Origin of the sequence: Halorubrum sp. CGM5_25_10-8B (assembly GCF_005435095.1) — an archaeon.
Lineage (GTDB): Archaea > Halobacteriota > Halobacteria > Halobacteriales > Haloferacaceae > Halorubrum > Halorubrum ezzemoulense.
Genome location: NZ_SGTY01000010.1, coordinates 53,831 through 107,841 on the forward strand (window position 1 = coordinate 53,831; position 54,011 = coordinate 107,841).

Sequence of the window (54,011 nt, forward strand, 5' to 3'; positions counted from 1 at the left end):
TCTCCACGTCGTCCTCGTAGTCGATCCCGAAGACGAACTTCAGCCGCAGTGTCTTCTTCGCGACCGGGTTCTTCACCACGTCGCTCGTCAGCGCGTGGTTCGGCACCGTAAGCAGTTCGTTGTCGAAGGTGCGCACGCGGGTGACCCGGAAAGAGATGTCCTCGACGACCCCCGAGTTGCCGTTCCACTCGATCCAGTCGCCGATGCGGAACGGCTTGTCCGTGTAGATGAACACGCCCGCGACGAAGTTCTTGATCACGTCCTGAAGCGCGAAGCCGATCGCGAGCGTCGCCGCCGCCGCGATCGTCGCGAGCGAGCGCAGGAACCCCTGGTAGCCCGCCGCGCCGAACGCGACCGTGACGCCGGCGAACAGGACGAGGAACGCCACGATCTTCTGGAGCGGGCGCCGGGCGTGCTCGTCGAGCCCCTGTCGGTCGAACACCCGGCGGACGAGCGGCTTGACGGCCGCCTTGTACAGGACGTACGTCGCGGTGACGACGGCGAGGAAGATCGCGGCGTCGACGACGATGTCGGCCAGCGGACCGAGGTACGGCTCCAGCGTCCCCGCGACCGCGACGACTCCGGACGCGCCCGCGGGGGCGCCCATCAGTGGAGCACCGCCGTGTTGCCGCGCGTCTCGATCAGGTCGGCGCCGACCGCCTCGGCGAGCTCGTCGGCGAGTTCGTCGGTCGACGTGCCGCCGCGGGCCGCCCGAAGGAACTTCACCTTCACCAGCTTCCGGTCGTCGAGCTGGTCGGCAAGCTCGTCGACGACCGCGTCGACGCCGCTCTTCCCGACCCAGACGGTCACGTCGAGGTCGTGCGCCTCCTTCCGCAGTTCGTGGTCGTTCATACGCGGTCGAGTCGGCCGCGCGCATTGAAGCTTGAGGTTCGGTCGCGCCGGTCGCGTCGGAGCGGCGCGGCGCCCCGCGTCACCGCTCCCGCTCGGCTTCGCGTTCCGGAGCCGCGGCGCGGTTCCGCTCCGCCCACTCGGCGGCGTCCTCCGGCGTCTCGGTCTCCAGTAGGCGATCGAGCTTCCGCTCGAACTGCTCGTCGGTGAGGTCACCGTTCGCGTACCGGGTCCGCAGGCGTTCGAGAGCGTCCGTGGTGTCGCCGGCCGCCTCGCCGCGCTCCGCCGTCTCTCCGCGTTCGACGGGGGCCGACTCGGCCTCGGGCTCGACGGCGAGCGAGTCCTCCGCTTCCTCGTCGAACAACATCGAGACGACCGGAATGATCACGATGTACCCGAACAGCATGAACCCGAGCCACCAGTCGAACCCGGCCAGGAGGGCGCCGAGCCACGTGCCGGTGACCACCGTCGCGGCGATGCTGCTCGCGTTGCGGCGAAACCGCTCGCGGGGAGTGGCGGCGTCGCTCATTGGGAGGACGGTTTCCGTGCCGGTACAAAATCGTATCGGCACTCGGTCGGCCGACGGGCGCCTACTCCTCGACCTCGACCGTGATCTCGTCGCGCGCGACCGCCAGCCGGAACGTCGGCACGGTGCGGTAAACCACCTCGACGACGTTCTTGCGCTCCAGACTGCGGAGCGCCCGCCGCACCGCGTCCACCTCGGGATCGGCGTCGAACGCCTCGCGGAGCGCGTTGAGCACGCTCACGACGGACTGCGAGCGCTCGTCCGGTCCGGCGAGCACCTCGGTGACTCGCGACTCCAGCTCGGAGACGCGGATCGTCTCCGGGACCGCGCCGCGCGCGACCGCGTCGGGCTCGACCCCGGGCTCGACGTCGACGAGGTCGTTCGCCTCCGCCGTCGCGCGGATCAGGCTGTCGTCGTCGCGGTAGTAGTACTCCTTCAGGTGGTTCTCGAGGTAGCCGTGGACCTCGCTGCCGCTCTCCATCTCCCAGGCGTCCTGGAGCTCGCCGTTCTTCGTCGGCTGGAGGCGGACCACGTCCGCCAGTCGGTCCCGCTCCTCGTCCGTGAGGCTCATCTGTCTTCGACCGCGCTCGCGGCGCGGACGATGGTCTCCTCGCCGAACTTCGGCCCGACGAGCTGGAGCCCGACCGGGAGCCCGTCGGCCTCGCCGGCGGGGACCGAGATCGCTGGGAGGTTCGCGAGGTTGGCCGGCGTCGTGTTCGCGTCGGCGAGGTACATCCGCAGCGGGTCGTCGAGGCTCTCGCCTAGTTCGAAGGGGAGGACCGGCATGGTCGGCGAGGCGATGACATCTACCTCGTCGAACGCCGCCTCGAAGTCCTGCCGGACCCACGCGCGGGCGTCCTGCGCCTTCTCGTAGTACTTGTCGTGATACCCGGCCGAGAGCGCGTACGTGCCGAGGAGGATCCGGCGCTTGACCTCCGCCCCGAACCCCTCCTCGCGCGTCTCCGCGAACGACTCGTTCCAGTTGCCGTCGGCGCCGCTCCGGTGGCCGTACCGGACCCCGTCGAAGCGCGCGAGGTTCGAGGACGCCTCCGCCATCGCGATCACGTAGTACGCCTGGACCGCGTGCTCGACGGACGGCAGGGAGATGTCGGTCGTCTCCGCGCCCTGCGCTTCGAGGTCCGCGATCGCGGCCTCGACCGTCTCGACGACGCGCTCGTCGGCGCCCTCGAACAGCTCCGTGGGGACGCCGATCGTCAGCCCCGCCACGTCGCCGTCCGCGGCCGCGGCGTAGCTCGCGTCCGGGTCCGCGCCCTCGACCTCGCGCAGGTCGCGGGTCGTCCCGTCGTGGGGGTCGTCGCCGGCGATGACGTCGAGCGCTGCGGCGGCCTCTTCGACGGTGCCCGCGATCGGCCCGATCTGTTCGAGCGAGTTCGCGTACGCGATGAGCCCGTACCGGGAGACGAGCCCGTACGTCGGCTTGATCCCGACGACGCCGCAGAACGCGGCCGGACAGCGCACCGAGCCGCCGGTGTCGGAGCCGAGCGCGACGTCCGCCTCGCCCGCCGCGACCGCGGCCGCGGAGCCGCCCGAGGAGCCGCCCGGGACGCGGTCGGTGTCGACCGGGTTCCGGGTGGGGCCGAACGCCGAGGTCTCGGTCGTCGTCCCCATCCCGAACTCGTCCATGTTCGTCTTCCCGACGACCGTCGCGCCCGCGTCGGTCAGCCGGTCGACCACGGTCGCGGAGTAGGGCGGGACGTAGTCGGCGAGCATCTCCGAGCCGCAGGTCGTCCGGACCCCCTCGGTGGAGATGTTGTCCTTCACCGCCACGGTCGCGTCCGCGAGGGGACCGTCCGCGTCCGCGTCGCCCTCGATCCGCTCCTCCGTCACGAAGGCGTTGATGTCGGCCGCCATCTACGACACCTTCGGGCCGACGAAGAAGCCGTCTTCCGTCTCCTCGGCGTTCGCGAGCGCCTCCTCCTGCGAGAGGCCGTCGCGGACCTCGTCGAGGCGCATCACGTTGACGAGGTCCTCCTCGCGTTCGGTCTCGGGGACCTCGTCGAGCGCCTCGAAGTACTCTAAGATGTCGCCGAACTGCGCCGCGAACTCGTCGACCTCGTCGTCGGCGAGCCTGACGCGCGCCAGGTCGGCGACGTGACGGACCTCCTCGGCGTCGACGGCGGCCGCGGCGTCGTCGCCCCCGTCGGGGGACTCCCCCGCGTCATCCGTCGACTCGGACGTATCGCTCATACGAGCAGGTGTCCCGGACCGGGAGTAAGGGTTTCGGAACGTCGCATCGGACGCCCGCCGAGGCCCGCGATCACCGGACCTCGTCGACGAAGGCGAGCCAGCGCTCGTGGCCGTCCAGCGTCGCGGAGCGGTGCGCGTCGGCGAAGTCGGGGTGGCGGATCGTCTCCAATGCGTTCAGCGCCCGGTCGATCCCGACGACCTCGTCCGCGAGCCGTTCGGCGGTCTCACGGTCGAGCGGGGGGTCATCGGGGGTGTCGCCCGCGTTGGTTTCGGCACCTTCGCCTCGCAGTCGGGCCATCCGACGCTCGCGCTCGGCGCGGAGCGTCGACTTCACCGACGACACCTTGCGCTCGACCTCCGGCGGGACCGTGTCGACGGCGCGCGTCTCCACGATGAACTCGGAGAGGTCGACCGCGGTGCCGTCGATGGTGACCTCGTCCGGGACCGACGCGCCGACCGTCGCGCTCTGGCTGGTGACCCGGTCGAGTATCGCCTCTCGCTCGGCCTCGTCCATGCGGTCCCGTTGCGGGGCGCCGGGAAAATGTGCTGCGGTGACGGAGCGACCGTCACTCGCCGTCCGATTCGTCCGCCCGGACCGTCACGACGGGCGCGTCCGCCAGCCGCACGACTTTCTCTGTGACGCTCCCCAGCAGGTAGCGCTCGACGCCGGTGCGGCCGTGGGTCCCCATCACGATGAGGTCGGCGTCGTGGTCGTCGGCGTACTGGAGGATCGCCGAGTGAGGGGTCCCCATCTCGACGGCCGTCGTCATGTCGATGTCGTCCGGTGACTCCGCCGCGGCCCCGACGAGCTCTCTCGCGTGAGCGGTGAGCTCGGCCTCCACCTCGTCGGCGTCGACGTCCTCGTGTCTGCCGATGTAGCCCGTCTCCGGCGAGACCCCGCTCATCGCCTGGCTGTCTTCGTGGACGAACGCCCCGCTCACGCCGAGGCCGCCCTCGCGGGTGTCGACGACGTGGACCACGTGGACCGTCGCGTCGAACGCCGACGCGAGTTCGCTCACGTGTGCCGCCGCCGCTTCCGAGCCGGCGCTTCCGTCCGTCGGGAACAGTATGTTGTCGTACATCGTACCACCGAGTTGAAACTTCACGGAGCAGCGGTAAAAACGCACCGCAGATTCGCGCTACTGGGGGATGCGGCCGCTCAGCTGGAGAATTCAGCGACGACGCACCGACGAAAAGCGAGGCGATGCGTCGACCGGGAGGGCTCCCGAGAGCGTGGCGGTGCGCCGGCCGCGACGCGCCGGTCCGGAGACCGTCCCCCGCTACAGCAGGTCGTTCGAGACGAGGCGGTCGACCGCCTCGCGCAGGCGCTCTTCGCTCGCGGCGTAGGAGATGCGCGCGTAGCCCGGGGCGTTGAACGCGCTCCCGGGGACGCAGGCGACCGCGGCCTCCTCGATCGCCGCCTCGCACCACGCCTGATCGTCGTCGTCGACGGGGATCATCATGTAGAACGCGCCGTCGCCGACGTCGACGTCGACGCCGTGCTCGTCGAACAGGTCGACGAGGAGGTCGCGGCGGTCGGCGAAGGCGTCGCGCATCTCCTCAACCGCCGCCTCGGTGTTCTCTAAGGCCTCGATCCCGGCGCGCTGGACGAAGTTCGTCGCGCAGGAGACGGAGTGGGAGTGGAGCTTGCCCGCCTCGCCGACGAACTCGTCGGTGGCGTGGAGGTAGCCGAGCCGCCAGCCGGTCATCGAGTACGCCTTCGAGAAGCCGTTGATCGTCACCGTGCGGTCGGCCATCCCGTCGAGGCTCGCGAGCGAGACGTGCTCGGCGTCGTAGACGATGCGCTCGTATATCTCGTCGGAGATGACCGCAACGTCGTGCTCGACGGCGAGGTCGCGAACGCCCTCCATCGCGGCCTCGGAGAACACCGCGCCGGTGGGATTGGACGGGGAGTTGACGACGAGGAGTTCGGTGTCGTCGGAGACCGTCTCGGCGAGCTCGTCGAGCGCGGGCTCCAGCTGGAACCCGTGCGGCGCGAGGTCGACCCGAGAGAGGTCGCCGCCGGCGAGCTTCGCCATCGCCTCGTAGGAGACCCACGCGGGGTCGAGGAGCACGACCTCGTCGCCCTCGTCGATCAGCGTCTGGAACGTCTCGTACAGCGCCTGCTTGCCGCCGGGGGTGACGATCACCTCGTCCGCGTCGGCGTCGATCCCGGTGCCGCGGAGCTTCGCCGCGATCGCCTCCTTGAGTTCGGGCACGCCGTTCGAGGAGGTGTATCCCGTGTGGCCTGCGTCGAGCGCGTCCTTGCCCGCTTCGACGACGTTCTCCGGGGTGTCGAAGTCGGGCTCGCCGACCGAGAGGTCGACGATGTCGGCTCCTTCGGCCTCCTTCTCCGCCGCGAGGTTCGATATCGCCAGCGTCGCGCTGGGCTCTACGCGTCCGATCCGCTCCGAGAAGTCGTATGCGTCGCTCATGTGTCGTGTGTAGTCGGCTCGTGGGTGTCAGTCGAGTTCCTCGGCGAGGTCAATCGCCGCCGCGGCCGCGTCCGCGCCCTTGTCGATCCGCTCGCGCGCCTCCGCGCCGGACATCCCGGGGCCGCTCACGCCGAAGGTGACCGGCGTGTCCCGGTCGAGGCTCACGTCGGTGAGCTTCTCGGCGGTCGCGGTCGCGATGACCCGGTCGTGGTCGGTGTCGCCGGTGACGATGGCGCCGACGACCGCGACCGCGTCGACGTCCTCGCGGCGCGCGAGGCGGTCGGCGGCCAGCGGGCTGTCGTACGCGCCCGGCACGCTCAGTTCGTCGACGACGACGGCGTCGCGGTCGGCCGCCGCCTCGCGGGCGGCCTCGGCCATCGGCTCCGTGACGGAGTCGTTGAACCGCGCCACCACCAGTCCCAGCGAGACCATACCGGGACTGGAGCGGGCGACGGCAAAGGTCTACCGTTCGACCGCAGGGTTGCCGGGCGAACGCGTTCGGCGACGGGGGCGGTCGGAGCCCGACCGCCGGACACGAGGTCACGCGCGTGAGGCGATCGGGTCCCGTCCCGCCCACAGGACGTAGAACCCGTACAGCAGCAGCGACAGGAACCCGACCAGAAGCGAGACGGCGAGGAGGAGCCCGATCGGAGGGGGAAGCGAAACGATCGGTCCCTGTTCGAGTCCGATCACGGCTCGGAGGCCGAACCAGAGGACGAACGCCGGGAGGACGTACCGTTTGGCGCGGTTGGTCCCGGTCACTCGTTCGGCAACCACGATGACGCAGATCCCGACCAGCGGGATGAGCATGGATAGAGCGTTTTCGCCACCACCGAACCACTCGATCATCTGGGGGACATCTCCGCTCGGAGAACTTGGTGCCTCGGTTCGCTGATTCCTCGGACGGGGTCCGGCACGTCGTGACCGCGATTCGGGTTAGCTGTGGATCGCCAGCCGGCACACCCGCCGCACGCCGCGGGTCATTAATACGTCTGCGACGCCAACGGGATCCCATGACAGAGAACGAGACCGCGACGGTCGGCGGCGGCTGCTTCTGGTGCGTCGAGGCGGCGTTCAAGCAGCTCGACGGGATCGAAAGCGTCACCTCCGGCTACGCCGGCGGCCACGCGGACGACCCGACCTACCGCGAGGTGTGTACCGGCAACACCGGCCACGCGGAGGTCGTCCAGGTCGAGTACGACGCCGACGCCCTCTCCTACGAGGACATCCTCGAAGTGTTCTTCACGGTCCACGACCCGACGCAACTGAACCGACAGGGCCCGGACGTTGGGAGCCAGTACCGCTCGATCGTGCTCTCTCACGACGACGAGCAGCGGCGGCTCGCGGAGGAGTACGTGGCGGCCCTCGACGAGGAGGGCGGCTACGACGACGAGGTCGTGACCGAGGTCGAACCGCTGGAGACGTTCTACCGCGCCGAGGAGAAACACCAGGACTACTTCGAGAAGAACCCGGCCGACGCCTACTGTACGATGCACGCGCAGCCGAAGGTTGAGAAGGTCCGCGAGCGGTTCCGCGAGAAGGTCAAAGCGTAGGGACCGGTAGGGAACGCCTCCGAGGCCTCATTCATCCGTTGATAAATAGCCGGCTCCGTTGAAATCCTTAATCATTGATAGGATCGGCGTGCGAGATACAGGAGATACATTCAGCAGCAAGTCCGGTAACTGTATTCGCCAGTAGCGCATAGAAATGGCAATGAGCCAGCAGGATCGCGCTGTCACACCCGTTATCTCGACTATTCTTGTGGTGGCAATTGTCGTTATTTTAGCGGCGACAGTCTCTGTGGCCTTCTTGGGGATTACAGAGAATCTTACTGAACCCGCTCCGATTGTCGGAGATACAACTGGTGAACTCATTCCTGGAGGTGGGGAGAATGAGCAAGTTGTCCAGATTACACACGTTGCTGGTGACAGTATTGCTGTTGAGGAGATTGAGATTATTGTTCGAGTATCTGGCTCTGGTAGTGAGTTTCCCAAGGAGGCACGATTAGTCAACCTCCCTAGTGATGGACCCTTTCCACGCTCGATCGACAACGATGATATACAGGGAGATAATTTGGTTGATTCAACAGGTGGACAGTTTACTTCCGAATACAATGGAGATCAAATAATAGTCGTTGACGATTCAAATATATGGTCTCCAAGTGACACGATCCAATTCCGATTAAATAGTGGAGATGAGGGGGTTGATTTTAGCGATGGTGACGCTGACGAACTTGAGGTTGTTATCGTACACAAGCCCTCAAATGCGATTATTTCGGAGCATACGTTCAGGCCATAGATGCTGAATACGCGCTCTGTATTCAGTACGACTCCAAGAACGTATCCCCTGCTGAGGATTTCAACAGACCCAAACGGTCGTTTGCGAATCGGTGGAGAACACCACCGAAGCCCCAGTCGCGAGGCCGCAGTACGCTCGTTGCGCTCCTCGCTCGCTCCGCTCGCTGCGGTGCTTACGTCGCCTACTGCGGCCTCGCGACTGCCCCTTCGAGTCCCATCCGACCGCGACCGCACCGCACCTCACGGCTCCCCAGCCTCGTCGCCGGACGATGTCCGGTTGTAAGCGAGAGCGGTGCTCTCGCCCTGTCGGTGGTCCTCCGCTTCGCTTCGGACCACCGACTCCTCGCGCGTGCTCCTCGCAGCCGCCTTCGGCGGCCGCTCGCAGGCACGCGCCACCGCGGATACCTATTAAAATGCCTCCCGAAACCTCACACCCCGGTCACTCGTCTTATGGCCCCTCTTGCCACAACCTATTCCCTCCCGCCATTCGAATCACGTCTCGATGAAGATCGGTCTCATCTCGGACGTTCACGCGAACCTCCCCGCGCTGGAGACGGTCCTCGACGACATGCCGACGGTCGACCGCATCTACTGCGCGGGCGACGTGGTCGGCTACAACCCGTGGCCCGCCGACTGCGTCGAGCGCGTGCGCGATGTCGCGGCCGCGACAGTGCGCGGGAACCACGACCGCACCGTCGAGACCCCCGAGCGCTACCGCGCCAACCGGATGGCGGAGGCGGGGCTCGAACGCGCGAAGGCGTCGCTGTCGGCCGACCAGCGCGACTGGATCGGTGCTCTCCCGCGCACGGAGACGTTCGGGGGCGACCGGTACCTGCTCGCCCACTCCCACCCCGCCGCCGAGCGCGAGGACGCCTACGTCTACCCGGACGACTTCCCGACCCTCGACCGGCACATGGGGGAGTACGACGGGATCGTCCTCGGCCACACCCACGTTCAGGGGGTCCGCGAGGTGGCCGGCGGCTTCGTCTGTAACCCGGGCAGCGTCGGCCAGCCCCGCGACGGCGACCCGCGGGCGGGCTACGCGGTCCTCGACACGACGGCCGACGGGGCCGACGCGGTCGAGACGCATCGCGTGGAGTACGACATCGACCGCGTCGCCGAGGCGGTCCGCGAGGCCGACCTGCCGGACCTGACCGCCGAGCGCCTCTACGAAGGGGAGTGAGTCAGGCGCCGTCGGCGGGATCGCCGGCGGCCTCCCCGCCCACGCCGCGATCGTCGCTCCCGACCTTCACGTCCAACCGCTCGTAGAGGAACGCCCACGAGTCGGTCTGCTCGTCGACGACCATCGAGGCGGGCTTGCCGACGCCGTGGCCCGTCTCTGACTTGGTCCGCAGGAGGAAGGGGCCGCCCTCGGCCTCGTGCTGGAGCCGCGCGGTCATCTTCCGGGCGTGCGAGGGGTGGACGCGCGTGTCGCTCGCGGCCGTGGTGAAGTAGACGGGCGGGTGGGTCGCGTCGGGATCGACGTTGTGGTACGGCGAATACTCCTTGAGATACTCGAACGCCTCCGGGTCCTCGGGGTGACCGTACTCCGTCGTCCACGACTCGCCGAGCAGGAACCGGTGGAACCGGAGCATGTCCAGCAGCGGGACCGCGCACTGCGCGGCCGCCCACAGATCCGGGCGCTGGGTGACCACCGCGCCGACCGAGAGCCCTCCGTTCGACCCGCCGGCGACCGCGAGGTGGTCCGCGTCGGTGAGCCCCGACTCGCAGAGCGCCTCGCCCGCCGCGACGAAGTCGTCGAAGGTGTGCTGTTTGTCTTCCAGCATGCCGGCCTCGTGCCAGGGCTCGCCGTACTCGTAGCCGCCGCGGGCGCACACCGCCGCGAACGCGCCGCCGTCGGCGAGGAACGGGAGCCGGAACCGGCCGAACGAGGGCGTGATGCTGTTGCGGAATCCGCCGTAGCCGTACAGCACGGTCGGACGGGGACCCTCAACGTTCACTTCCTCGCGGTAGCAGACGAACACCGGCACCTCGGCGCCGTCCGTCGAGTCGACGAACCGCTGTTCGACGACGAGGTCGTCGGGAACGGGGAGGTCCACCGAGTCGACCTCCGCCGACGCGAGTTCGGGCGCGTCGCCGCCCTCGCCGACCCCGTCGCCTTCGCCCGGCGATTCGTCGGCGAGGTCGAGTTTCCGAACCGCCGGCGGGCGGTCGAAGCCGGTCAGGCCGAAGAACGCCTCGGGCGCGTCGCGGTTCCCGGAGACCCACGTGACAGAGCAGTACGACGGCAGCGAGACGTCTCGGAGGTGCGTCCCGTCGCGGTCGTGGACAGAGAGCCGCGAGTGGGCGTCCCGCTGGCGGTGGACGAGGAGGCGATCCGGGGTCGGCACGACCGACTGGAGGATCCCCTCGCCGCCGGGGAGGACCTCGCGGCACTCCTCGAACGAGAGGTCCCCCTCGCGGAAGCGGTCGACGGAGCAGGCGAGCAGCCGTCGCCGGGGTGCGCCGTGGTCCGTCGAGACGAACGCCGTTCCGTCGTGGAACCGGACGGAGGTCTCGGCGTCGGTGTCGGTCAGGACCGGCCGGAGGTCGCCGTCGACTCGGACGTACCACTCGGTGCCGCCCACCATCTCGGAGAAAGCGACCGCGAGCAGTCCCGAGTCCGGGTCAACGGTCACGCGCGGCCAGACGTGCTGGTCGTCGTGTTCGAGGAGGACCGACTCCGCGTCGGGGCCGTCCGCGAACCGGAACCGGCGGATCTCCTTGTCCATCTGCGCGCCGTCGGCCGCGCCGCCGGTGGCGACGTAGACGAGCCCCTCGTCGTCGGCCGTCCACGCGAGGCTCCCGGCGTTGACGCGGCCGCGCTCGGGGAGGGACGCGATCTCTTCGACGCCCGGGCCGTATCCCTCGGCCTCCGGAGACTCAACTCCGGAGTCGCTCGGATCAGGGACCGACAGGACGCGCACGTCGTAGTTCTCGTCGCCCCCGTCGGTGACGCCGACCGCGACGCGCTCGCCGTCGTGGGAGGGGACGTACCACGCCATCGACCGGGGCGGGCGGTCGCCATCGCGGTTCGCCGCCCACGCGTTCGGGTCGACGAGGACGCGGTCGGTGCCGTCCGGCGCGTCGCGGACGACGAGCCGAGCGTGGTCCGCGCCGGGCTCGCGGACCGTTGCGAAGTACCGGCCCTCGCGAACGCTGATCGGACCGTAGTCGGCCACCTCGACGAGGTCCGCGAAGCGCGGGCGGAGGCGGTCGCGGAGGGCGTCGTCGAGCGCGGCGTCGACGTGGTCGTTCTGGGCGTCGGCCCACTCGCTGACCGCCGCGTCGTCGCCTTCGAGCCACCGGTACGGGTCGTCGACGTCGATCCCGTGGAGCGTCTCCGTGACGGCCTCGCGTCTGGTCTCCGGCGGGGACGGCGCCGGAGCGGACTGTCGTGACATACGTTCGCCTGTGGCCGGTGACGCAAAACGGCTGGGGTCGCGGCGGCCGCGCCCGCCGGTCGGCTCACTTCGGGGTCAGCGAGGCGACCGGGCTCAGCGAGGCGACTCCGCCCAACGAAGCGACCCCGCCCACGATCGCGGAGTCACGGCCACAGTCCGGCGACGAACAGGAGGTTTCGGGCGGCGACCGCCAGCGAGAGCGCGCCGACGCCGCCGCACATCAGCGTCGCGACGAACCGCCGCGTCCCGCCGGCGACCGCGACCGGAACGCCGATGACCGCCATCCCGACGGCCTTCGTGAGGAGCATCCCGCCGAGGAGGCCGAACCGGGAGATGAACAGGCGGCCGACCGGCGACCCCTCGACATACTCGCTCCCAGTGAGCGCGACGTACGTCGTTCCCACGTCGGCGGCCGCCCCGACGATCAGGAGGCCGACGGCGATGGCGAGGCGAGAGGGCACTGACTGGCCAGACGCGGTACGACCTCATAAACGTCCGGACCGCCTTCCCCTCGTCCCGCCTCGGAGTCCTGCGGTCTGACGGTGTCGCTCCGGGCGGCAGCGGGACGCGCACTTCGAGTAGCGCGGGACGGTCGCGCCAGCGGTGGCTGGTCGCGGGGCGCGCACACCACGGCGCCATTTAAACCGGCGGAGCGCGTATCACGGGTAATGAGTTCGTCCGACGACGAGTACGAGATCGCGGTGGTCGGCGGCGGGCCGGCGGGGCTGACGACCGCGCTGTACGGTGCCCGCCTGGGGCACGAGACGGTGCTGATCGACCGCGGCGGCGGCCGCGCCGCGATGATGGCCGACACCCACAACGTGATCGGCGTCACGGAGGAAGTGTCCGGGAACGAGCTGCTCGCCACCGGGCGCGAGCAGGTACAGTCGTACGGCGGCACCTTCGAGCGCGGCTTCGTCACCGACGTCGAGCGCACCGACGACGACCGGTTCCGCCTGTCCACGAACGACAGCGAGATCCTCGCGGACCGCGTCGTCCTCGCGACGGGCTTCTCCGACGAGCGCCCGGAGCCGCCGCTCCCGCGGAACGCGAAGGGGCTCCACTGGTGTCTCCACTGTGACGCCTACATGTTCGTCGACGAGCCGGTGTACGTGATGGGTCACGGCGAGGCCGCCGCGCACGTCGCGATGATCATGCTGAACATGACCGACGACGTGGACCTCCTGACGCGCGGCGCGGAGCCGACGTGGAGCGATGAGACCGCGACGCAGCTGGAGGCGCACCCGGTCGAGGTCGTTCACGACGACATCTCGGGCGTCGAGAACGATCCCGACTCCGGCTGGCTCGAAGCGATGGAGTTCGAGGACGGCACCCGCCGCGAGTACCGGGGCGGGTTCCCGATGTACGGCTCCGACTACAACACCGCGCTCGCCGAGGCGCTCGGCTGCGACCTGACCGACGGCGGCGAGATCGACGTCGACGACCACGGCCGCACCAGCGAGGACGGCGTCTTCGCGGTGGGCGACATCACGCCCGGCCACAATCAGGTGCCCGTCGCGATGGGGCAGGGGGCGAAGGCCGGTATCGCGGTCCACAAGGAGCTCCGCGAGTTCCCGCGGTCGACGGAGGATATCGCGCAGGACGGTCCGGTCGACGAGGACGAGGTGCCCGCCATCCCGCCGCACCTCATGGCGACCGCCGTCGCCCACGAGGGGCACGCGGGCGGGCCGCGAGACGAGGCGACCGCCGAGGCCGGCGCGGAGCAGCCCGCGGCAGACGACGACTGAGGCGCCGCGAGGTCGCGACTCCGTCCGCTCGACGCGACCCGTCTCGGACGACGGCGAGAACGGGCCCGCGTCGACACGGCGACCTCTCTGATTCCCCGCCCCGGCCCCGAGGCAGGGGCCGTCGACGGTGACGCGGCGCTAACCCGTCTCTCGCCGACGGCACCTCGACCGCGGACCGCGTCAGTCCCGTCGATCGAGGACGGCTCGCACGAACGCGCCCTTCTCGGCGGTGTACCGCTGTCGGTTCTCGGGATACCGTGCCGCGAGCCGTCGTTTCAACGAGGCGTACCGCTCGGCGAGTTCCGGATCGCTCCGAAGCGCGTCCCTGAACGCGATCTTCTCGTGGTGGAACGCGCTTCCGACTTCGGCGATCGACAGATAGCACGTACGATTCTCTGGCGGTCCCTTCGCGAGGAACACCCGCCCGTCCACCTCATCGGGGCGCCGTTCGTAGCCGTGCGTTTCGAGCGCTGGGACGAGGTCGCTCGCGGTCGTCGATTCGTCGACTACGGCGAGCACGTCGAGTATCGGCTTGGCCGCCATCCCCTCGACCGCGGTACTGCCGATGTGTTCGAACTGACGGACGCGATCACCAACTGCGCTCCGTAACCGAGCCACCTCCGCGTCGTACGCGTCGCTCCACGACTCCTGATACGGCACGACTTCGACGGTCCCCCGTGCGAGTCCGACCACACTCGGGCCTCGTCCTCGCAGTATAAATCCTTTACAGCGTTCTCTTACCTCGTTCGGGGGCTCGCTGAGCGGAACGAATCGACCGTTAAGCGACGAAGTGATTCAGAAAATGCGCCGGCCGGGACTCCCGCGAGCGAGCGGGGGTACGGCCGGCGCACGACCGAAGGGAGTGCGCCGGCCGGGATTTGAACCGAAATCGGACGTGCTCGCTCACTCCGTTCGCTGCGCGCGACTGATAGGGTTCAAACCCGGCGGCGATTTCTCTCACTTCGTTCGAGAAATGCGCCGGCCGGGATTTGAACCCGGGCCATGAGCTTGGAAGGCTCAGGTCCTACCACTAGACCACCGGCGCTCGCGTCGGTCGATGACGCATCTACACGTAGGCGGAACGACTTTCATAAGCGTTCCGTGTTCTGACGGGGCTCGAACGCGATTCCCGGCGCCGATCCGGGTATGTATACTTAAAGAGCCACGATACTGCGGACGTGTCCCAGCGCTCTAGAACGCTTTTCAGCCGCTTAGAACCCTGTACGGTACATATGTGTGTACCAACCCAACGTACATCCGTGAGGTGACACCGATGTCATACCAATCGAGCAATCCGCTGGTCGGCGAGGTCGAGTTCGCCCTAGAGGGACCGTGGGCGACCTACTGGATCGCGTTCCTGCGCGTCGTGACCGGGTGGTGGTTCTTCCACGCCGGGGTCACCAAGATCATCGAGAACGGGTTCGCGTTCACCTACGGGCCGTCGTACATGAAGGGCATGACCGGCACCGCGCTGGGCGGCATCCCCGTCTGGATGGGGAACAACCTCGCGTGGCTCATCGAGCCCGGCGTGCCGCTGTTCGAGACGCTCATCGGCCTCGCGCTGATCGCGGGGGCGTTCACCCGGTTGGCCGCGTTCGGCGGGGTCATCTTCATGGTCCTGTTCTGGGTCGGGAACGCCGGCTTCGGTCACGGCGTCGTCAACAGCGACCTGATGGGCCTGTTCCTGTTCATGACCGTGATCGTGCTCGCGGCCGGTCGGTACTACGGGCTCGACGCGCTCCTCGAACAGACGGCGCTCGTCAAGCAGAACCCCAAGCTGCGGTACCTGCTCGGTTAAGAGGTGATTCACTATGACAGACACCATTGACAAGGCGGCACGGGCGTTGAGCGCGGGACTGATGCTGTTCGGCATCGTGGTCCTCGGACTAGTCGAGACGTTCACCGGCAAACCGTTCGCCCCGGCCCCGATAACCAACGAGGCGGGCGAGGTGACCGCGATGCCGCTGATCAGCCCGGAGATCCGGACCGGCTTCGTGCTGGCCGGCCTCGTGGTGCTCGGGCTGTACGCGGCCTACCGGTTCGTGGCGCCGCTCCCCGAGGACCGGGGCGTCAGCCACGAGACGATGGCTGACTGAGAAGCGAGGCACCCGGCCGCGACGTCACCGGCAGTGCTCGTCGCCGCGGGCGACGACGACCACTTTCCTTCGTTCTAACGTTCGCTGAGAGCCGTCTCCGGCTACGCCGAGTCGTCGGCGTGCGGCTCGCCTGGCTCTCCAGTTCCGTGAGCGGTGCCGCCGTCGGTGCTGGCGGGGGCGGCGTCGGACGGCTCCTCGTCCGCGCCGAACGTGAACGCCGTCTCGCCCGTCTCGCCCGATCTGCCGGCGGCGGGTTCGCCGACCGAATCGCCGTCCGCGCCCCCGACAACGTCGTCCCCGGATTCAGCGTCGACCTCGAAGCCCTCTGTCATCTCCCGCAGGTCGCTGGCGCGCTCGTGGAGGTCGTGCGCCTGTTCGGACACCTCGCCGAGCGTGGCGGCCTGCTCCTCGGCGGCGGAGGCGACGGTGGTCGCCTCGGCGGTGGTCTGTTCGCTCACGCCCGCGAGGTCGTCGACCGCGCCGGTCACCTCGTTGACCGACTGCGCCTGCGCGTCCATCGCGCCGGAGATCTCCTGAACGCCGTCGTCGGCCTCGCTCACGCGGTCGGCGACCTCGGCGAGCGCGTCCTCCGCGTCCTCCACGACGTCGACCCCGTCGTCGACGCCCTCGCGGATCGCGGCCATCTCGTCGACGCTCTCGTCGGTACGCTCGCGGAGGCTCTCGATCAGCGACTCCACCTCCGCGGCGGACGCCTGGGTCTCCTCGGCGAGCGACTTGACCTCCTCGGCCACGACCGCGAAGCCGGAGCCGGCCTCGCCCGCGCGGGCGGCCTCGATCGAGGCGTTGAGCGCGAGCAGGTTCGTCTGGTCGGCGATCTCCGAGATCGTCTCGACGATGGCGTCGACCTCCGCCATCTCGGCCTCGAGCCGCTCGACCGTCTCCGCGGCGGACTCCGAGCGGGACTCGATCGCGTGGAGCTCGTCGACGGCGTCGGCGGCCGCCTCGCGCCCCTCCTCGGTGAGCGCGTCGGCCTGCCGGGAGGTGGTCGCGACCTCGTCCGCGGAGGCGGCGACCTCCTCGACGGTCGCCGACATGTCCTCCATCTCGCCGGCGACCTCGGCCAGCTGACGGCTCTGCCGCTCCGCCCCGGCCGATATCTCGTCGACCGCGTCGCTCGTCTCCCGGCCGGCGGCGGCGGCCTCGTCGGTGCCGTCGGTGACCGCGTCGCTCCGGTCGGCCACTTCGACCGCGAACGCGTCGACCTCCGCGATCGCGGCCTCCAGCTCGTCCATCGCGTCGTTGAACTCCGCGGCGATCGCGCGGAGCGCCTCGGGGTCGTCCGGCTCTGCGTCGAGCCGAGCTGTGAGGTCGCCGTCGGCGCAGGAGGCCAATGTCTCGCCGAAGTCGCCCGCCCGCGACTCCAGGCGGTCGGCGAACGCCTCGCTCTCCGCCTTCGCCGCCTCGGCGCGCTCGCGCTGCGTCTCCGCCGACTCAATCTGCTCGCGCAGGGAGTCCCGCATGGTCGCGAACGCCCCGGCGAGGTCGCCGAACTCGTCGCGCCGCGCCGTGTCGAAGTCGACGTCGAGGTCGCCGTCGGCCAGCGCCGACGCCCGGGCCCGGAGCTGGTTCAGCTCGACGACGGTCCCCCGGCCGAGCGTCACGCCGATGAGCCCGAGCCCGACGACCGCGACGCCGACGATGAGGAGCAGGTTCCGCCCGATCATCCCCGAGAGCGCGTACGCCTCTGAGAGGGGGACGTGGACCGCGACGTACCAGGCCTCGGTTGGAACCGGGGCGTAGGCGACGAAGTACCGCTCGCCGTCGGCGAGTTCGAGCGTCGCCGACGGGACGGACCCGATCGGGTTCTGTCGGTCGAAGAGCTGCGACCGGACCGGTTCGTCGTACCGCTCGCCCGCGACGCCGTCGCGATCGCTCGCGCCGATCTCGCCGTCGGTCTCGACGATCGACGTGAACGTGCCGTCCGTCGGTTGCCGGAAGTCGCCGACGAGCGAGCCGAGCGAGACCTCCATGACCACGTATTTTCGTTTCGGCGTCCCGGCCACGTAGGCGACCCGGCGCTCGCCGTCGACCTCGTACGTCGCCGTCGTGGTGACGGTGTCGCCGAGCAGGAGCCCGTCGTCGAACCACTGCTGGCTCGTGAGCGTCTCCGCTCGGTCACCGTTCCCGCCCGCCTCGTCGGTCGACGCGAGTACCGCGCCGTCCTCGGGGTCGATGTAGTGGAACGCAAGCACGCCGTCGCTCGCCCGAGACAGATGCGAGGAGAGATACGCCGCGACGGCGGCCGAGTCCTCGCTGTAGATGTCGTTGTCAGCGGCCTCCGCGACGGTCCCGCGCCGGTCGGCGGTCCAGCTGCCGGCTTCGGTGGCGCTCAGCTCCGCGACGGCCGTGTAGTCGCTCTGGGCGCTCGATTCGAGCTGCTCGGTCGTCTCCGCGTACGTGACGGCCCCGACGGCGCCGATCGCGAGGACGACGACGACGAGGGCGACGAGGAACTTCGCGAGGTAACTCCGGGCCACCGCGTCGGGCGCGACCCGACGCAGGACCCGTTCGAGGAAGGTGTCGGCCATTACCAGCAGGCGGTCGGCAGGGACCCTTTAATCCACCCCCGTCGATATTGTCTGTGATAATCAGGGGCGTTCCGGCTCGACTTCCGCGTAACAGTTCCCGCTGGATAGCTCCGTTCGACGCGTTTCGAGAGCGCTCTCGCCGAGATCCGTCTCGAACTCCGCGGGCGAGTAGATGTGATAGTACCGAGGCACCGTCTCGCCGCCCGGCAGCGTCCAGTCGACGGTCGTGTCGAACCCCTCGTCGCGGTCGAACCGCTCGTGGGCCGTGCTCCACGCGCTGACGAGCGCGACGCCGCCGGGCGCGAGGACGCGCGCCAGCTCGTTCAGGCTCTCGACGCGGGCGCTCCGCGGCGAGAGGTGGTGGAGCGTGGCGACGTAGACGGCGAGGTCGACCGCGCCGTCGCGGACCGGGAGCGCCGTCGCGTCGCCGTGGACGAACGCGGTCGCGTCGGCGAACCCCCGGTCGCGGGCGCGGGCCGTCGCCTCGGCGAGCAGCCCGCGGCTGAGGTCGAGGCCGACCGCGGTCTCGGTGCGCGCCGCGAGCGCCTCCGTGTGGCGGCCGTTGCCGCAGCCGACGTCGAGCGCGAGCCCCCCCGACCGACCCTCTAAGAACGACTCCACCTCGGGCCACGCGTACTGCCGCGTCTTCGAGAAGTGGGTCGCGATGCGGTCGTACGTCGACTGCGGATCGCCGGTCGGCTGCGGGTCCATACCGGCTTCTCGGCCGCGACGGGGATATGTCGACCGGACGCCTCACACCGCCCCGATCGCGGCGAACGCGACGAGCGTGAGCGCGAGCAACACCACGACGTGTTTCACGCCGTCGCGGACCGACCCCTCTCCGAGCTGTCCGGCGACGAGCCCGGAGCAGACCGCCTGGATCGACGCGGCGTGGAAGAACAGCTGCTCGTAGACCGCCACGTCGATGTCGCCGATCCCGTCCGTGATCCCGCCGGGTCCGCCGGAGACCCCGCTCCCGGTGTCGGGGAGTCCGCCGCCCGTCCCCGGGACGCCCGCCGCCTCGATGGCCGGGATGAACGACACCGACAGCGCCGCGATGATCCCGAGGAAGACGAGGAAGGAGATGTAGATGACGATGAGATACGTTAACATCACTTGTCGGCGTTCGCGCCGGAGCGCCCACGTCGCGCGCGATTCGTCGGCCGCGATCCGGAGGACGGGACCCACGTCCCCGCTCGCCTGAATCGCGTTGGTGACGAGCGCGACCGCCCGGGAGGTCATCGGCGACCGGACCCGTCGCTCCAGCCGGCGCAGCGCCGTGGAGACGTCCGCCCCCCAGTCGATGTCTCGGCGCGTCCGGCGGAGGTCCTCCGTCAGGGCTTCCAGGTTCGAGTCGGCGACGCGGCGGACGCTGCCGACCACGTCGGTGCCCGCCTCGTTGACGCTGGCGAGCCGGTCGAGGAAGTCCGGCACCGCGGACTCGACGCGGCGGACGCGGCGCTTGCCGAACTCGTAGGCGACCGCGTACGCCGCGAGGACGAGGGCGGTCGCGACGACGAGCGGGCCGTCGACCTGGTCGATCATCTCCATGGGCGTCCCGAGCGTGACCGGGAACGCGAAGACGAGCAGCCCGACGACCGCGGCCGGGACGACGGCGAGGAGCACCGTTCGCGGCGAGGCGAGCACCGTCTCGACCGGCGACGCGACCAGCCGCCGCACGCTCCGGAGGCGGTCGTACACGCGGAGCCGCTCCCGGCTCGCCGCCCAGCGGTCCGCTCCGGTACCGCCCGCGCCGGCGCCGTCCGCCCCGGAACCGCCCGCGCCGCTCTCGGCGGCCGCTCCCCCGTCGAACCGCGGCGAGTCGCCCCGGTCGCCGGGCTCGTCCGTGGCGTGGCGCACGCCCGTGACCGAGGGGGTGTCCGGGTCCGCGAGCGACGACTCCGCGACGGTCTCGGTGCCGCCGACGCCCTGCGTCACGCTGTCGACGTAGACGACGAAGCCGAAGGTGGCGAGCGGCACGCCGAGGTAGACGACGACGCGGAGGAGCGGGAGGGTGTCCTGTAAGACGAGCCCGATGACGACGAGGATGGTGATGAAAAACAGCGGGCCCGCGACCAGCGCCGTCACGTACGCCTCGGCGAACGTCGAGAGCAGTTCGAGGTACTGCTCCTGTTTCGCCTCCGCCTCCGCCTGATAGCGCTCGTACTGGTCGTTGAGGAACTCCGACACCGACTGCCCGGTGCCGAGGACGGACGCGAGGTTCTCCGAGAAGTCGGCCAGGTCGTCGCTCGGCGTCCGCCGGGAGATGCGCTGGAGCGCGGTGAGCGCGTCGGTTCCGAAGGCGTTCATGTCGCGGACCGCGACCGACAGCTCGGCGGCGGCCTCGCCGTACACCTCCTCGTTCTCCGCGAGCGTGTCCATCACCCGGGGAAACGCCATCCCGGAGCGCGAGAGCGCGTACATGAACGCGACCGTCCGCGGCAGCGTGGCGTCGATCTCCGCCGCCCGCGCGGCGGCGCGCTGGTCGAGCAACTGCCACCGAGCGAGGTAGGCGCCGAGCGCGAGGCCGGAGCCGACCGTCGCGGAGACGACCGCGAGCAGGACGAACAGCCGACCGAGCCCGAGGTCGGCGAGCCGCGCGACGACCGCGACGAACTCGACCGACGCCGGGAGCGCCGCGCGGATCGCGGCCTCGCCGACGTCGAGCGCGGCGAGCAGCGCGCCGGCCGCGTACACGCCGATGACGCTGCCGGCGACCCCGAGGACCGCGGCGTACAACAGGGTCCGCGAGGCGTACACGCGGTGCGTCGTGCCGGCGACGTGGGCCGCGCGCATCCGGTCGCGCTGAGCCTGCCGCCGCGCCTCGTTCTCGCCGACGTAGTCGCCGAACGCCGACAGGGCGACGCGGGTGACGAACAGGTCGGCCCGGTCGTCGACGAGCGGCAGCGCGAGCGCGAGACAGACCGCGACCGCGGCGACGAGGGGGAGGTACTCGATCATCGGTCCGTGGCGTCGGATCCCGCGTCTCCGGCGCGCGCGCCGTCGCCGTCGGAAGCGTCGGGGCCGCGGTCGGTGCCGCCGCCCGGCGAGGCGTCTTCGGCCGCGAACTCGTCGGGGTCGACGCCGTCGGCCGCGGCGGCGCGCTCGTCGAGCTTCTCCATCACGCGGTCGGCGTCGGCGTAGTACTCGTTGACGAGGGCGGTGAACGTGCGGTAGTCGTCGATGCCGAGCGCGGAGAGGAGTTCGAGGAATCGCTCGCGGCGCCGGACCTCGCGGAGCAGCTCCGACCGGGACCAGCCGCGCTCGTCGGCGATCTCCTCCAGCAGCGACGAGTCGTTGCGCCGGAACGTGTCGGAGTCCGGCCGCCACTCGAACGCCGAGGAGTAGTCGAGCTCCCCGGTGCGCTGGTCGATACCGCCGATCTCGCCGATCGTCTTCGCGCGGCGGACGCGCTCGTCGTCGGCGCGGGTGAGCGTCTGGACCGACAGCATGTCGAGCGACTGAACCATCGCGCGCGGCACGTTGATCGGCTCGTTCTCCAGCCGGTTGATCACGGTCTCGATCGAGTCGGCGTGCATCGTCGAGAACGTGGTGTGACCGGTGTTCATCGCCTGGAAGAGCGTGATCGCCTCCTCGCCGCGCACCTCGCCGACGACGATGTACTCGGGGCGGTGGCGCAGCGCCGACCGCAGAAGGTCGTACATGTCGATGTCGGTCCCCTCGTACCGGCGCTCGCGGGTGACCGCCGAGAGCCAGTTGTCGTGGTACAGCGAGAGCTCGCGGGTGTCCTCGATGGTGAGCACCTTCGCCCGCGGCGGGACGAACATCGACACCGCGTTCATCGAGGTGGTCTTCCCGGACGCGGTGCCGCCCGCGAAGATGAGGCTCTTGTTGTGCTCGATACAGAGCCAGAAGTACGCCATCTGCTCGACGGAGAACGTGCCGTACTCCACGAGGTCGACGGGGGTGAACGGGTCCTCGGCGTACTGGCGGATCGTGAACGCCGAGCCGCGCGGGGTCACCTCCTCGCCGAGCGCCAGCTCCGCGCGTGAGCCGTCGGGGAGCGTCGTCTCGACGATGGGGTCGCCGACCGAGACGTGGCGGCCGGACTGCTGCGCGAGCCGGATCACGTAGCTGTCGAGCGCCTCCTGTCCGAAGGAGACGTTCGTCTCGATGTCGGTGTACTCGTCGTGGTAGACGAAGATCGGGAGGTCGTAGCCGTCACAGGAGACGTCCTCGATGTGGCGGTCGTTCAGCAGGGGGTCGACCTTCCCGAAGCCGCGGAAGTCGCGGTAGAGGTAGTACACCAGCGCGTGGAACGTGTCCATCTCGGCCTCGACGCCGTACCCCTCCAGCAGCGTCTCGAGTTCGGTCCTGAGCGTCTCCTCGTCGGTCTTGCCGCTCCCCTCGCGGTAGAGGAGCGGGTCGCGGATGTCGTCGACGACGCGGTCGAGGAGCTCGCGCTCGAACGCGTCGAGCTCGGGCTCGACCGCGTAGTAGCGGTGTTCGCTCTCGGCGTCGTCGTAGGTGATCACGACGTACGCGTACGGCGCGTTCACCCAGTACCGGTCGACTTCGGTCTCGTCTTCCGGAACGACGAACGACGCGAGCGGGCCGTCCTCGCCCGGGCGAAACGGCCGGACGTCGAGCGTCGACCCCTGAAGCAGCTCCCACGTCCGGGAGAGCCGCCGCTGGAGGGCCTCGATCCGGTCGCCGAGGTCGCTCCCGCTGGCCTCGCTCGCCATGGATACGGTGCCCTAGAGGCGGGGGGAAGTTAAACTACCCCCGACGATTATCAGGACCGACATCGAGGTCCGCCGCCGCGGTCCCGACCGAGTGCCGATCCGGTCCCGGCGCGGCGCGGACGCCCGAGTATCGTCGGTTCCGCGCCGCCGCTCCGCCCGTTACGTTGATACGGCCGGACCGCAAAGCATCCGATAGGAAATGCGGCGTGACTACTTCGAGTTGACCGTCGAGGGCGTCGGAAACGACGCCGGCTCCCAGTCGCCCCCGCTGGTGCGGATCGACTTCCACGGTCCGGAGGATCTCCTCCGCGAGCGACTCTCGGGGGGCGAAAGCGAGGACATCATCGTCGAGACGGACGACGACCTGCTCGCGGCCGACCAGATCGACGTCGCCTTCCGGCTCCGCGAGCCGCTGGACGAGGCGGACGAGCCGGAGGGCGTCGTCGGCGTCACCAACCGATACACGGGCGACTTCATCCTCGAACTCAACGAGACGGCGACGGACGTACTCCCGTTCATCCACGCCGCGCGCGACGCGACCGACGACGGCGACGCGCGGTACCGCGTCGAGATCGATGTCGACGGCGAGCGCCTCGTCGCCTACGACAAGGACACCTTCCTCGTGTACGACCAGGAGGGGAACCTGCTCCGCAGCGAGAGCCTGATTCCCTCCGGCGTCGAGCTGTAGACCGGTTTTTCGGACTCAGAGGCTGACGCTGTCGGGAACGAACCGGACCGCGTCGCCCGGTCGGAGGTCGAACGCGCCGTCGCCCCGGCCGTCGTTCACGTCACACTCCGCGTAGCCGTGGCTCCCGACCGTGACGAGGCGCTCGCCGGGGTCGACGGCGCCGAACGTCTCCGCGACCGGCGTGAGGTCGCCGTTCACGCGGACCCAGTCCCGGCCGCGGACAAGCTCGCCGGGGACGTTGGTGATCACGTTGCCGAACCGGTCGATCGCGAGCACTTCGCCGTCAACGGCGACCACGTCGCCGGTGTCGGCCTCGTCGTCGGTACCGTCCTCGCTGTCGGTGCCGTCCTCGGCGTCGGTGCCCTTCTCGGCCTCGCCCGCGTCGCGTTCGACCGACGGCTCGGGAAAGCGGACGTCCACGGGGTCGTTCGCGGGCGCGAGGTCGTCGATCCCCGCGAGCGCTTCGGCGACCGCGTCGACCGCGGGCTCCCCGTCCGACGCCGTCAGTTCGTCGTCGAGCGCCGTCCGGACGCGGGCCGCGGTCGGCGCGAACACGTCGCGGCCGTGGAACGTCTCGCTCGCGGGGTCGTCGACCGCGATGGACCAGACCTCGACATCCGACTCGTCGGCCGCCAGCGCGCGGGCCGGCGGCATCGCGAGCCCGTTGTCGGGCGCGACGATGACGTGCGCGCCGGCCCGGACGACGAGGGCGTCCCGGTCGGTGCCGACGCCGGGGTCGACGACGGCGCAGTGGACCGCCGGCGGGAACTCCGGGAGGACGAACCGGAGCCAGAACGCGGCGGCCCGGGGGTCCCCGCGCGGCAGATCGTGCGCAACATCGATCAGCTCGGCGTCAGTGTGCCGGCGAATCACTCCCTTCATCGCGGCGGGGTACGGCGACCCAAAGTCCGAGGTGAGCGTGATCATACCGGAACCCGCGTGCGGCGCGGGGTTAAATGGAACGGGCGTCGTCGTCGCCGGTCTCCGTATCTGTCCACGAGCAGGCGGCCGGAGCGTCGGAGTCGGCGCCGAGGCTTCGAAGCGATCGGCGGTCGGTCCGCGATCGGCGGTCCGAGGCGATCAGCCCTCTTTACACGGATCGCCGCGCTACAGGTCGGACGGCTCGCCGCCGTTCGAGTCCGTCTCCGCGATCCGGCGGATGCGCTCGACGCCGTCGACTTCGCGGATCACGTCGACGACGGGGTCGGGGACGAGGTCGGCCCACTCCCGGCCGCGGATCATGCGCTCGCGGAGTTCGGTCCCCTCCAGCACGTCGCGGCGGAACATCGGCGACTGGCGCACCTCGACGCCCGCCTCCTCGAACAGGCGGACCACGAGCGGGTTGTTCGAGTAGGCCACGTCGAAGCGCGGGGTCATGCTCTGGACGTGGCTCACCCACACGGAGTTCCGGTCGAGGTCCTCGATCGGGACGACGTAGGTGGTGGCGTCGAGCTCCTCGACCGCCTTCGTCACCATCATCACGCGCTCGCCGGCGGTGAATGGGTTCCGCGTGGTGTGAGAGTCGCCGGCGGAGCCGATCCCCAAGACGAGCTCGTCGACCTCCGCCGCGATCTCTTCCACCATGTGCCGGTGGCCGTGGTGGAACGGCTGATACCGGCCGATGTAGAACCCCCGCATGAGTCTACGTACCGTCGGCGTCATTTATAAACCCCGTGGGAACGCTCGCGGGGCGTGATCGGTCGATATACGGCTTGAAAGCGGTGTTTACTGCCCCCGGGGCTACCCCTCCGGGGGGAGAAAGTATATCAGTAACCGACCCGTCCTTTTCGATAGCGACACCCGATTCTATGAGCAACGAGAAGGACACGAACGACCCGACGGCCGACGACCCCGACGAACCGCCCCACGGCGGCGTCGACGACTCGAGTCCGGCGGGGAACGGCGAGGACGCCACGCCCGGCGACCCCGAGCCCGACGACGGCCCGGCGAACGAGTCCGGCGTCGACGAGGACCCGGCCGCGGACTCCGACGACGACCCCTGGGACGACGGGGTCATCGTGGACGACGACGGGTTCGACGAGGGTCGGAACGGCGACGCCGCCGATCCGGCCGACGACGGCGGGATCGACGAGCTCGGCAGCACCGTCGAGGTCGAGGGCGCCGAGATCGAAGAGGACCCCGACGAGGACGACCTCCTCGGCGGGCTCAAGATAGACACGACGGCCGAACTGGAGATCCCGGACCGGCTCGTCGACCAGGTCATCGGGCAGGAACACGCCCGCGACGTGATCATCAAGGCGGCGAAGCAGCGGCGCCACGTGATGATGATCGGCTCCCCCGGGACGGGGAAGTCGATGCTCGCGAAGGCGATGTCCGAGCTCCTCCCCAAAGAGGAGCTTCAGGACGTGCTGGTGTACCACAACCCCGAGGACGGCAACAAGCCGAAGGTCCGGACGGTGCCGGCCGGTAAGGGCGACCAGATCGTCGAGGCGCACCGCGAGGAGGCGCGCAAGCGCAACCAGATGCGGTCGCTCCTGATGTGGATCATCATCGCCGTCGTGCTGGGCTACGCGCTCATCATCGTCGGCCAGATCCTCGTCGGCATCATCGCGGCCGGCGTGGTGTACCTCGTCTTCCGCTACCTCAACCGCGGTTCGGATGCGATGATCCCGAACCTGCTGGTGAACAACGGCGACACGAAGACCGCGCCGTTCCGCGACGCGACCGGCGCGCACGCCGGCGCGCTGCTCGGCGACGTGCGACACGACCCGTTCCAGTCCGGCGGGATGGAGACGCCCAGCCACGACCGCGTCGAGGCGGGCGCCATCCACAAGGCGAACAAGGGTGTGCTGTTCATCGACGAGATCAACACGCTCGACATCCGCAGCCAGCAGCACCTCATGACGGCGATCCAGGAGGGCGAGTTCTCGATCACGGGCCAGTCCGAGCGCTCCTCGGGCGCGATGGTCCAGACCGAGCCCGTCCCGACCGACTTCGTCATGATCGCGGCCGGGAACCTCGACGCGATGGAGAACATGCACCCGGCGCTGCGCTCCCGGATCAAGGGGTACGGTTACGAGGTGTACATGGAGGACACCATCGAGGACACCCCGGAGATGCGCCGGAAGTACGTCCGGTTCATCGCCCAGGAGGTCGCGAAGGACGGCCGCCTGCCCGAGTTCTCGGCGGAGGCCGTCGAGGAGATCATCCTCGAGGCCAAGCGCCGTTCCGGCCGCAAGGGCCACCTCACGCTGAAGATGCGGAACCTCGGCGGGATGGTCCGCGTCGCGGGCGACATCGCCCGGGGCGAGGACGCCGAGATGACCACCCGCGAACACGTCCTTCAGGCGAAGGGGCGCTCGCGCTCCATCGAGCAGCAGCTCGCCGACGACTACATCGAGCGCCGCAAGGACTACGAGCTCCAGGTCTCCGACGGCTACGTCGCCGGCCGCGTCAACGGCCTCGCGGTGATGGGCGAAGACTCCGGGATCATGCTCCCGGTGATGGCCGAGGTGACGCCGACCCAGGGCGGCGGGCAGGTGATCGCCACCGGCCAGCTCAAGGAGATGGCCGAGGAGTCGGTCCAGAACGTCTCGGCGATCATCAAGAAGTTCTCCGACGAGAACATCTCGGAGAAGGACATCCACATCCAGTTCATCCAGACGGGCCAGCAGGGGGTCGACGGCGACTCCGCGTCCATCACGGTCGCGACCGCCGTCATCTCCGCGCTGGAGAACGTCGGCGTGGACCAGAGCCTCGCGATGACCGGCTCGCTGTCGGTCCGCGGCGACGTGCTCCCCGTCGGCGGGGTCACCCACAAGATCGAGGCGGCCGCGAAGGCCGGCTGCGACCGAGTGATCATCCCCGCAGCCAACGAGCAGGACGTGATGATCGAAGACGAGTACGAGGAGATGATCGAGGTCATCCCGGTCTCGCACATCAGCGAGGTCCTCGACATCGCCCTCGAGGGCGAGGCCGAGAAGGACTCGCTCGTCTCCCGGCTGAAGTCGATCACGGGCTCCGCGCTGAAGGACGGCAACGTCTCCGGCCCGTCCAACCCGAGCCCGCAGTAGGCGGCTCCGCGCCCCGCGGTCCGATTTCTTCTGTCCTCGCTTTCGTTCCGGCGAGCCGCCGCACCGCGGTCTTCGCCCGCGGTTCGAGTGCCGCCCGCCGAGTCCGGTCTCGGTCGCTTATCGAGCGAGGTTGTCTCCGCCGCCAGTATTTTGTAGAATATACACAATACTGATGCGCCAAACAAACGATTCACCGACGGGGACAAGACGTATTTCGCGGCGATCGATACGCTTCCAACCCGGCTATAGCCACAGGAGCGCGTTTCGGTCGATATCGCGGAGGGGACGCCGACCACTCCGAGTGAATCAGCGGGCGGAATTAATAAGTTAGTATAGCACATACTACGCAATACAGATGTCAGGGATCGCGATCGTCGGCGGGGGACCGACCGGACTGAACGCCGCCATCTACACCGCTCGGGCGGACAGGCGAACGCTCGTGTTCGACGACGGGGGCGGGACCACCCGTGACGTGGACACGATGGAGAACGTCTACGGGTTCCCGGACGGGGTCACGGGCCCGGAGCTCGTCGATCTGGGGCGAGAGCACGCGCGGAAGTACGACGCCGAGATCGTCGAGGAGGAGGTCGTTCGGATCGAGCCGGACGGCGACCGGTACCGCGTCGAGACGACCGTCGACGAGTACGTCGTCGACGGGGTTATCATCGCGACGGGCGCGGACTACGAACGGCCGGCCATCGCGGGCGTCGAGGCGTACGAGGGCCACGGCGTCTCCTACTGCGTCGAATGCGACGCGTACTTTTACCGCGACAGTCCCGTCGCTGTCGTCGGCGACGACAACTACGCCGCGACCGAGGCGTTGATGCTGCTCGACTACACCGACGACGTCCGGATCCTCACCAACGGGTCGGCGTTCGAGGCGGACGACGGCTTGCGGGACCGGGTCGCCGACGCGGGGATCCCGGTGGTCACCGACGACCTCGATCGGCTCGCCGGCGAGGAGGTCCTCGAAGCCGTCGTCACCCGAGAGGGCGACGAGATCCCGGTCGACGGGCTGTTCGTCGCGCTGGGCACCGCCGGCGGCACCGACCTCGCGGAGATGCTCGGCGTCCCCGTCGAGGGAGACGACATCGTCACCGACGAGGCGCAGTCGACGCCGGTGGACCGGGTGTACGCCGCGGGCGACGTTACCGGCGGCCACCAACAGATCGCGACCTCCGTCGGAGAGGGAGCCCGAGCGGCCATCAACCTGCTCGAGGAGCTCCGCGGGGCGGACTACATCGATTACAAGAAGCTGGACTCGCAGCCGGCCTGACCGGCCCGACCGCTGACGCGCGCGAAGCGCGAAGGCGGCGCGCGGGTCCGGGCTCGCGGGTCCAGAGCGGTTTATATAAGACTCCATAATGTGCCGTGCCGCACAACACGCCCGTCGTTTTAGGTAGGCCTAAATGGTGGTCGCGCTGGCCGACATCCCGTCGGGCGAGTGGGTGGAACTGGTCGACGTGCCGGACGGCGAGCGCCGCGCTCGGTTACTGCGGCTCGGCCTGCTGGACGGCCGCGTCGAGTGTCGCCGCCGGATCCGCAACGGTCCGGTCGTCGTCAGGCGTCGCGGGACGGAGGTGGCGCTCGGCCGGTCGCTGGCCCGGGAGATAACCGTCGAGCGAGCGGCCCCCGACGACGCACCGCGATGACGGCGAGCGGGGACGCGGACCGCGGGCCCACATCCGGCGACGCCGAGGCGTCCGCGGCGCTGGTCGGCGCGCCCAACGCGGGCAAGAGCGTGCTGTTCGGACGGCTCACGGCCGAGTACGCCGACGTCTCGAACTACCCCGGCACCACGGTCGAGACGACCGCGGCGACCCTCGGGTCGACCCGCCTGATCGATACGCCCGGGGTCCACGGGATATCGTCGTTCTCTGAGGAGGAGCGGGCCACGAGGGCGGTCGTCTTGGAGGCGGACGCGGTCGTGAACGTTGTCGACGCCACGCGGCTCGACCGTGACCTGTTCGTGACGCTACAGCTGTTGGACATGGGCGTGCCGACCGTCGTCGCGCTGAACATGATGGACGAGGTCGAGGCCGACGGCGTCGAGATCGACGTCGACGCGCTGGAGGCGACCCTCGGCGTCCCCGTCGTCCCGACCGTCGCCGTCACCGGCGCCGGCGTCGACGAGTTGCGCGATCGGCTCCCGGAAGCGACCGCCCCCGAGTCGACGCCCGTCGACGCGTACTACGACGCGCTCCCCGACGGGATCGAGGCCGGGCGGGCGGAGAAGACACTCCTCGTCGAGGGCGACGAACCGACGGCTCGCCGCGTCGGTGCCGGCGGCCTCGCGGCCGACGGGGGCGACGCGCCGCTCGCCGGCCTCGGAGAGCGGGAGGCGGTGTATCGCGAGCGCCGGACGCGCGTCCGGTCGGTCGTCGAGGCGGTCGAACGGGGTCCCGCTCTCGGACGGAGTCGCGGGGGACGGCTCGGAGACCTGTTGCTGCGGCCGGTGACGGGGATCCCGATCGCGCTCGCGCTCCTCCTCGCGGTGTTCTACGTCATGGGGGTGCTCGTCGCGCAGCGCGTCGTCGGCTACGCGGAGACCGTGGTCTTCGGGCGATACTACACGCCGGCGGTCGAGGCGGCCGTCGCGGACCTGCTCCCGGCGCGCGGGTGGGCCGCGCCCGTCGAGTTCCTGCTCGTCAACGATAACCTAGGGCTGCTGACGGTCACCGTTCGGTACACCCTCGGGGTCCTGCTCCCGCTCGTGGTCGCGTTCTACCTCGTGATCGGGACGCTCGAAGACGCCGGCGTCCTGCCGCGACTCGCCGTGGTGACGGACAGAGGGCTCGACAGGATCGGGCTCAACGGCCGCGCGGTCGTCCCGCTGATCGTCGGCGTGGGATGCGTGACGATGGCGGTCGTCTCCACCCGAATGGTCGGGTCGCGCCGGGAGCGGCTCATCACGACGGCGCTGCTGGGCCTCGCGATCCCCTGCTCGGCGCAGATCGGCGTCGTCGCGGGGTTGCTCGCGGAACTCGGGGTCGTCTGGTGGGGCGGCTACGTGGCGGTGCTACTCGGGGTCCTCGGGGCCGCCGGCGTCGTTCTCGACCGGACGCTCCCCGGCCGACAGGACGCGCTGATCGAGCAGCTCCCGCGGCTACGCCTCCCCCGCCCGACGAACGTCGCCCGGAAGACGGCGAACCGGACCGCCGCGTTCCTCGGGGAGGCGGCCCCGCTGTTCGGGGTCACCGCGGCGGCGGCGTCGACGCTCGAGTACCTCGGCGCGCTCGACGCGATAGTCGGCGCGCTCCGGCCGCTGACCGCGGCGCTGGGCTTACCCGCGTCGTTCGGCGAGGTGCTCGTGTTGGGACTGATCCGCCGCGACTTCGCCGCCGCAGGGATGACGGGCCTGACGCTGTCGGCGTCACAGACCTTCGTCGGACTGGTCGTCGTCACCCTGTTCGTCCCGTGTATCCTCACGATGGCGATGATCCTCAGGGAGCGCGACGCGCGGAGCGCGCTCCTCGTGTGGGTCGGCTCTTGGGTCACGGCGTTCGCCGTCGGCGGCGGCGTCGCGGCCGCCTTGGAGGTGATCGCGTGATCTGTCCCCGCTGCGAGTACGAGTTCGATCCGGCGAACGGGCTCTCGTGTCCGCGCTGCGGCGCGCCCGCGTCATGTTCGGGCGTCTCCTGCGCCGAGTGCGGCGCGTGTTCGTCGCCCTTCGAGCGACTCCGCCGACGGCTCGCGGAGCGACTCGCAGGCGAGCCCCGTCGCGACCAGGACTCCTCCGGGGACGACCCCGCGAGCGAGTCCTGACGAACGCCGGTGCGAGACGGCGCGGGTCGCGGTCGGGCGCTCTGAGAAGCCCCCGTCGCTCGCGCCGGACGCTCGGCCGGGCCGTCGCGGAGCGGGCGTCCGGGTCAGCCGACCGACTCCCAGTTCCGGTACAGCGCCACGCCGAACGCGAGGACGATCCCGCCGACCCCGACCTGCCGGCCGACCGTCCCGAAGTCGCCGTCGAGGCCGGCGACGACCGCTCTGACGGTCATCACCACCGTGACGAGCGCGACGAGCGCCAGCACGGCGTGCCGTGTTTCCATGCGTGAACGCAGTCGCCTCGCCACCCAAAACGATGGCTTGGCGCAGGACAACGTCGGACCAGCGGGCGAGCCGCCGCGTCGCCGCCGAGAGGGCGGCGGCGGGCGCTCCGCGGCCGGTTGTCCTGTGCCAACTCCGGGGTTATGGACGAGGAATGCGCAGTGTTACGCGAGGAGACCGCCGCGTCGCGCGCCGGAGTGAACTTTCCAACCCGGACCCACCACGACATGATCGATCCAGTACTCGCAAGCCGATTCCAGTTCGCCCTGACGACGATCGTCCACATCATCTTCCCGGTGATGAGCATGGGACTGGCCCCGTTCCTGATATACTTCACCTGGAAGGACGTGCGGGGCGGCGACCCGGTGTACGAACAGCTGCGTCGCTTCTGGACGAAGATATTCGCCGTCTCGTTCGTCGTCGGGACGGTCACCGGGATCGTCTTAGAGTTCGAGTTCGGGACCAACTTCGCGGCGTTCTCGACGACCGCCGGCGAGCTGTTCGGCGGCCCGCTCGCCGTCGAGGGGATGATGGCGTTCATGCTGGAGGCGACGTTCCTCGGCGTCTTCGTGTTCGGTCGCGAGCGCGTCTCCGACCGGTTGTACCTGGTGTCCAGCCTCGCCGTCGGGGTCGGCACGTGGCTGTCCGCCGTCTGGATCCTCATCGCGAACTCGTGGATGCAGATGCCGCGCGGCTACGAGCTCGTGACCGAGAACGGGCAGGAGGTAGTCCACCTCGTCGACCCGCTCGCGGCGTACCTGACCCCCCGGTTCGGCTACATGTACGTCCACATGCAAAACGCCGCCGTCGAGTCGGTGGCGCTGTTCATGGCGGGCGTCTCCGCGTACTTCGTCTACCGACACCACGTCTGGGGACACCAGACGGAGAACATCGCCTTCTGGCAGAAGACGCTCAAGATCGCGCTGGTCGCGCTGCTGATCACGGCCCCGCTACAGGTGCTTCAGGGCGACCTGTACGCGCGGCACGTCTACGAGACGCAGCCGCAGAAGTTCGCCGCCATGGAGGCGGTCTGGGACACCGAGGCGTACGTCCCGGAGTACATCTTCGCGATCCCGACGGACCTGAGCCAGTTCACGGACCCCCGCGCGAAGGAGCTGTTCGGTCTCGGCATCCCGGGCGGGGCGTCGTGGCTCGCCAGCGGGGGCGACGCGACCGCGGAGATCCGCGGACTGAACACGTTCGAGACGGAGGCGCCGCCGGTCGCCGTCGTGTTCTGGTCGTTCCGCGCGATGGTCGGGATGGGCTTCTGGTTCATCCTGCTCGCGTTCTGGGGCGGCTACCGGTGGTACACGGGCGAGCTGTTCGAGGACGGGCTGCTCCACAAGGCGCTGATGGCGTCCAGCCTGCTCGGCATCGTCGCGGTCGAGCTCGGGTGGGTCGTCACCGAGGTCGGCCGTCAGCCCTGGGTGATCCAGGGCGTGTTGAAGACGAGCGAGGGGGTCTCTCCCGGTCTCACCGGGACGGAAGCGATGGTCACGCTCGCCGGGTTCGTCGGCGTCTACGCCGGCATCCTCGCGCTGTACACGTACGTCGTCGCGCGGGTGATCCGTGATGGGCCCCCGAGCGTGCGCGAGCTGCGGTCCACCGCCGAGCGCGACGCCGCGCCGGGGGAGGTGCCCGGCGATGACTAGCGCCGTCGACGCGCTCGCGGCGGGCCCGGTGCTCGGCCTGCCGCTCCCGGAGCTGTGGTTCGCGCTCGTGTTCGCGATCCTCGGAACGTTCCTGTTCCTCGACGGCTTCGACTTCGGCGCCGGCGCGATCTTCGCGACGCTTCGCGAAGACGAGGCGCGCGAGGCGGTGCTGTCGGCGATCGGGCCGTTCTGGGACGGGAACGAGGTGTGGCTCGTCGTCTTCGGCGGCGCGCTGTTCGCCGCCTTCCCGTCGGTGTACGCGGGGCTGTTCAGCAGACACTACCTGCTGATGTTCGGCATCCTCGGCGCCCTCATCCTCCGGGGACTGGCGCCGGAGATGTACGAACAGCGCCACGACGCGCGGTGGCAGCGGTGGTGGGGGCGGTCGTTCGTCGCCGGCAGCGTCCTCGCGCCGTTCCTCCTCGGCGCGTTCGCGGGGAACTGGCTCGCCGGGAGCCCCCGGTCGCTCACGCTCGTCGGCGTCGTCACCGGGATCGCCGTCACGGCGCTGACCGTCGTTTCCGGCGCCGCGTTCCTCCGCCTGAAGGCCCGAGACGCGCTCCCCGAGACGGTGACTGAGATCGGCGTCGGGGCCGTCGCGGCGTACCTCTTCGCGGTCGTCGCGACCCTCGGCGCCCTGGCGACTCGGCTCCCCGCCGGCGTCGACGCGCTGCTATCGCCCCCGGTGCTCGCGCTGGTCACCGCCTCCGTCGGGCTCGGCGTCGGCTACGGCGTCGCGCTTCGACGCGGGGCGGACCTCGCCGCGCTCGCGGCGGCCGCGGGACTGACGTACGGGCTGACCGCGGTCGTCGCGGTCCTCATGTACCCGCGCATCGACCCGGCGACCGGGGCGACGGTCGGGGAGGCCGTCGTCTCGACGCTGCCGCTGAACCTCATGTCGATCGGCGCGGCCCTGCTGTTGCCGCTGGTCGCCGTGTACTTCGCCGTCCTGTACTCGGCGTTCAGCGGCCCGATCACGGCCGAGGAGGCGTACTGAGATGAGCGACGGCTCGGAGGCGCACGCGCCGACCCGGCGGTCGTCGGTCGGAACGCTGCTGCTCTCGCGCGTGCTCATCACGTGGGCGGAGCTCCTCGTCGTCGGGTTCGGCGGGGCGGTCGCGGGCGGCGCCGCGTCCGGCCCGCCGCAGCTCGTCGTCTACTTCGCGACGGTCCTCGCCGCGGTCGCCGTGTTCATGTTCAACGTCGACCGGCTCGTCGCCGCCCGCATGCGAGAGGCGACGTGACCGGAGTGCGCCGCGCCGAGCGTCAGTCCGACCGACGGCTCGACCGCCTGAACGGACCGACGCCGTGGCGCTTGGCGACGATGCCGAACAGCAGCGCGGCGCTGGGGAGGAAGAGCAGCGCGCCCAGCGCGGTGACGGTGTCGTCGTGGGTCAGTCCGAGGGCGAATCCCCCGATCCCGGCGGCGAGCGCGAGGAGGGCCGGGATGAGGAGACGGCTCCGGAGCGCGGTCGGCGTCTCGCGACCCGAGGGTGAAAGCTCCATACGAGACAACGTAAGTGCGTCGGGCCCATATCACACGCGTTGTCGAGGGACAACTTCCCGCCGGGACGCGGCCCGACGCCGGCGAGGTCACCGTCACCGCCGCGAACCGAGACCGCACGACCGGACCAGTCACCGCCAGATGTACGACTTCAGCTTCGAGATAACGTACGAGCCCGGCGCCGACGAGTACGTCGACCTGTTCATCGACCGCGGCTCCCTCCAGTCGGAGGCGACCTACTCGTGTCTGGACCCCACGGAGCTGTGGAAGCTCGAGTCGGTGACCGGCGACGCGGCCGACCTCGACGCCGTGGACGAGCTGCTCTTAGACGAGTCGGTCGACCGCGAGTCGATCAGCGGCCGGGCGTGTCGCTCGGCCCGCGCGACGAGCCTGTTGACCGAAGAGCAGCGGCGGCGGGTGGCGTACACGTACGTCTCTGACGTGGACTACTGCGAGTCCGTCCCGCTCATCACGGCGAAGTACGTCGACGGGGGCGTCCTCTTCGAGCAGACGCTGTCCGGCGACACGGTCCGCTGGCGCGTGCTGGTCCAGGACGACTCGAAGATCGGAATGTTGTACGACACGCTGTCCGCGAAGCTCGGCGACGGGCTGTCGTTCTCCTTCGAACACCTGACCGAGGTCGACCACTGGGAGAGCGAGCTGCTCTCCCGGCCCGACGTGCCGGCCGAGCAGCGCGAGACCCTGTTGCTCGCCGTCGAACGCGGGTACTTCGAGACGCCGCGAGACGTGACGCTCGACGAGCTCGCGGCGGAGCTCGACGAGCCGCGCTCGACGGTGTCGTACCGGCTTCGACGCGCGACCGCGGAGCTGGCGAAACGGTTCGCCGACCAACAGTCATGACCGCAGAAACCCCACCCGACGACGATCAGCGGAAGCCCACAAGCGCGTCGCTAGCGGGGCGGTACCCGACGGACGTGCTCGTCAGCCCCGACTGGCCCGTACGCGCCGTCGAGTCCGGGTTCGCGGCCGGCGCCGACGAGTACTACGACCGGCTCAAGGCCGCGGCGACGCGCGCGACCCGCGAGGCGGTCCGCGAGCGGGAGCGCGCCGACGACGCGCAGCTGATCCACGCGGTCCGGGCCATGGACGACGCCGAGCGCACCGCGAACGAGCTCGCCGAGCGCGCCGTCGAGTGGGCGGGGAGCCTCTTCGACGAGGTCGAGCCGGGGATCGAGGGAGCGCGAGCGGTCGCGGCGCGCGAACCCGAGAGCGAAGTCGAGCGGCGGGCCGTCTCGCTCGCGGCGCGCGCCGCCGAACTCGACGACGAGCGGGCCGAGCTCGCGGAGACGATCGGTCGGACTGCGCCCGCCGTCGCCCCAAACCTCTCCGAGATGGCCGGCCCGGAGCTGGCCGCGCGGCTGATCGCGCTCGCCGGCGGGTTAGAGTCGCTCGCGAAGAAGCCGTCCGGCACGGTCCAGGTCCTCGGCGCCGAGGACGCGCTGTTCGCGCACCTCTCGGGGCGGGCGCCGTCCCCGAAGCACGGGATCATCTACACGCACGAGTACGTCCGCGGCACCCGACCCGCTGACCGCGGCTCGGCCGCGCGGGCACTCGCCGGGAAGCTGACGCTCGCGGCGCGCGCCGACCACTACGCCGGAGAGCGGCGGTCGCAGCTCCACGCCGACCTCCGCGAGCGGATGGCGACGATCCGAGCGCGGGCGGACACCGACGAGCCGGATGCCGCGGAGGCCGGCGATGAGTGAGCCGACCCTCCCCGACGGCGTCGAACGGCGTGAGATAGCCGGCGAGGAGCGGTTGGCGACCCGCGGCGAGCCGGTGTACGGCGAGCCGACCGCCGACGGCTGGCGCGCGTGGGACCCAGAACGGTCGAAGCTCGGGGGGATGCTCGAACTCGGGCTGGAGACCGGCCTGACTGGCGGCGAGACCGTCCTCTACCTCGGCGCCGCGAGCGGCACCACGGTGAGCCACGTCGCCGACTTCGCGGGCCCCACCTACGCGGTCGAGTTCGCGCCGCGCCCGGCGCGGGACCTGCTCGACGCCGCCGCGCCGCGCGACCGACTGTTCCCGCTGCTCAAGGACGCGCGGAAGCCGGAGACGTACGCGCACGTCGTCGAGCGCGACGTCGACGCCGTCGTTCAGGACGTGGCCACGCGCGGGCAGGCCGAGGTGGCCGCCCGCAACGCTCGGTTCCTCGCCGACGACGGGCGGCTGCTGCTCGCGATCAAGGCGCGCAGCGAGGACGTGACCGCGGCGCCGGAGGCGGTGTTCGAGGGGGCGCTCGACCGGCTCCGGGAGGCGTACGAGATCGTCGAGACGCGGCGGCTCGACCGGTTCCACGAGGACCACCTCGGCGTCGTGGCGACGCCGAAGTGATCAGTCGTCCGGCTCGAAGACATCCTCGATCCGGCAGTCGAAGTGATCCGCGAGCGCGAACGCCAGCTCCAGCGACGGGTCGTAGCGCTCGCGTTCGATCGCGTTGATCGTCTGGCGGGTGACCCCGACGGCGGCGGCGAGGTCGGCCTAGCTCTCGTCGGTCTCGGTGCGTTTGTCAGGAATGTCGTTTCTCATGTGCGCCGCTTGTAGTAGAGGTGGGACGCGCCGAACACGACGAAGACCCCGAAGAGGGTCCAGGTCGCGCCGTAGAACTCGCCCGGGAGCGTGACGAGGCCGCTCTCCTGTAATGCGAGTCCGCCGGGCGTCCCGAGGACGAAGACGTATGCGAAGACGTTCATCGTTGTCTGGCTGGCCTTGCGGCTGATGGTGCCGTCGCGCTCGTCGTACAGTTCGACGGGGCTGAACCGCTGGACGAGCCCCATGCCGAGGCCGCCGGCCCAATACAGGGCCACGCCGAGGACGAAGCGGTCGACCGCAATACCGATCCACAGGGCGAGGATACCGGCGCCGAGCAGACCGTACCCGACGCGTTTGTAGCGTTTCCGTGAGGAGGGCCGAGTCGCCGCGGAGGTCGTGTGTTCGCTCATGGGTGGAGGTAAAGCGAGCGGGCGTCGGTGTAAAGCTCGCTTTACAGTAACGGGGACTTTACGTTAGAAAATAAATCTGTCGCTGGCGATCAGTCCGCAGACATTCCGCGACAGCGACGTCAGGAGTGCTTTTTGAGGGGTCACCACGACGGCGGCGAGAAGCCGGCGTCTTCGAGGATCGGCTTCCACCGCTTTTGAACCGAGAGCCGCGAGACGTCCATCGCGTCGGCGACGGCGGACTGCGAGCGCTCCTCGCCGCGGATCAGACTGGCGGCGTAGAGGCTGGCGGCGGCCGCGACGCGCTTCCCCCGGTCGTCGTCGGGCGCTCGCGAGAGGAAGAGGTCGACCGCGGTCGAGCGCGTCTCCGCGTCCAAATCGAGCGAGTCGCACGCCTCCTCGACCAGTTCGATCCACGCTTCGTTGTCGACTCGGTCGCTCGCCCGGTACACGCCCCGGGGTAGTCGAGCGAGGAACATAAACGGCCGCGGTCACCGCACCGGTACCGGCGCCGCTCCGCGGAGCCGACGGCGATCGCGTGCCCCGGACCGGGGGCGGCCACTCCCGAGCGCGGCCGCCGCCCTGAAGTCGCCCGCACACGTAGCGCGCGTATGTCGACGCAGACGTGGGACGAGATGCGGGTCCGAGCGCTCCACGACGACCTCGTGGCGCTGTACGAGCCGGTCGACCGAGTCGCCGAACACGGCGCGGACCCCACCGCCGAGCCGGGCGAGGGCGTCCGACAGCTGGTGACGACGATCCTCTCGCAGAACGTCGCCGACGAGAACACGCGGCGCGCGTCGGAGGCGCTGTTCGACCGGTACGACGACTTCGCGGCGATCGAGGCCGCCGACCACGAGGAGCTGCGGGAAACGATCCGCGTCGCGGGCCTCCCGGACCAGAAGGCCGCGCGCATACAGCGCGCGCTGACCGCGATCCGCGAGGAGACAGGCGGGGCGTACTCGCTGGCGTTCCTCGACGCGCTGCCGACCGAGGAGGCGAAGGCGTGGCTCACCGAGATCAAGGGCGTCGGGCCGAAGACCGCCAGCGTCGTGTTGAACTTCCACTTCGGGAAGCCGACGATGGCGGTCGACACCCACGTCGAGCGCGTCTCGAAGCGGTTCGGGCTCGTCCCGGAGTCGGCGTCGAACGAGCGCGCCCACGACGTGTTGGACAAACGCGTTCCCGACGAGCTGATCTACCCGCTCCACGTCCTCCTGATCCGGCACGGCCGGGCACACTGCTCGGCCCGCAACGCCGACTGCGACAACCCCGTCTGCGAGGCGTACTGCGACTGCGAGTTCTGCGAGTGAGGCCGCGGTCCGCCCCGCCGTCGCTTGGCCGCGTCGCGTCGGTAGCCGCGTCGACGCGATAGCTGGCCCCCGCGGCGTCCCGCGGACGCCGGACGCTGCCCGCGGTGCGCGAGACAAACCATTAGCGGCTCCCGGACGAAGCGTGTGTATGACACGCACGACCGTCGTCGCGGGAGTCGGTCCGGGGCTGGGATCCTCCGTGGCCCGCCGGTTCGCCGCCGACGGCGACGATGTCGCGCTGTTCGCTAGGTCGAGCGACTACCTCTCGTCGACCGCCGACGAGATTCAGGCGGAGACGCCCGGCAGTACCCTCCCGGTCGAGACGGACATCGCCGACCCGACGGCGGTCGCATCGGCATTCGAAACCGTTCGAGACGCCTTCTCGCCGGTCGACCGCTTGGTGTTCACCAGCGGGTCCCCGTCCGCCGGCGGCGGGATCGTAGACGTGGATCCGGCCGGGTTCCGCGACGTGATCGACACGCGTCTGCGCGGCGCGTTCCGGTGCCTTCGCGAGGCGGTCGACGACATGGTCGACGAAGGCGGTGGAACCGTCGTCGTGACCAGCTCCGGCCAGTCTCGGCGCCCGTCCGAGGACGTCGCCTACGCGGCGGCGCGCCACGGGACCCGCGGGCTCGTTCGCTCTCTCGCCGCCGACCCGCGGCTCGGAGAGGCCGACGTACAGGCGGTTCACCTGATCGTCGACGGCTGGATCGACAAGCCGTCGCTCCGCGATCGGTATCCGGACCACGACCGTTGGATGGACCCCGACCAGATCGCCGAGCGAATCCACGATATTGCGACGACGCCGGGGACGGTCCACGCGAACGAGATCGACCTGCGACACCCGCGGGACGAGCCGTCGTTCTGACCGGTCGCCGTCTTCCCGCGGCGGTCGCATCCCTCGAACCCGTAACGACAGGTATTTTTGACGTAGCCGGTCTACGAGTTATCGCGCGCGGGTTGCCGAGCCAGGCCAAAGGCGTAGCGCTTAGGACGCTATCCCGTAGGGGTCCGCCGGTTCGAATCCGGTCCCGCGCATTCGTCTCCGAGCACTTCGCGAGGAGACGTATCGCTCCGAAAATTCGAAGCAGGGAACGAAGAGAAGCGGAGTGACTGAGGTTCGAATCCGGTCCCGCGCATTCGTCTCCGAGCACTCCGCGAGGAGAGCAGTCCGACGTAGTTTTACTTGATACCGAGCGAAGCGGCGGCGCTCACCACACGCTTCCCCGATACAAGAACTGGAGGTGGTCGGCCGTCTCGGGCGGGACCCCCATCTCAACGAACATTTCTCGGAAGGCGGCGCGGACGGCGTCTTCCTCGAACGTCCGGGTTGCGCGCGTCTGCGCGTCGACCGCCACGCCGCCGTGGTAGTCAACGTGAACGCGGTAGGTGTAGCCGTCGACCTCGCGCGTCACGGTCGCGCGGGAGAGGACGAACTCGGCGCTGCCGAGCCGCTCGTCGCCAGCGTGATAGACGCGCTCGTGCCAGCCCGACCCGGGCGTGGAGGTCGCATTGACGGTCGTCGCGCGCGCCGTCAGGTCGTCGTAGGCGGTCCGGAAGGCGACCGGCTCGTCGACCTCGACGCTCGGCGTGCTCGCGCCGGGCTCGGTCGGGTCGCCCGTGCTGACCGCCGTTTCGATCTCCTCGACGTACGCCGCGGCGGTCGCCTCGTCCATCTCGAACAGCAGCGCGAGCCGGTCGACGAGCCACTCCTCGGGCGGCAGGTCGTCGACGGTGAGGTCGCCGTCGGCGTCGTCCGGGAACAGCGTCACGACGGTGATCCCCTCCTCGGCGTGGAACGTCGCCCACAGTCGGGCCGCCGACGCGTGGTCGTACGTGACTCTGAACGCCTTGTACTCCGGGCCGAGGTCGGCGTCGAGGTCGTCGATCCCGGTCGGGTGGAACCCGCTCGATCCGACGCGTTCGACCGCGTAGCCGGCCGCGTCGGCTCGCTCCAGCGTATCCTCGTAAGCGAGGTCGGGGACGGTCACGCCGTCCGAGGTGTACGACGCCACGTCGGACCCGACCAGCACCCCGGCGAAGACCGCGTACGCGGCGGCGACCGCGACGACGGTCCCGACGACGGCGACGGCGACCGGTCGCAATTTGTTCACACTACTGATACGTTCCGCGAGGAGATAGCTGTACCGTCGTTTCCGGTGAACCGCTATCGCCGTTTACAACGGTCCGCCGCCGCTCACAGCGGGCCGTCGTCGACGAATCGCGCCGGGACCAGCTGACGGAGGAGCCGCGACGGGCCCGCGGAGAGCCCGCTAACGAGGAGGAAGCCGGCGAAGATGACGCCGAATCCGACGAGCGACCGCACCGAGAGCGTCTCGCCGAGCAGCGCCCAGCCACCCACCGCGGAGACGACGGGGACGAAGTAGAACAGGAGATTCGCGCGCGTCGCGTCGGTCTCGTCGATCAGCGCGAAGTACGCGAGGTACGCGATCGCCCCGGAGAAGACGCCGACGTACAGCAGCGCCGCGATCGCGACGGGCGGCACCGACAGCCCGGAGACGGACTCCCCGGCGCCGATGCTTAGCGCGTGCGAGAGGGCGGCCGCCAGAGGGACTCCCCAGACGGTGCGGGCAGTGCTTGACAGCGTCGCGTCGGCCCGGCGGATCAGCACGGCGCCGAGCGCGCTCGTCACGGCGGCCGCGAAGAGCAGCGGGACGCCGAGGCCGCCGGCGAGCAGCGCCGAAGGGTCGGGATCGGCGACGAGGGCGACGCCGAACAGTCCGAGGCCCATCCCGACGAACCCGCGGACCGAGAGGCCGTCCTCGCCGAGCAGGACCGCGGCGAACACCGGCGTCAGGATCGGATTCAGGCTGAAGACGACGGCGGCCACGCCGCTCGTCACGTACTGTTGTCCGACGAACAGCAGGGCGTTCGTCAGCCCGATGACGAGCACGCCCGTCGCGACGATACCGGCGACGTCGCCGACGGTTCGGGGGCGCAGTTCCGCCCGCGAGAGTCGCGTCGCTGCGAACGCCGCGAGGACGACTGCGCCGATGTCGAACCGGACGGCGACGAAGAACAGCGGCGGGAGGTGTGCCAACCCGGCCTTCGCCGCGACGAAGGTGCCACCGAAGAGGAGGGCCGAGACGAAGAGCAGGGCGCCGGTGCGTCTGGTGAACACGTTACTGCGACACCCGCGTTAAATTGTCGAACGAACGATCGGATTGGAACGAGCTTCTCGGCACAAACAGATGTAACAGTCGGAGACCTATAACGAAATCCGGAAAATATTCCACGACGGGAAACGCACAACACGTCGTGCCGATCGCTCACGGCGTGAAACCTCAACGGTGAGCGAAGCCGGTTTATTCCGGTGGACGCTTGATCGCGTATGGAGGCCCCGCTCGAGGAGATCGAGTTCCTCGCCCGCTCGACGAACCGCGTCGAGGTGTTACAGCTGTTGGCGTCGGCGCCGCAGACGCGGGCGGACCTCGCGACCGCCACGGGGGCGTCGCAAGCGACCCTCGGTCGGATCCTCGAGGACTTCGCCGACCGGTCGTGGGTCAGCCGCGACGGTGAAGAGTACGTCGCCACCGCGACCGGGGAGTTGGTGGCCGAGGGCGTCGAAGAGCTCGTCGCCCTCCTCGAGACGGAGGCCAAACTGCGGGACGTGGTCGCGTACCTGCCGACGGCCGAACTCGGGTTCGACCTCCGCCGTCTCGCCGACGCGACCGTGACCGTTCCGACGCGGACGCGACCGAGCGCGCCGCTCCAGCGCGTCCTCGACGCGATGGCGGGGGCGACGACGCTGCGCGCGTTCTCACACACGCTCAACGAACAGAGCCTCGCGACGGCCCGGGACCGGGTGGCCGCGGGCGAGCAGACGTTCGAGGCGGTGCTCTCGGCCGGCGCCATCGAGGCGCTCGCGGCAGACGACGTCCTCTGGAGGCGGCTTCGAACGCTGGCGGAGAGCGACGACGCGGAGATCCGCGTCCGTCGCGAGGAGGTCCCCGTCGCGGTCACCGTCGCCGATGACACCGTGTACCTGCTCGTCCGCGACGACGGGGGCATCCTCCGGGCGTCCCTCCACACCGACGATCCGGCGGTGCGCGAGTGGGCGGACCAGGCTTTCTCGGGGTACTGGAAGGCGTCCGACCCCTTCGACCCGACGGCGTTCGAGGAGTGAGTCCACGGATCCGGACGGCCGCGGCCCCGTCGCGGTTTGGGAGACGGGTCACGCGTCGACACCGTCGGTCCGACCCGGCAAAACCCACTTGTCCGCGGTACGCGTACCAGCGGTAATGGCCCCTCACGACGCGGAGTTGGCGATCGAGACGTGGCGGTTCCGGGACCGAGCGCTGCCGCGCGTGCCGCCGTCGGGGTGGGGGACGACCGACCGCCTCCGCGAGGCGGTGTGTCGCGCCGTGGCGTGTTCGGTCGACGGCGTCGAGCGCGTCGAACCGTTCTCGGGACCGGCGACCGAGCGCGAGCGCTTCGACGCGACCGTGACCGCGGACTCGATAGACCACGACCTCGTGCGCCTCGTGACGCCGGCGTCGGAGAGCGACGGAGAACAGAAGGAGTTCAGCGAATCGACGGAGCAGTTCGACCTGGACGAGGCCCTCGACCGGCTCTGACGGCCTCGGTGCGGTCGCTACTCGTCGTCCGGCGACGACACCCGCACGACCTGCTTGCCGATGTTGTCGCCGGAGAACAGTCCGAGGAACGCGTCCGGGGCGTTCCCCAGCCCGTCCACGACGCTCTCGCGGTGTTCGAGGTCGCCGCTCGCGACCCAGCGGGCGAGTCGCTCGCTCGCCTCGCCGAACCGCGTCGCGAAGTCGCCGACGAGCAGTCCCTCGACCTTCGCTCGCACCGGGATCAGCTGCGGGAGCTTCCGTGGTCCGGTCGGGACCGACTCGTCGTTGTAATGGGCGATCTGCCCGCAGACCGCGACCCGCGCGTCGATGTTCAGTCTCGTGAACACCGCGTCGGTGATCGGTCCGCCGACGTTGTCGAAGTAGACGTCGACCCCGTCGGGCGCAGCCTCGTCGAGCGCGGCGCGGTAGTCGTCCGTCGTCTTATAGTTGATCGCGGCGTCGAAGCCCAAGTCGTCGGTGAGCCACGCGGTCTTCTCGTTGCTGCCGGCGAACCCGACCACGCGGCAGCCGTTGCGCTTCGCGATCTGTCCGACGACCGAGCCGACCGCGCCCGCCGCGCCGGAGACGACGACCGTGTCGCCGGGCTTCGGCTCGCCGACTTCGAGGAGGCCGAAGTAGGCGGTCCGCCCGGGCATGCCGAGGACGCCGAGGTACGCCTCGGGGTCGGCGATCGCCGGGTCGACCGGGGCGACGTCGTCGGCGTCGAGCGTCGCGTAGTCGGCCCAGCGCCCCTCGCCCGTCACGAGGTCGCCCGCCTCGTACGCGTCGCTCTCGCTCTCGACCACCTCGCCGACGACGCCGCCTCTGAGCGCGTCGCCCACGTCCCACGGCTCGGCATACGACTCGGCGTCGCGCATCCGGCCGCGCATGTACGGGTCGACCGAGAGGTACCGGATGCGGACGAGCAGTTCGCCCGGTGCGGGCGAGGGAACGTCCGTCTCGCGCAGTTCGAAGCTGTCCTGATCGGGCTCGCCGGTCGGCCGCTCGGCGAGAAGCCACTCGCGGTTGGTGTTCGTCACGGCTCCCATTGGGGTATCGGACCGAATAGGGTTTGGACCCCAGCAGCCGTCGTGGGGATCCGGAAGCCGTCGGAGGCGCGGCGATTGGCGGTCCGGTGATGTAGCGGTCCGGGGGTGTAGCGGTCCAGCGGTCCGGAGAGGGGCCGGCTACCCGTCGCCCAGCGGGATCCGCAGGCGGCCGTCGGGCAGTTCGCCGCCGAGCCCCTCGACCGCGGTCCCGAACGCCGCGGAGCGCTCGGCGACCGTCTCTCGGACCCACTCGGCGACCTCGTCGTCCGCCAGCGCCGCGGCCTCGTCGGCGATTTTGGTCGGGACGACGTCGAGGGCGACGAGGTCCCCGTCGTGGACGACGAGTTCGAAGAGCGCGCTCCGCTTGTTGTACACCCCCTCCCGGTCGCGGTAGCTGACGTAGTCGTCGACGAAGTCGCCGGCGTCGTAGACGATCGGAGACCCATCGTGTACCTCGACGCCCTGGAGGACGTGCGCGCTGTGGCCGTGGACGACGTCGACGCCGAGTTCGACGAGCCAGCGCCCGAATCGCTCGTGGACCGCGCGCGGTTCGGTCTCCCAGTTCGCGCCCCAGTGGAGCGAGGCGACGACGAGGTCCGGGTCCGCCTCGGCGACGCGGTCGAGTGCGTCGCCGACGAGGGCGCGCGTCTCGCGCACGCTGGGGTCGAGCCGCGCGAACGCCGTACCCGGGTCGGCGTCGGTCGCCGCGAACGCCGCGGACTGGTCGGTGAGGCCGAACGCGGCCACGGTGAGGTCGCCCGCCTCGAACGTCGCTGGGGCGAGCGCCCCGGCGGCGTTTTCGCCGGCGCCCGCACGGGCGATTCCGGCGTCGGCGAGGTGCCGCCGAGTGTCGCGGAGGGCCGGCTCCCGGTAGTCGAGGACGTGGTTGTTGGCGAGCGAGACGAACGACGCCCCCGCCGCCTCCAGCGTGGGCACCGCGAACGACGGCGGCGACCGGAAGTAGTACGTCTTGTCCGGCCAGCGGTCGCCGTGGTCGGAAACGCAACACTCCAAGTTGCCGACGAGCGCGTCGAGGTCGCGGAGCCGCGGGAGCGTCGACCCCCAAACCGCCGTCGGATCGTCGGCATCCGCCCAGCGGTCGGCGACGCTCCGTCCGAGCATCAGGTCGCCGACGAGGCCGATTCGGGCGGCGGTTCCGTTTCCGGCGTCGCCGTCGGTGCCGCCCGCGTCGGCTCCGCCGCGGTCGTCAGCGTTCGCGGGCGAGGAGCCCCCCGCACAGCCGGCGACCGCGCTGACTCCGGCGACGCCGGAGGCGAGGACCGTCCGACGGGTGACCATCGTCCGGGGTCTCGGAGAGCGGCGACTTCAACGCTCCGGACGGGGCAGAAGGAGGGGAGAGGGGCGTCGTCGGGAGCGCGTCACGCGACGGCGACGCCGTTGCGCGTGAGGTAGTCGCTCGCGGCCTTGATTTCGACCGGGCTGCCGATGATCCGGTACCGTTCCGCCGTCTCGACGACGGTGACCGTGAACCGGTCTTCGAGGCACTCCCGGTGGCCGTCGAGCGCGTGGCGCGGGAGGACGATCTGCGTACTGTCGCGGAGGCTCGACGGATCTGGCATTCGGCGTGCCGAGTGATTATTCGTCGTCGATATAACCGTGTCGAAGTATCGGCGCGCCAACCACTCGTTCGGCGGCGACGCCCCCGTTCGCGGACCGCTGTCGGGCGATTCGATTCGCGGCGGCGACCCGACGACGGCCCGGCGATCCGAAGGAACACCTTTAACGAGCCGAGCGGCCGAGAGACGGGTAATGGGACTGGAGGAGGAAATCGAAGACCTCCGCGAGGAGATCGCCAACACGCCCTACAACAAGGCCACGGAGGCCCACATCGGGCGCCTGAAGGCGAAGCTCGCGGAGAAAAAGGAGAAGCTGGAGAACCAGTCCTCCGCCGGCGGCGGCCACGGCTACGCGGTCGAGAAGCACGGCGACGCCACGGTGGCCTTGGTCGGGTTCCCGAGCGTCGGCAAGTCGACCCTCATCAACGCCCTCACCAACGCCGACAGCGAGGTCGGCTCCTACGAGTTCACGACCCTCGACGTCAATCCGGGCATGCTGCAGTACCGCGGCGCGAACATCCAGATCCTCGACGTGCCGGGGCTGATCGAGGGCGCGGCGGGCGGCCGCGGCGGCGGGAAGGAGGTCCTCTCGGTCGTCCGGACCGCGGACCTGGTCGTGTTCATGCTCTCGGTCTTCGAGATCGAGCAGTACGACCGCCTGCGCGAGGAGCTGTACGCGACGAACATCCGCCTCGACACCGACCCGCCGAACATCAACATCCGGAAGACCCACAAGGACGGGCTCGGCGTGACGATGAGCGACGACGTGAGCCTCGACGAGGAGACGATCAAGCAGGTCCTCCGCGAGTACGGCTACGTCAACGCGAAGGTCACCATCCCCCACGACCTCACGATCGACGAGCTCGTCGACGCCGTGATGGACAACCGCGAGTACCTCCCCTCGATGGTCACCGTCAACAAGGCGGACCTCATCGAAAAGAGCTACCTGCCGACCGTGAAGGAGGAACTCCGCGACCGCGACCTCGACCCCGACGACGTGCTCTTCATCTCGGCCGAGAAGGAGCTCGGCCTCGACGGGCTCAAAGAGCGGCTCTGGGAGGAACTCGGGGTTATTCGGATTTATATGGACAAGCCGGGGCGCGGCGTGGACTACGAGGAGCCGCTCATCCTCTTCGAGGGCGACACCGTCGGCGACGCCTGTACGAAGCTGGGCGGCGAACTCGACGAGCGGTTCAAGTTCGCGCGCGTCTCGGGCGAGAGCGCCAAGCACGATGACCAGCAGGTCGGGAAGAGCCACGAGCTGGCGGACGAGGACGTGCTGCGGATAGTCGCGCGGAAGTAGATTTTCGACCTGACGGCAGCAGTAAAGCCGCTTGAAGTTCCAACCTTCGTGAGACACGGCCAGCGAGTCGACGGGGACTGCCGCCAAAGCCCCAGCCGCGTCGGCCGGCCGCCGCTTCGCTCCGGCCGCCCGACACCAGCGAGGGACCGTCGGTCCCTCTGGCAGCCGGCGCGTAGCGCCGGCGACCTCGCACGCGCTCCTCGCGCCCCATTGGCGCTCGGAGGCGCGCGCCACCGCACCATCGGACCGGCTCATATTCGATACGTCTCCGCGCCCGACCGAAAGGCGCTTTTCGCGGGGCCGCGACCGTCGGGTATGCTCACGGTCGCGCTCGCGGGCAAGCCGAACGCCGGCAAGTCCACCTTCTACACCGCCGCCACGATGGCCGACGTCGACGTCGCGAACTACCCGTTCACGACCATCGACGCCAACCGCGGGGTGACCCACGTCCGGACGCGCTGCCCGTGTCTCGACCGCGACGAGCGCTGCGGGAACGAGAACTGTCGCGACGGGAAGCGCTACGTCCCGATCGAACTGCTCGACGTGGCGGGACTGGTCCCCGGCGCGCACGAGGGGAAGGGCCTCGGCAACCAGTTCCTCGACGAACTGACGAACGCGGACGTCGTCCTGAACGTCGTCGACGCCTCGGGGGCCACGAACGCCGAAGGCGAACCGGTCGAGGTCGGGAGCCACGACCCCCTCGACGACGTGGACTTCGTCGAGGAGGAGATGGACCTGTGGCTCGCCGGCATCGTCGACCGCAACTGGGAGAGCGTCGAGCGGAAGTCGCGCTCGCCGGACTTCGACCTCGAAGCCGCGCTCTCGGACATGCTCACCGGCTTCGGCGCGACCGAGCGGGACGTGACCGCGGTGCTGCGCGGCTTGGAGTACCCCGACGATCCGAAGGCGTGGACCGACGACGACCGCGAGGCGCTCGCGCGGGCGGTCCGCCGGCGCACCAAGCCCATCGTCGTCGTCGCGAACAAGGTCGACGCGGCCCCCGACGACGCGGTCGAGCGGATCCGCGAGGGGACGGACAAGCCCGTGGTCCCGGCGACCGCCGACGGAGAACTGGCACTGCGCCGCGCCGCCGACGCCGGCGTCGTCGACTACGACCCGGGCGACGAGTCGTTCGAGATCGTCGGCGACGTCTCCGACGACCAGCGCGCCGGCCTCGACGCCCTCCGCGAGTCGATGACGGCCCACGACGGAACGGGCGTTCAGTCGGCGCTGAACGCGGCCGTCTACGACCTGCTCGACCGGATCACGGCCTACCCGGTCCAGGACGCCGGCAAGTGGACGGACGGCACGGGCAACGTCCTCCCGGACGCGTTCCTCCTGCCCGCGGGGTCGACCCCGCGGGACCTCGCGTACGCGGTCCACTCGGACATCGGCGAAGGGTACCTCCACGCGGTCGACGCACGCGCTTCGCGCCGGATCGGCGAGGACCACGAGCTGACCGAAGGCGACGTGGTGAAGATCGTCTCGACCGCCGGACCCTAATCGGGGCCGCGGCGGGCGTCGGTGGGCGCATCGCCCCCTCGCTTCACTCCACCGACCGCGCGTACGTCACCTGCTTGGGCTCGAAGCCCGCGTCCCGGTAGAAGCGCCGCGCGCCGTCGTTGCCCCACTCGCAGGAGACGGTGAGGTAGTCGCGGTCCGCCTCGCGGGCCAACTCCTCGACCCGATCGACGACCGCGGTGCCGTACCCCTCGTTCCGGTGTTCCGCGTCGATTTCGAGGTTCACGATATCGAGGTACCGGCCCCGCTCTCGGGCGGGCCGGGTGCCCGTTTCGAGGGTGGTGAACCCGACCGTCTCGCCGTCGACGGCGACGAGGTAGTCGGTCACCGACGGGTCGTCGAGGTGCGCGCGGAAGCCGTCGTCCGCGACCGCCCCGGCGTCCTCGTGGCGTATCTCGTTCAGCGACGAGTACGCCTCCATCGCCGTCGCGAGGTCGTACCACCTGTCGGCGAGCGCGCCGAGGTCACCCTCGTCGGCTTCGACGAGTTTCATGTCGGCTCGGCGTGGCGAGGAGTCTTCAGCCTTGGCTCCGCGTGCGACGGCGTCGCGTGCCTCGGCCCCCGTCGCCCGCCGCCGTGCGACCGACAGGCACATCCGGATCGCCCGAGACGGACGGGTAGAGAGCGGCCATGCTCGGGCTCGAACACGACTTCCGGATCGTCGACACCCGCGCGACCCTCGACCCCGACGAGTCGTCGGTCGCCACCCACGGGCGGGACATCTCGCCGGAGCGACTGGAACGGGAAATGCTCCAGGCCGGGATCGTCCGCGCGGTCGCGAGCCCCGGCCAGCGCGCCGCCGGGCGGAGCTACCTCCGCGCGAACAACGCGGTCGCGCGCCTGTCGATCGACCGCCCGTTCGTCGCGTTCGCCCGGCTCAACGGCCCCCGCGACCCGGGGACCGGGCCCGTGTCGGCGGTCCGGAACCTCCGCGCCGAGCGCGGCGACCACCACGCCCGGCCGGACGACGTCGAGCAGTACTCCTACGACGACCGCTTCCACGGCTTCACGCTGGCCCCCCACGTCGACGGGCTGCCGAACGAGGACGTGCTGACGCGGCTGGAGGACGCCGACCTCCCACTCTTCGTCCACGCCGGCCGGAAATTCCCGCCCGAGGCGGTCGAGACGGAGCTGCTGGACTACGACCTGCCGGTCGTGCTGGGGAGCTTCGGCGGCTACCCGCTGGACGCCGACCTGATGAACGAGACGCTGGACCTGCTCGACGAGTACGACCGGGTGTACGTCGACACGAGCGCCGTGCGCTACCGAGAGGTGCTCGAACGCGGCGTCTTAGAACACCCCGACCGCGTCCTCTTCGGCTCCGGGGCGCCCGACGTCCACCCGAACGTCGGCGTGATGGAGGTGCTCACGCTCGACGTCTCCGAGGACCTGATGCGTCGCGTGCTGGCGAAGAACCCCGCCCGGCTCGTCCCGGCCCTCGCCGAGGGCGCCGACGTCTGAGGCGGGAGTCCCGGGCTCCGCCTTCGCCGCCGAAGCGACGGCCACTTGTCGCGCCGCGGCCGACCGGCGAGCATGAGCGACGCAGACGCCCCGAGCGAGCCCGCCGCGGGCGACGCCCTCGACGACGGCGAGCGCGACGTCGACGACACCCGCGTCGAAGTCGTCCGCGCGACGGGCCACGAGCACGTCTCCGCCGAGCACGCGAGCACGTTCGAACTCACGACCGACGACTGGCTCACCCCGGCGGGAGACTGTATCGTCGGCGTCGAGGCCGACCGGACCCCCCGAGACTTTTCGGCCGAGTTCCGCGAGGCGTGTCGGGACGCGGACGCGACGATCGAGGCGACGCTCGTCGTCGACGCGGGCGACGAGACGTTCGAGCAGACGATCACCGGCCGAGGCGACCCGGACCTCGCGCTGCTCGACGACCGCTCGATGGTCGGTCGGACGAGCGACTACACGGACGACGAGCGGACGATCCTCGTCGACGGCGACGGCGCCGCCGCCGACCTCGACCGCGACCTCGTCGCCGCGCTGGCCGACGGGGCCGACCTCACGCTGCGGCTCGAAGTCGAGCCCGCCGAGTGACGCGGCCGGCCACGCCGTCGTCCACGAATGGCTAAATCGGGAGCTCGGCGTCCGCCCCGACCACGCGGTCGGGCTCGGCGGGCGCGCGCCAATCGGTCGTCCGCTCCAGTAGCTGTACCACCATCCGGCCCGTCACGCCCCAGACGGTGTAGCCGCCGACGTGGAAGTAGTGGACGCGGTGGTCGCCGTACTCCGGATGGTCGACGCGGCGTTCCGACTCGTAGTTCGCGGGGTCGGTGAGCGCGTCGACCGGGAGGACCGCCACCTCCGCGACCTCCGACTCATCCGGGACGTACTCGCGGTCGGGTGCGACGCCGACGAACGGCCGGACCGCGTACTGCGACGAGGTGCGCGTGTCGTCGAGCCGGCCGATCACGTCGACCTCCGACGACCGCATCCCGACCTCCTCGTCGGCCTCGCGCAGCGCGGTGTCCGTCAGCGTCCGGTCGATCGGCTCGCGGCCGCCCCCGGGGAAGCTCATCTGTCCGGGGTGCTCGCCGAGGTGCGCGGCGCGCTTGGTGAACAGCAGGTGGGCGTCGCCGTCGCGCGCGATCACCGGCGCCAACACGGCCGCCTCGCGCCGCCCGGCGAGCGACTGCGGCGCGTGGCGGCGCACCCCCGACAGGTCCATGGGCGACGTAGGCGACGCGAGGCGGTTAACGTTTCCCCGGATTCCATCTGTGCGGGACGTGACCGGGGTACACGTTCGGGGCGGACGCGGCGCTGCGGTCGGGTTCGGACCTTTTAAGCCCGCGACACCCGCTTTCGAGAGTAATGAGCGACGACGACCAAGAGCTCGGGATCACCGAGTCCAAGACGCACAACACGGGCGAGTGGTACGCCGAGGTCGTACGAAAGGCCGGCCTCGCCGACTACGGGCCGGAGGGGATGAGCGGCTTCATCGTCACCCGTCCGCGGGCGTACGCGGTCTGGGAGCGGCTCCAGGGGTTCCTCGACGCGAAGTTCAAGGACACCGGCGTCCAGAACGCCTACTTCCCGATGTTCATCCCCGAGTCGTACCTCGAACGGGAGAAGGACATCGTCGAGGGGTTCGATCCCGAGGTGGCGTGGGTCGACGAGGCGGGCAACAAGGAGCTCGAGGAGCGGCTCGCGGTCCGGCCCACCTCCGAATCGATCATCACGCCGTACATCAGCCAGTGGGTGCGGAGCCACCGCGACCTCCCGCTGCGCGTGAACCAGTGGTGCTCGGTCGTGCGCTGGGAGGCGACAGAGACGAAGCCCTTCTTCCGGACGAAGGAGTTCCTCTGGCAGGAGGGCCACACGGCGCACGCGACCCGCGAGGACGCGTGGGCGGAGACGATGACCCGGCTCGACCAGTACGAGTCCGTCTACGACGACCTGCTGGCGATGCCCGTCCTGAAGGGGCAGAAGCCGGACCACGACAAGTTCCCCGGCGCGGACACGACGACGACCGTCGAGGCGCTGATGCCCGACGGGAAGTCGGTCCAGGCGGGCACCTCCCACCACCTCGGGCAGTCGTTCGCCGAGGCGTTCGACATCACCTACTCGGACGAGGACGAGGAGGAGCGCGTCGCCCACACCACCTCGTGGGGGCTCTCGTGGCGCGCGCTGGGCGCGCTGATCATGACCCACTCCGACGAGCAGGGGCTCGTCTTGCCTCACACGGTCGCGCCCACGCAGGTCGTCGTCGTCCCCATCTGGCAGGAGGACACGAAAGAAGACGTCCTCGACTACGCCGAGGGCGTGGCCGACGACCTCGACGATGCCGGGATCCGGGTCGAGCTCGACGACCGCGACGAGCGCAACCCCGGGTTCAAGTTCAACGAACACGAACTCAATGGGATCCCTCTCCGGATCGAGATCGGTCCCCACGAGGTCGACGACGAGGAGCTCACGCTGGTCCACCGGCCCGACGGCGAGAGCGTCGAGGTCGACCGCGAGGCCGTCGCCGAGACCGTCCGCGACCAGTTCGACGAGATATACGCCAAGCTGTACGCGACCGCGGAGGAGACCCTCGACGACGGCGTGCGCGAGGCCGACGACCGCGCCGAGATCCTCGGCACGCTCGGCCAGCACGGCGGCTACGTGAAGGCGCCGTGGTGCGGCGACGAGGCCTGCGAGGAGCCGATCAAGGAACCGATGGCCGCCGAGATCGTGATGGTCCCGTTCGACGACGAGGACCCCCTCGCCGACGGGGACCACGAGGAGACGTGCGCGATGTGCGACGACGCCGCCGAGCGGACGGCGTACTTCGCGAAGACGTACTGAGTCGCGACGGCGCGTCCTCCGCGGAGGCGACCCGCAGTTGTCACTCGTTTTTGAGGAATCGAGCCGTCGCGGTCTCGTCGGGCGATTAATCCGCGTTGATCCGGCTTAACGGAGTTCCGGATATATACGATCGGAGGGCGTAGACGCTGGTAATGAACCGCTGGATTGCGAGTCTCGTCGTCGCGGCCGTCGCCGCGGCCCTGATCGTCGGAGCCGCCGCCGCCGCGCCGGCGGGCATGGTGACCGCACAGACCGACCCGGAGAACGGGAGCGGTGGGGACTCGGGCGCCGAGAGCGCGAGCGGCGCGAACGCGACGGGCGACCTCAGTCCCGGCGAGCGGCTCGCCGGCGTCGTCGGCGTTCAGGGCGCGGAGATCGAGGGCGAGGTCGAATCGCGAGCGTTCGAGGTCGCGCTCCGGGAGTCCGAGACCAACGAGAGCCGCGCCGCCGTCGTCGCGGAGCGGCTGAACCGGACCGCGGAGCGCCTCGCGGAGCTGGAACAGCGACAGGACGAGCTCCGCGAGCGCCGCGAGGCCGGGGAGCTGAGTCAGGGCGCGTACGCCGCGCGGATGGCGACGACGACCGCGCGGATCGAGACGCTCTCGCGGGGGCTGAACCGGAGCGCGAGCGCGGCCGCCGAACTCCCCG

The 54,011-nt window shown here is 70.0% G+C and carries 59 protein-coding genes, 2 tRNA genes and 1 pseudogene (2 of these 62 running past the window's edge); 29 read left to right on the top strand and 33 right to left on the bottom strand.

What is annotated here, in order from left to right; translation table 11 throughout:
• The 11 genes from EXE51_RS10955 to EXE51_RS11005 all read right to left on the bottom strand — a co-directional run.
• Positions 1–607 carry the 5' portion of a mechanosensitive ion channel family protein gene (locus EXE51_RS10955; protein ID WP_049930051.1) on the bottom strand. 287 nt of this gene lie to the left of the window's left edge, so 607 of the gene's 894 nt are visible here — the first part of the coding sequence; its start codon is at positions 605–607; the stop codon falls past the left edge of the window.
• Complete coding sequence (locus EXE51_RS10960) at positions 607–852, bottom strand: YhbY family RNA-binding protein (RefSeq protein WP_137692668.1); 246 nt, start codon at positions 850–852, stop codon at positions 607–609. The genes EXE51_RS10955 and EXE51_RS10960 overlap by 1 nt, the downstream gene beginning before the upstream one ends.
• A gap of 79 nt (positions 853–931) precedes the next feature.
• Positions 932–1,378 carry an SHOCT domain-containing protein gene (locus EXE51_RS10965; protein ID WP_049930053.1) on the bottom strand — a complete coding sequence of 149 codons (447 nt, stop codon included), beginning with the start codon at positions 1,376–1,378 and terminating at the stop codon, positions 932–934.
• Positions 1,379–1,439: 61 nt separating this feature from the next.
• A complete protein-coding gene (locus EXE51_RS10970; protein ID WP_089307828.1) occupies positions 1,440–1,946 on the bottom strand; it encodes a DUF5797 family protein in 507 nt (168 codons plus the stop codon).
• Positions 1,943–3,247, bottom strand: a complete 1,305-nt coding sequence (gene gatA, locus EXE51_RS10975) for an Asp-tRNA(Asn)/Glu-tRNA(Gln) amidotransferase subunit GatA (RefSeq protein WP_049930055.1) — start codon at positions 3,245–3,247, stop codon at positions 1,943–1,945. Before gatA ends, EXE51_RS10970 begins: the two co-directional genes overlap by 4 nt.
• Positions 3,248–3,583: an Asp-tRNA(Asn)/Glu-tRNA(Gln) amidotransferase subunit GatC gene (gatC, locus tag EXE51_RS10980; protein ID WP_137692669.1), complete on the bottom strand. Its 336-nt coding sequence runs from the start codon at positions 3,581–3,583 to the stop codon at positions 3,248–3,250.
• Between the two features lie 70 nt (positions 3,584–3,653).
• Positions 3,654–4,097: a DUF5788 family protein gene (locus tag EXE51_RS10985; protein WP_049930057.1), complete on the bottom strand. Its 444-nt coding sequence runs from the start codon at positions 4,095–4,097 to the stop codon at positions 3,654–3,656.
• Positions 4,098–4,149: 52 nt separating this feature from the next.
• Positions 4,150–4,665, bottom strand: a complete 516-nt coding sequence (locus EXE51_RS10990) for a universal stress protein (protein WP_049930059.1) — start codon at positions 4,663–4,665, stop codon at positions 4,150–4,152.
• A 198-nt stretch (positions 4,666–4,863) separates the two neighbouring features.
• Positions 4,864–6,018 (bottom strand): pyridoxal phosphate-dependent aminotransferase, encoded by a 1,155-nt coding sequence (locus EXE51_RS10995; protein WP_049930061.1) that lies wholly within the window; start codon positions 6,016–6,018, stop codon positions 4,864–4,866.
• A 27-nt stretch (positions 6,019–6,045) separates the two neighbouring features.
• Positions 6,046–6,450 (bottom strand): 6,7-dimethyl-8-ribityllumazine synthase, encoded by a 405-nt coding sequence (ribH, locus tag EXE51_RS11000; RefSeq protein WP_049930063.1) that lies wholly within the window; start codon positions 6,448–6,450, stop codon positions 6,046–6,048.
• A 108-nt stretch (positions 6,451–6,558) separates the two neighbouring features.
• Complete coding sequence (locus tag EXE51_RS11005; RefSeq protein ID WP_049930064.1) at positions 6,559–6,867, bottom strand: hypothetical protein; 309 nt, start codon at positions 6,865–6,867, stop codon at positions 6,559–6,561.
• A 164-nt stretch (positions 6,868–7,031) separates the two neighbouring features.
• Here EXE51_RS11005 and msrA point away from each other — a divergent pair, with 164 nt between their 5' ends.
• From msrA to EXE51_RS11020, 3 genes are all read left to right on the top strand, one after another.
• Entirely contained in the window at positions 7,032–7,571 is a 540-nt protein-coding gene (msrA, locus tag EXE51_RS11010; protein ID WP_137692670.1) for a peptide-methionine (S)-S-oxide reductase MsrA, read from the top strand.
• A gap of 160 nt (positions 7,572–7,731) precedes the next feature.
• Entirely contained in the window at positions 7,732–8,316 is a 585-nt protein-coding gene (locus EXE51_RS11015) for a type IV pilin (RefSeq protein WP_094520936.1), read from the top strand.
• A 501-nt stretch (positions 8,317–8,817) separates the two neighbouring features.
• On the top strand, positions 8,818–9,498 hold the full coding sequence (locus EXE51_RS11020) for a metallophosphoesterase (protein WP_086217027.1): 681 nt from the start codon (positions 8,818–8,820) through the stop codon (positions 9,496–9,498).
• Between the two features lies 1 nt (position 9,499).
• Here the strand turns inward: EXE51_RS11020 and EXE51_RS11025 are convergent, their stop codons facing one another.
• Together EXE51_RS11025 and EXE51_RS11030 are read right to left on the bottom strand one after the other, a co-directional pair.
• A complete protein-coding gene (locus EXE51_RS11025; RefSeq protein ID WP_137692671.1) occupies positions 9,500–11,719 on the bottom strand; it encodes a prolyl oligopeptidase family protein in 2,220 nt (739 codons plus the stop codon).
• A gap of 143 nt (positions 11,720–11,862) precedes the next feature.
• A complete protein-coding gene (locus tag EXE51_RS11030) occupies positions 11,863–12,180 on the bottom strand; it encodes a hypothetical protein (RefSeq protein WP_049933489.1) in 318 nt (105 codons plus the stop codon).
• A gap of 207 nt (positions 12,181–12,387) precedes the next feature.
• On the opposite strand from EXE51_RS11030, the gene EXE51_RS11035 reads away from it, so the two are divergent.
• On the top strand, positions 12,388–13,467 hold the full coding sequence (locus tag EXE51_RS11035) for an NAD(P)/FAD-dependent oxidoreductase (protein WP_049933490.1): 1,080 nt from the start codon (positions 12,388–12,390) through the stop codon (positions 13,465–13,467).
• A 180-nt stretch (positions 13,468–13,647) separates the two neighbouring features.
• On the opposite strand, the gene EXE51_RS11040 is transcribed toward EXE51_RS11035, so the two are convergent.
• The gene (locus EXE51_RS11040) at positions 13,648–14,160 is read right to left on the bottom strand and encodes a GrpB family protein (RefSeq protein WP_086216967.1); all 513 of its coding nucleotides are present in this window, start codon (positions 14,158–14,160) and stop codon (positions 13,648–13,650) included.
• Positions 14,161–14,441: 281 nt separating this feature from the next.
• Positions 14,442–14,512 (bottom strand) — tRNA-Gly (locus EXE51_RS11045).
• A 228-nt stretch (positions 14,513–14,740) separates the two neighbouring features.
• Here EXE51_RS11045 and EXE51_RS11050 point away from each other — a divergent pair.
• Positions 14,741–15,265, top strand: a complete 525-nt coding sequence (locus EXE51_RS11050) for a DoxX family protein (protein WP_049932775.1) — start codon at positions 14,741–14,743, stop codon at positions 15,263–15,265.
• A gap of 13 nt (positions 15,266–15,278) precedes the next feature.
• A complete protein-coding gene (locus EXE51_RS11055; protein WP_049897570.1) occupies positions 15,279–15,563 on the top strand; it encodes a hypothetical protein in 285 nt (94 codons plus the stop codon).
• Positions 15,564–15,664: 101 nt separating this feature from the next.
• Here EXE51_RS11055 and EXE51_RS11060 read toward each other — a convergent pair whose 3' ends face one another.
• From EXE51_RS11060 to EXE51_RS11075, 4 genes are read right to left on the bottom strand one after another with little or no spacing between them, the layout of a single operon-like run.
• Complete coding sequence (locus EXE51_RS11060; RefSeq protein ID WP_137692672.1) at positions 15,665–18,112, bottom strand: methyl-accepting chemotaxis protein; 2,448 nt, start codon at positions 18,110–18,112, stop codon at positions 15,665–15,667.
• A gap of 60 nt (positions 18,113–18,172) precedes the next feature.
• The gene (locus EXE51_RS11065; RefSeq protein ID WP_086216400.1) at positions 18,173–18,823 is read right to left on the bottom strand and encodes a class I SAM-dependent methyltransferase; all 651 of its coding nucleotides are present in this window, start codon (positions 18,821–18,823) and stop codon (positions 18,173–18,175) included.
• A 42-nt stretch (positions 18,824–18,865) separates the two neighbouring features.
• Positions 18,866–21,073, bottom strand: coding sequence for a type II secretion system F family protein (locus EXE51_RS11070; RefSeq protein ID WP_094552737.1), 2,208 nt, complete (start codon positions 21,071–21,073; stop codon positions 18,866–18,868).
• Positions 21,070–22,818 (bottom strand): type II/IV secretion system ATPase subunit, encoded by a 1,749-nt coding sequence (locus tag EXE51_RS11075; RefSeq protein ID WP_094495040.1) that lies wholly within the window; start codon positions 22,816–22,818, stop codon positions 21,070–21,072. Before EXE51_RS11075 ends, EXE51_RS11070 begins: the two co-directional genes overlap by 4 nt.
• Before the next feature lie 199 nt (positions 22,819–23,017).
• On the opposite strand from EXE51_RS11075, the gene EXE51_RS11080 reads away from it, so the two are divergent.
• Complete coding sequence (locus tag EXE51_RS11080) at positions 23,018–23,506, top strand: DUF5793 family protein (protein ID WP_049932784.1); 489 nt, start codon at positions 23,018–23,020, stop codon at positions 23,504–23,506.
• A gap of 15 nt (positions 23,507–23,521) precedes the next feature.
• Here the strand turns inward: EXE51_RS11080 and EXE51_RS11085 are convergent, their stop codons facing one another.
• Together EXE51_RS11085 and EXE51_RS11090 are read right to left on the bottom strand one after the other, a co-directional pair.
• Complete coding sequence (locus EXE51_RS11085; protein ID WP_137692673.1) at positions 23,522–24,433, bottom strand: S-adenosyl-l-methionine hydroxide adenosyltransferase family protein; 912 nt, start codon at positions 24,431–24,433, stop codon at positions 23,522–23,524.
• 180 nt (positions 24,434–24,613) lie between these two features.
• The gene (locus tag EXE51_RS11090) at positions 24,614–25,144 is read right to left on the bottom strand and encodes a nicotinamide-nucleotide adenylyltransferase (protein ID WP_086216397.1); all 531 of its coding nucleotides are present in this window, start codon (positions 25,142–25,144) and stop codon (positions 24,614–24,616) included.
• Between the two features lie 170 nt (positions 25,145–25,314).
• On the opposite strand from EXE51_RS11090, the gene lonB reads away from it, so the two are divergent.
• The 5 genes from lonB (at position 25,315) to EXE51_RS11115 (ending at position 31,305) form a co-directional block, all read left to right on the top strand.
• Positions 25,315–27,540: an ATP-dependent protease LonB gene (lonB, locus tag EXE51_RS11095; protein ID WP_049932787.1), complete on the top strand. Its 2,226-nt coding sequence runs from the start codon at positions 25,315–25,317 to the stop codon at positions 27,538–27,540.
• A gap of 355 nt (positions 27,541–27,895) precedes the next feature.
• Entirely contained in the window at positions 27,896–28,816 is a 921-nt protein-coding gene (locus tag EXE51_RS11100; protein WP_049932789.1) for an NAD(P)/FAD-dependent oxidoreductase, read from the top strand.
• A gap of 133 nt (positions 28,817–28,949) precedes the next feature.
• Positions 28,950–29,192: a FeoA domain-containing protein gene (locus tag EXE51_RS11105; RefSeq protein WP_094520927.1), complete on the top strand. Its 243-nt coding sequence runs from the start codon at positions 28,950–28,952 to the stop codon at positions 29,190–29,192.
• On the top strand, positions 29,189–31,090 hold the full coding sequence (gene feoB, locus EXE51_RS11110; RefSeq protein ID WP_137692674.1) for a ferrous iron transport protein B: 1,902 nt from the start codon (positions 29,189–29,191) through the stop codon (positions 31,088–31,090). The genes EXE51_RS11105 and feoB overlap by 4 nt, the downstream gene beginning before the upstream one ends.
• Positions 31,087–31,305 (top strand): hypothetical protein, encoded by a 219-nt coding sequence (locus tag EXE51_RS11115; RefSeq protein ID WP_049932794.1) that lies wholly within the window; start codon positions 31,087–31,089, stop codon positions 31,303–31,305. The genes feoB and EXE51_RS11115 overlap by 4 nt, the downstream gene beginning before the upstream one ends.
• Before the next feature lie 104 nt (positions 31,306–31,409).
• On the opposite strand, the gene EXE51_RS11120 is transcribed toward EXE51_RS11115, so the two are convergent.
• Positions 31,410–31,589 carry a hypothetical protein gene (locus EXE51_RS11120; protein WP_049932795.1) on the bottom strand — a complete coding sequence of 60 codons (180 nt, stop codon included), beginning with the start codon at positions 31,587–31,589 and terminating at the stop codon, positions 31,410–31,412.
• A gap of 225 nt (positions 31,590–31,814) precedes the next feature.
• On the opposite strand from EXE51_RS11120, the gene EXE51_RS11125 reads away from it, so the two are divergent.
• From EXE51_RS11125 to EXE51_RS11135, 3 genes are read left to right on the top strand one after another with little or no spacing between them, the layout of a single operon-like run.
• The gene (locus EXE51_RS11125) at positions 31,815–33,239 is read left to right on the top strand and encodes a cytochrome ubiquinol oxidase subunit I (RefSeq protein ID WP_086216403.1); all 1,425 of its coding nucleotides are present in this window, start codon (positions 31,815–31,817) and stop codon (positions 33,237–33,239) included.
• On the top strand, positions 33,232–34,236 hold the full coding sequence (locus tag EXE51_RS11130) for a cytochrome d ubiquinol oxidase subunit II (RefSeq protein ID WP_137692675.1): 1,005 nt from the start codon (positions 33,232–33,234) through the stop codon (positions 34,234–34,236). Before EXE51_RS11125 ends, EXE51_RS11130 begins: the two co-directional genes overlap by 8 nt.
• A gap of 1 nt (position 34,237) precedes the next feature.
• The gene (locus EXE51_RS11135) at positions 34,238–34,483 is read left to right on the top strand and encodes a hypothetical protein (RefSeq protein ID WP_049932798.1); all 246 of its coding nucleotides are present in this window, start codon (positions 34,238–34,240) and stop codon (positions 34,481–34,483) included.
• Positions 34,484–34,505: 22 nt separating this feature from the next.
• Here the strand turns inward: EXE51_RS11135 and EXE51_RS11140 are convergent, their stop codons facing one another.
• The gene (locus EXE51_RS11140; RefSeq protein ID WP_049932799.1) at positions 34,506–34,745 is read right to left on the bottom strand and encodes a hypothetical protein; all 240 of its coding nucleotides are present in this window, start codon (positions 34,743–34,745) and stop codon (positions 34,506–34,508) included.
• A gap of 139 nt (positions 34,746–34,884) precedes the next feature.
• On the opposite strand from EXE51_RS11140, the gene EXE51_RS11145 reads away from it, so the two are divergent.
• Genes EXE51_RS11145 through EXE51_RS11155 form a run of 3 tightly spaced genes read left to right on the top strand, consistent with a single transcriptional unit; the run spans position 34,885 to position 37,098 of the window.
• Positions 34,885–35,604, top strand: coding sequence for a helix-turn-helix domain-containing protein (locus tag EXE51_RS11145; RefSeq protein ID WP_049932800.1), 720 nt, complete (start codon positions 34,885–34,887; stop codon positions 35,602–35,604).
• The gene (locus EXE51_RS11150; RefSeq protein WP_241990625.1) at positions 35,601–36,467 is read left to right on the top strand and encodes an NOP5/NOP56 family protein; all 867 of its coding nucleotides are present in this window, start codon (positions 35,601–35,603) and stop codon (positions 36,465–36,467) included. Before EXE51_RS11145 ends, EXE51_RS11150 begins: the two co-directional genes overlap by 4 nt.
• Complete coding sequence (locus EXE51_RS11155) at positions 36,460–37,098, top strand: fibrillarin-like rRNA/tRNA 2'-O-methyltransferase (RefSeq protein ID WP_049932809.1); 639 nt, start codon at positions 36,460–36,462, stop codon at positions 37,096–37,098. The genes EXE51_RS11150 and EXE51_RS11155 overlap by 8 nt, the downstream gene beginning before the upstream one ends.
• On the opposite strand, the pseudogene EXE51_RS11160 reads toward EXE51_RS11155, so the two are convergent.
• The 3 genes and pseudogenes from EXE51_RS11160 to EXE51_RS11170 form a co-directional block, all read right to left on the bottom strand.
• Positions 37,099–37,293, bottom strand: a pseudogene (locus EXE51_RS11160) (helix-turn-helix transcriptional regulator).
• Entirely contained in the window at positions 37,290–37,706 is a 417-nt protein-coding gene (locus EXE51_RS11165; protein ID WP_137692676.1) for a DUF2178 domain-containing protein, read from the bottom strand. Before EXE51_RS11165 ends, EXE51_RS11160 begins: the two are co-directional and overlap by 4 nt.
• Before the next feature lie 140 nt (positions 37,707–37,846).
• Positions 37,847–38,155, bottom strand: coding sequence for a cyclin (locus EXE51_RS11170; protein ID WP_049932812.1), 309 nt, complete (start codon positions 38,153–38,155; stop codon positions 37,847–37,849).
• A gap of 159 nt (positions 38,156–38,314) precedes the next feature.
• Here EXE51_RS11170 and nth point away from each other — a divergent pair, with 159 nt between their 5' ends.
• From nth to EXE51_RS11185, 3 genes are all read left to right on the top strand, one after another.
• Positions 38,315–39,016 (top strand): endonuclease III, encoded by a 702-nt coding sequence (gene nth, locus EXE51_RS11175; protein WP_137692677.1) that lies wholly within the window; start codon positions 38,315–38,317, stop codon positions 39,014–39,016.
• A gap of 148 nt (positions 39,017–39,164) precedes the next feature.
• Complete coding sequence (locus EXE51_RS11180) at positions 39,165–39,884, top strand: SDR family NAD(P)-dependent oxidoreductase (RefSeq protein ID WP_099288858.1); 720 nt, start codon at positions 39,165–39,167, stop codon at positions 39,882–39,884.
• 85 nt (positions 39,885–39,969) lie between these two features.
• A tRNA-Leu gene (locus EXE51_RS11185) sits at positions 39,970–40,054 on the top strand.
• Positions 40,055–40,227: 173 nt separating this feature from the next.
• Here EXE51_RS11185 and EXE51_RS11190 read toward each other — a convergent pair.
• Both EXE51_RS11190 and EXE51_RS11195 read right to left on the bottom strand, forming a co-directional pair.
• The gene (locus tag EXE51_RS11190) at positions 40,228–41,130 is read right to left on the bottom strand and encodes a hypothetical protein (protein ID WP_137692678.1); all 903 of its coding nucleotides are present in this window, start codon (positions 41,128–41,130) and stop codon (positions 40,228–40,230) included.
• A gap of 83 nt (positions 41,131–41,213) precedes the next feature.
• Positions 41,214–42,158, bottom strand: coding sequence for a DMT family transporter (locus tag EXE51_RS11195; protein ID WP_089307851.1), 945 nt, complete (start codon positions 42,156–42,158; stop codon positions 41,214–41,216).
• A 210-nt stretch (positions 42,159–42,368) separates the two neighbouring features.
• Here EXE51_RS11195 and EXE51_RS11200 point away from each other — a divergent pair, with 210 nt between their 5' ends.
• Together EXE51_RS11200 and EXE51_RS11205 are read left to right on the top strand one after the other, a co-directional pair.
• Positions 42,369–43,163: a winged helix-turn-helix domain-containing protein gene (locus tag EXE51_RS11200; RefSeq protein WP_086216633.1), complete on the top strand. Its 795-nt coding sequence runs from the start codon at positions 42,369–42,371 to the stop codon at positions 43,161–43,163.
• 115 nt (positions 43,164–43,278) lie between these two features.
• The gene (locus EXE51_RS11205) at positions 43,279–43,614 is read left to right on the top strand and encodes a hypothetical protein (protein WP_049932818.1); all 336 of its coding nucleotides are present in this window, start codon (positions 43,279–43,281) and stop codon (positions 43,612–43,614) included.
• 17 nt (positions 43,615–43,631) lie between these two features.
• Here the strand turns inward: EXE51_RS11205 and EXE51_RS11210 are convergent, their stop codons facing one another.
• The 3 genes from EXE51_RS11210 to EXE51_RS11220 all read right to left on the bottom strand — a co-directional run bounded on the left by EXE51_RS11210 (position 43,632) and on the right by EXE51_RS11220 (position 46,243).
• Positions 43,632–44,654, bottom strand: coding sequence for an NADP-dependent oxidoreductase (locus EXE51_RS11210; RefSeq protein WP_094579915.1), 1,023 nt, complete (start codon positions 44,652–44,654; stop codon positions 43,632–43,634).
• A 147-nt stretch (positions 44,655–44,801) separates the two neighbouring features.
• Positions 44,802–45,962, bottom strand: coding sequence for a CapA family protein (locus EXE51_RS11215; RefSeq protein WP_094579916.1), 1,161 nt, complete (start codon positions 45,960–45,962; stop codon positions 44,802–44,804).
• 80 nt (positions 45,963–46,042) lie between these two features.
• Positions 46,043–46,243: a hypothetical protein gene (locus EXE51_RS11220; protein ID WP_049932821.1), complete on the bottom strand. Its 201-nt coding sequence runs from the start codon at positions 46,241–46,243 to the stop codon at positions 46,043–46,045.
• Between the two features lie 190 nt (positions 46,244–46,433).
• On the opposite strand from EXE51_RS11220, the gene EXE51_RS11225 reads away from it, so the two are divergent.
• On the top strand, positions 46,434–47,543 hold the full coding sequence (locus EXE51_RS11225) for a GTP-binding protein (protein ID WP_049932822.1): 1,110 nt from the start codon (positions 46,434–46,436) through the stop codon (positions 47,541–47,543).
• Between the two features lie 315 nt (positions 47,544–47,858).
• Positions 47,859–49,046 (top strand): redox-regulated ATPase YchF, encoded by a 1,188-nt coding sequence (locus EXE51_RS11230; protein ID WP_137691293.1) that lies wholly within the window; start codon positions 47,859–47,861, stop codon positions 49,044–49,046.
• A gap of 43 nt (positions 49,047–49,089) precedes the next feature.
• Here EXE51_RS11230 and EXE51_RS11235 read toward each other — a convergent pair whose 3' ends face one another.
• A complete protein-coding gene (locus EXE51_RS11235; protein ID WP_137692679.1) occupies positions 49,090–49,557 on the bottom strand; it encodes a GNAT family N-acetyltransferase in 468 nt (155 codons plus the stop codon).
• Positions 49,558–49,694: 137 nt separating this feature from the next.
• Here EXE51_RS11235 and EXE51_RS11240 point away from each other — a divergent pair, with 137 nt between their 5' ends.
• Both EXE51_RS11240 and EXE51_RS11245 read left to right on the top strand, forming a co-directional pair.
• A complete protein-coding gene (locus EXE51_RS11240; protein ID WP_086216638.1) occupies positions 49,695–50,525 on the top strand; it encodes an amidohydrolase family protein in 831 nt (276 codons plus the stop codon).
• A gap of 72 nt (positions 50,526–50,597) precedes the next feature.
• Positions 50,598–51,113: a DUF371 domain-containing protein gene (locus tag EXE51_RS11245; protein ID WP_049932826.1), complete on the top strand. Its 516-nt coding sequence runs from the start codon at positions 50,598–50,600 to the stop codon at positions 51,111–51,113.
• Between the two features lie 31 nt (positions 51,114–51,144).
• Here the strand turns inward: EXE51_RS11245 and EXE51_RS11250 are convergent, their stop codons facing one another.
• Positions 51,145–51,744, bottom strand: coding sequence for a CoA pyrophosphatase (locus EXE51_RS11250; protein WP_049932827.1), 600 nt, complete (start codon positions 51,742–51,744; stop codon positions 51,145–51,147).
• A 143-nt stretch (positions 51,745–51,887) separates the two neighbouring features.
• On the opposite strand from EXE51_RS11250, the gene proS reads away from it, so the two are divergent.
• Together proS and EXE51_RS11260 are read left to right on the top strand one after the other, a co-directional pair.
• A complete protein-coding gene (gene proS, locus EXE51_RS11255) occupies positions 51,888–53,363 on the top strand; it encodes a proline--tRNA ligase (RefSeq protein ID WP_086216640.1) in 1,476 nt (491 codons plus the stop codon).
• A gap of 152 nt (positions 53,364–53,515) precedes the next feature.
• On the top strand, positions 53,516–54,011 hold the 5' portion of the coding sequence (locus EXE51_RS11260) for a hypothetical protein (protein ID WP_137692680.1). 713 nt of this gene lie beyond the right edge of the window; the window shows 496 of its 1,209 coding nt (coding positions 1–496); the start codon lies at positions 53,516–53,518; its stop codon lies off the right edge, out of view.

Coding starts and splice junctions, on each gene's coding strand:
- EXE51_RS10960 (WP_137692668.1), bottom strand. CDS start 852: ATGAACGACCACGAACTGCGGAAGGAGGCGCACGACCTCGACGTGACC.
- EXE51_RS10965 (WP_049930053.1), bottom strand. CDS start 1,378: ATGAGCGACGCCGCCACTCCCCGCGAGCGGTTTCGCCGCAACGCGAGC.
- EXE51_RS10970 (WP_089307828.1), bottom strand. CDS start 1,946: ATGAGCCTCACGGACGAGGAGCGGGACCGACTGGCGGACGTGGTCCGC.
- gatA (WP_049930055.1), bottom strand. CDS start 3,247: ATGGCGGCCGACATCAACGCCTTCGTGACGGAGGAGCGGATCGAGGGC.
- gatC (WP_137692669.1), bottom strand. CDS start 3,583: ATGAGCGATACGTCCGAGTCGACGGATGACGCGGGGGAGTCCCCCGAC.
- EXE51_RS10985 (WP_049930057.1), bottom strand. CDS start 4,097: ATGGACGAGGCCGAGCGAGAGGCGATACTCGACCGGGTCACCAGCCAG.
- EXE51_RS10990 (WP_049930059.1), bottom strand. CDS start 4,665: ATGTACGACAACATACTGTTCCCGACGGACGGAAGCGCCGGCTCGGAA.
- EXE51_RS10995 (WP_049930061.1), bottom strand. CDS start 6,018: ATGAGCGACGCATACGACTTCTCGGAGCGGATCGGACGCGTAGAGCCC.
- ribH (WP_049930063.1), bottom strand. CDS start 6,450: ATGGTCTCGCTGGGACTGGTGGTGGCGCGGTTCAACGACTCCGTCACG.
- EXE51_RS11005 (WP_049930064.1), bottom strand. CDS start 6,867: ATGATCGAGTGGTTCGGTGGTGGCGAAAACGCTCTATCCATGCTCATC.
- msrA (WP_137692670.1), top strand. CDS start 7,032: ATGACAGAGAACGAGACCGCGACGGTCGGCGGCGGCTGCTTCTGGTGC.
- EXE51_RS11015 (WP_094520936.1), top strand. CDS start 7,732: ATGAGCCAGCAGGATCGCGCTGTCACACCCGTTATCTCGACTATTCTT.
- EXE51_RS11020 (WP_086217027.1), top strand. CDS start 8,818: ATGAAGATCGGTCTCATCTCGGACGTTCACGCGAACCTCCCCGCGCTG.
- EXE51_RS11025 (WP_137692671.1), bottom strand. CDS start 11,719: ATGTCACGACAGTCCGCTCCGGCGCCGTCCCCGCCGGAGACCAGACGC.
- EXE51_RS11035 (WP_049933490.1), top strand. CDS start 12,388: ATGAGTTCGTCCGACGACGAGTACGAGATCGCGGTGGTCGGCGGCGGG.
- EXE51_RS11050 (WP_049932775.1), top strand. CDS start 14,741: ATGTCATACCAATCGAGCAATCCGCTGGTCGGCGAGGTCGAGTTCGCC.
- EXE51_RS11055 (WP_049897570.1), top strand. CDS start 15,279: ATGACAGACACCATTGACAAGGCGGCACGGGCGTTGAGCGCGGGACTG.
- EXE51_RS11060 (WP_137692672.1), bottom strand. CDS start 18,112: ATGGCCGACACCTTCCTCGAACGGGTCCTGCGTCGGGTCGCGCCCGAC.
- EXE51_RS11065 (WP_086216400.1), bottom strand. CDS start 18,823: ATGGACCCGCAGCCGACCGGCGATCCGCAGTCGACGTACGACCGCATC.
- EXE51_RS11070 (WP_094552737.1), bottom strand. CDS start 21,073: ATGATCGAGTACCTCCCCCTCGTCGCCGCGGTCGCGGTCTGTCTCGCG.
- EXE51_RS11075 (WP_094495040.1), bottom strand. CDS start 22,818: ATGGCGAGCGAGGCCAGCGGGAGCGACCTCGGCGACCGGATCGAGGCC.
- EXE51_RS11080 (WP_049932784.1), top strand. CDS start 23,018: ATGCGGCGTGACTACTTCGAGTTGACCGTCGAGGGCGTCGGAAACGAC.
- EXE51_RS11085 (WP_137692673.1), bottom strand. CDS start 24,433: ATGATCACGCTCACCTCGGACTTTGGGTCGCCGTACCCCGCCGCGATG.
- EXE51_RS11090 (WP_086216397.1), bottom strand. CDS start 25,144: ATGCGGGGGTTCTACATCGGCCGGTATCAGCCGTTCCACCACGGCCAC.
- lonB (WP_049932787.1), top strand. CDS start 25,315: ATGAGCAACGAGAAGGACACGAACGACCCGACGGCCGACGACCCCGAC.
- EXE51_RS11100 (WP_049932789.1), top strand. CDS start 27,896: ATGTCAGGGATCGCGATCGTCGGCGGGGGACCGACCGGACTGAACGCC.
- EXE51_RS11105 (WP_094520927.1), top strand. CDS start 28,950: ATGGTGGTCGCGCTGGCCGACATCCCGTCGGGCGAGTGGGTGGAACTG.
- feoB (WP_137692674.1), top strand. CDS start 29,189: ATGACGGCGAGCGGGGACGCGGACCGCGGGCCCACATCCGGCGACGCC.
- EXE51_RS11120 (WP_049932795.1), bottom strand. CDS start 31,589: ATGGAAACACGGCACGCCGTGCTGGCGCTCGTCGCGCTCGTCACGGTG.
- EXE51_RS11125 (WP_086216403.1), top strand. CDS start 31,815: ATGATCGATCCAGTACTCGCAAGCCGATTCCAGTTCGCCCTGACGACG.
- EXE51_RS11130 (WP_137692675.1), top strand. CDS start 33,232: ATGACTAGCGCCGTCGACGCGCTCGCGGCGGGCCCGGTGCTCGGCCTG.
- EXE51_RS11135 (WP_049932798.1), top strand. CDS start 34,238: ATGAGCGACGGCTCGGAGGCGCACGCGCCGACCCGGCGGTCGTCGGTC.
- EXE51_RS11140 (WP_049932799.1), bottom strand. CDS start 34,745: ATGGAGCTTTCACCCTCGGGTCGCGAGACGCCGACCGCGCTCCGGAGC.
- EXE51_RS11145 (WP_049932800.1), top strand. CDS start 34,885: ATGTACGACTTCAGCTTCGAGATAACGTACGAGCCCGGCGCCGACGAG.
- EXE51_RS11150 (WP_241990625.1), top strand. CDS start 35,601: ATGACCGCAGAAACCCCACCCGACGACGATCAGCGGAAGCCCACAAGC.
- EXE51_RS11155 (WP_049932809.1), top strand. CDS start 36,460: ATGAGTGAGCCGACCCTCCCCGACGGCGTCGAACGGCGTGAGATAGCC.
- EXE51_RS11165 (WP_137692676.1), bottom strand. CDS start 37,706: ATGAGCGAACACACGACCTCCGCGGCGACTCGGCCCTCCTCACGGAAA.
- nth (WP_137692677.1), top strand. CDS start 38,315: ATGTCGACGCAGACGTGGGACGAGATGCGGGTCCGAGCGCTCCACGAC.
- EXE51_RS11180 (WP_099288858.1), top strand. CDS start 39,165: ATGACACGCACGACCGTCGTCGCGGGAGTCGGTCCGGGGCTGGGATCC.
- EXE51_RS11200 (WP_086216633.1), top strand. CDS start 42,369: ATGGAGGCCCCGCTCGAGGAGATCGAGTTCCTCGCCCGCTCGACGAAC.
- EXE51_RS11205 (WP_049932818.1), top strand. CDS start 43,279: ATGGCCCCTCACGACGCGGAGTTGGCGATCGAGACGTGGCGGTTCCGG.
- EXE51_RS11215 (WP_094579916.1), bottom strand. CDS start 45,962: ATGGTCACCCGTCGGACGGTCCTCGCCTCCGGCGTCGCCGGAGTCAGC.
- EXE51_RS11220 (WP_049932821.1), bottom strand. CDS start 46,243: ATGCCAGATCCGTCGAGCCTCCGCGACAGTACGCAGATCGTCCTCCCG.
- EXE51_RS11225 (WP_049932822.1), top strand. CDS start 46,434: ATGGGACTGGAGGAGGAAATCGAAGACCTCCGCGAGGAGATCGCCAAC.
- EXE51_RS11230 (WP_137691293.1), top strand. CDS start 47,859: ATGCTCACGGTCGCGCTCGCGGGCAAGCCGAACGCCGGCAAGTCCACC.
- EXE51_RS11235 (WP_137692679.1), bottom strand. CDS start 49,557: ATGAAACTCGTCGAAGCCGACGAGGGTGACCTCGGCGCGCTCGCCGAC.
- EXE51_RS11240 (WP_086216638.1), top strand. CDS start 49,695: ATGCTCGGGCTCGAACACGACTTCCGGATCGTCGACACCCGCGCGACC.
- EXE51_RS11245 (WP_049932826.1), top strand. CDS start 50,598: ATGAGCGACGCAGACGCCCCGAGCGAGCCCGCCGCGGGCGACGCCCTC.
- EXE51_RS11250 (WP_049932827.1), bottom strand. CDS start 51,744: ATGGACCTGTCGGGGGTGCGCCGCCACGCGCCGCAGTCGCTCGCCGGG.
- proS (WP_086216640.1), top strand. CDS start 51,888: ATGAGCGACGACGACCAAGAGCTCGGGATCACCGAGTCCAAGACGCAC.